The organism is Nocardiopsis sp. NRRL B-16309 (genome assembly GCF_001279585.1).
Classification (GTDB): Bacteria; Actinomycetota; Actinomycetes; order Streptosporangiales; family Streptosporangiaceae; genus Nocardiopsis.
This window is the reverse complement of the sequence record NZ_LGEC01000002.1, coordinates 75,584-133,254: the sequence shown is the minus strand read 5'-3', so window position 1 is coordinate 133,254 and position 57,671 is coordinate 75,584. Positions and strand designations below refer to the sequence as shown.

The following is a 57,671-nucleotide window of genomic DNA, read 5'->3' as shown; positions in this document are numbered from 1 at the left end:
CGGACGTGCCCGGGCCGGGGGCGGCGCGTGACGATCGGCGGCCGCGGCTGGCCGAGATCGTCCCGGCCGAGCCCAACAAGCCCTACGACATGCGGGAGGTGGTCGCCGAGGTGGTCGACGACGGGGACTTCTTCGAGGTCCACGAGGGGTGGGCGACCAACGTGCTGTGCGCCCTGGCCCGGGTGGACGGCGCCGTGGTGGGGGTGGTCGGCAACCAGCCCATGGTCCTGGCCGGCGTGCTCGACAGTGACGCCGCCCAGAAGGCGGCCCGTTTCGTCCGTTTCTGCGACGCCTTCAACATCCCGCTCGTGACGCTGGTGGACGTCCCCGGGTTCCTGCCGGGCGCGGCACAGGAGCACGCCGGGGTGATCCGGCACGGCGCCAAGCTCCTCTACGCCTACTGCGAGGCGACGGTGCCCCGCGTGCAGGTGATCCTGCGCAAGGCCTACGGCGGTGCCTACATCGTGATGGACTCGCGCTCCATCGGCACGGACCTGTCCCTGGCCTGGCCCAGCAACGAGATCGCCGTCATGGGGGCGGAGGGGGCGGTCAACGTGGTCCACCGCAGGGAGCTGCGTGCCGCGGACGACCCGCGGGCCCGCCGCGCGGAACTGGTGGAGGACTACCGCAGGCGACTGATGCACCCCTACAGGGCCCCGGAGGAGGGGTTCGTCGACGACGTGATCGACCCCGCCGACACGCGCGCCGCGGTGGCGGCGGGACTCGCCCTGCTGCGGGACAAGAGAAGGGAGCAGCCGCGCCGCAAGCACGGCAACGTGCCGCTCTGAGGCGGACTCCGCGGATGCCGGTGGTCGCGCCGGGGCCGGGTGGGCGAGGAGAACGTCCTGTGGGGCCTCCGCGCGCGATCGACCGGCCGCCGGTGCTCCGGGCGGTCAGCAGGGGTGGGCTCGGGCCTCCTCCCACAGGGAGCGGAGGCGCTGAGCGGAGGCGCCGACCGAGGCCCGGGCCGCCTCCGGGGTGTCTCCGCACCCCACCATGAGGGACACGAGCTGGTCCTCGAAGCACCGGTCGGCGTCGTAGGGCGGAATGAGGTAGGAACCGAGTTCCAGTGTGGTCAGCCCGTGCACCGCGCACCACAGCCGGTGGGCCACCAGTTCCGGCTCGGCGGCGCGGAAGCGACGGGAGCCGACACACCGGCGTACGCAGTCCGTCACGTTGCGCAGTGTGTAGCGGCCATGCTGACGGTCGTCCTCGGACAGGCTGAAACCCGCCAGGGAGCAGCCGCCGAACATCACCGTGTACAGATGCGCGTTGTGCGCCGCGTTGTGCCGGAAGGCCCTGCCGAGCAGAGCCAGGTCGCAGACGGGGTCGGCGGTGGGGCGGACGCTGGTCAGGTGTTCCTCCAATCGGGTGAAACCCTCGCGGACCATCGCGTGGACCAGTCCGCCCATGCCGTCGAAGTGCGTATAGACGGCCATCGTGGAACTGCCCGCTTCCTGGGCGATCCTGCGGGTGGACAGGGCCCTGGGCCCCTCGGTGGTGAGCAGTCGGGCGGCCGTATCGATCAGGAGCGAGCGGAGTCGGGGGTCGGACTTGCGTGGGCTCATGCCACCAATATCCGACGTCACCTCGCGTCCACTCTACTTGTGTTCAGCCTTTTCCGGGTGGTCCGGGGTGTAAGAATGCCGTCTTCCCGGGTAATTGTCTTGTCATTCTTACGTCTCATAGCTCCACTGCCTGCGGCCTTTACGGAAGGTGATTGAGATCGTGTCGCCGACGGGTTGTGGCATCTGTCGGGCGACAGCTTTTTCCCGTGCCTGCGGCGGCGTAATCCTGTGTGTCCACTTGTGGTCAGCGGGGTTGAACGGGTGTGTGCGCATGCTGGGGTGATGGCCTCGGTGTTCCCGTTCCAGGGGGTTACTTTCGGTGAGCAGTTCGTTGCAAAAAGTGCCGAGTGGGTTGTTTATTTCGGAACTATTTCTAGGCCGGGTTTAGCGCTCAGTGTCGCAATCTGGAAGATGATGGCCCGCGCGGCGGATGTGAACATGGACCGGTGCCTGTGCCGAGTGGCGAAGGGTGGTGGCGGTGGGCAAGGTTTTCGGCTACGCCGGGTGGAGGGTGTGGGCCCCGGGTCCACAACCCCTCCCGTTCTCCCCGCGTTTGGCTCGCAGTTGAGTGAACTTACCTTTTTGATCCATTTTTGAAGGTGGGAGGTATTCATCAGTTGTGGTTTTTACTTTCTTGATAACGCAGGGCCTTCCCGTGCGCCTCAGCTCTGTGTTCGCCGTGTCCGACATTCGGAATCGTGTCAGGAGATCGCCGTGGAGAAATCTGTCCGCCAAGCCGTCGCATTCATCCGAAGCCGCTATGACGAGCCCATCACTCTGAGCCAGCTCGCGGCCGAGGTCTTCGTCAGCCCGTACCACTTCTCCAGGATCTTCTCCCGCGCGGTCGGCATGACGCCGGGGCGCTATCTGACCGCCGTGCGCCTCTTCGCGGCCAAGCGCATGCTCCTCACCACGGACCTCACGGTCTCCGACATCGTCTGCAGCGTCGGCTACAACAGTGTCGGCACGTTCACCAGCCGTTTCACCCGCGCGGTCGGAGTGTCGCCGACCCAGTACCGTTCCCCCGCCGTGTCGCGGCTGCTCGTGGCGGTCTCCCACGACTTCTCCCGGCTGCCGGCCCTGGGGGAGATGATCGAGGCCCGACGCCGTCGGCCCGATTCCCCCGTGAGCGGCACCACGATCACCGGGGTCCTGGACGTACCCGAGTCGGTCGGCCACTCGGACGTCATGGTCGGCGTGTTCCGCGAGGCGGCCCCCCAGGGGTCTCCGGTCGCCTTCGAGGCGCTCTCCGCGCACGGACGGACCGAGTACACGGTCTCGGGCGTGCCATACGGCTCTCACCACGTCATCGCCGTGGCCAGACCCCGGGGGTCCGAGGGGGAGTCCGCTCCCGTTCTCACAGCCTCCACACGCCGGCACGTGCGGACCGCGCCGGGCCTCAACACCTTCGTCGGCCTGTCCATGGGCCCGGCCAACGAGACGGCCCCGCCCCTGGCAGTGACCCTGGCCGAGACCGCGTCGGTCCAGACCAGGGAGCCGGGACCGGGACTCGCCGGGCTCCGCCAGACGGTGGCCTGAGCCGTGCTCGGCAGGGTCGCGCGCGCCGTCGGCTGCGCGCTCCTGGCACCCCCGCTGGCCGAGGTGGGCTTCTCCCGCAGGGGCTTCCCCGGTCACGACTCCCCGGCCGCACGCGGACTCGAGGCGATCCCCCAGTCCGTGGTGTGCGGCTTCGAGTGGGGGATGGAGGCACACGACCTCCACGAGGCCCGGCAGCGGGTCGAAACCGTCGACGCCGCCCTGCGCGGCTTCGCCTACGAAGGCACCGCCATGGCCTTCACCGTGCGTGACGCCCTCCCCACGGGCGGATCCGGATGGACGCGCGCCCTGATGGACGGACCGGCCAGACCCCACACACTGCTGGCCTACATCGGCATCGGCTTCGCCATGGCACGCCTGCCCAGGCGGCTGTGGAAGGGCGTCCTGCCCGACCTCACCGACAACCCCCACCACCCCACGATGAGTTGGCTCGCGGTGGACGGCTACGGGTTCGACCGCGCCTACTTCGACACCGCGCGCTGGGTCCACCGGGCCCAGACACCGCGCCCCTACCCCTGGCTCGGGGCGCCCCACTACTTCCACCGGGCCTTCGACCAGGGTGTCGGGCGGGCACTGTGGTTCATCCACGGTGCCCGGCCGGAGGCCGTCGGCGACGCGGTGCTCGACTTCGCCGAGGAGCGCCGCCCGGACCTGTGGAGCGGCGTGGGACTGGCCGCCGCCTTCGCGGGCGGCGCGGACCCGGAGGGTCTGGGCCGGCTGCTCGGCGCGGCAGGCGGTCTCGCACCGCACGCCGCTCAGGGCGCCGTCTTCGCCGCCAAGGCCCGCGTCCTCGCGGGCACGGTCCCCGGTCACACCGAGGTCGCGATGCGCGCGCTCACCGGTATGGACTGCGCACGCGCCGCCGCCCTGGCCGACGAGCACGAGGTGGAGCCCGGGGACCACGGCGGCGTCCCCGCCTACGAGGTCTGGCGCGCCGGAGTGCGCGCGCACTTCTCCTGACGTGCGCAGCGACCGGCAATCGCGGAGTAGACCCCGCCACCGCCGCGGGGGAAGCATGGAACCCGTATCAACCGAGTCCGTCGCCACACGCGGGAGGACGCATTGGCCAGTCTGACAGGAGCGCTCCGGCGTCGAGTCCTGACACCGGACCCCTCCGAGACCACACTCGAAACCCGCGGATTCCACGACAAGGGCCCCGCCGGGCGCAGTGTCCTGGAGACGGTCGGAGCGTCGTTCCTGGCCGGTCTGGGGGACGCCGTGGAGACGGCCTCGCCCGAGCGGACCGACGCCCGGCTCACGGCGCTGGGTACGCGCTACCGGGGCTTCGCCTACGAAGGGGCGGCCATGGGCTTCGCTCTGCTGGACGCGCTCTCCTTCAGGGGAGGCAGGACCCGTCGCTTCCTCGACGGACCCGGCGCCTCCCACGTGTACATGGCCTACGTGGGCATCGGGTGGGCCATGGCCCGCCTGCCCGGGCCCCTGTGGCCCGGGACCGGGGACCTGGACCCGGTGCTCCGGTGGCTCGTGCACGACGGCTACGGGTTCCACCAGGCCTACTTCCACACCGAGGCCCACGTCCACCGCCGTGAGCGGGACGAACGCGCCGCACGGCGCACGGGGGACGGGCCCTACGCCCTGCGCGCCGCCGACCAGGGCATCGGCCGCGCGCTGTGGTTCGTGGCGGGGACGGACGCCGAACGGGCCGCCGAGCTGGTGGAGGGTTTTCCCGCCGAGCGCAGGCAGGACCTCTTCGCGGGCCTGGGACTGGCCGCCACCTACGCGGGCGGCGCCGACGAGGAGGAGCTGACCGCGTTGCGGGAGCGGGCGGGGGAGCACCGCTGGTTCCTCGCCCAGGGCAGCGCCTTCGCCGCCGAGGCCAGGGTACGCGCCGGGCTCGTGGTGCCCCACACCGAGACGGCCACCCGCGTCCTGTGCTCCCTGGGAGCGGAGGAGGCGGCACGCCTGTCCAGGGACCACCGCCCCGACGCCTCGGGCCCCGATCCCGCTCCCGACCGCCCCTGGTACGAGGTCTGGCGAGTGGCGCTGGCCGAGGAGTTCGCGCACACGGCCGGTGCCGGGGACCTCTCATGAGCGCCGGACGCCGACGACCTCCCCGCACGCCGCCCTCCGCCGCTCCCCGCATGCTCCGCGACCTGGTCACCGACAGGCTCGCCATGATGACCACGGCGGCCGAGCGCCACGGGGACGCGGTGCGGATGGTCGCGGGCCCCAAGACCCTCTACTTCTTCAACCACCCCGACCACGCCAAGCACGTGCTGGCCGAGAACAGCTCCAACTACCACAAGGGCATCGGCCAGGCCCACGCCCGCCGGGCGCTCGGCGACGGCCTGCTGACGAGCGAGGGCGAGATCTGGCGCGCCCAGCGCCAGACCATGCGCCCGGTGTTCCGTCACCAGAGGATCGCCGCCCAGGCCGACGCCGTGGCCAAGGAGGCCACCGCCCTCGTGGACCGCCTGCGGTCACACGTGGGAGGCGGCCCCGTCGACGTGTCGGCGGAGGCGACCGGGCTGACCCTCGGAGTCCTGGGCCGCACCCTGCTCGACACCGACCTGCACGCCTTCGACACCATCGGCACCGCCTTCGAGGCCGTCCAGGACCAGGCCATGCTCGACATGGTGACCATGAACGGCCTGCCGGTGTGGCTGCCCTTCCGCACCCAGACCAGGTTCCGGCGCGCCCGCGGGGAGCTCCAGCGGATCGTGGACCGGCTCGTACGCGAACGCGTGCCCGGCGACGGTGACGACGCCCTCTCGCGCGTCCTGGCCGACGCCGGCTCCGAGACCGACCCCGCCTCCCGCGCGCGCCGCGTGCGCGACGAGCTCGTCACGCTGCTGCTGGCCGGGCACGAGACCACGGCGAGCACTCTGAGCTGGGCCCTCTACCTCGTGGACCGCAACCCCGGCACGGCCGAACGGCTGGCGGAGGAGGCGGTGCGCGTCCTCGGCGACCGGGAGCCCACCCATGAGGACCTGCATGAGCTCACCTTCACCACCTCCGTCGTGCAGGAGGCCATGCGGCTGTACCCGCCCGTGTGGATCCTGCCGCGCAAGGCGCTGGCCGACGACGAGATCGGCGGCTACCACGTCCCCGCCGGCGCCGACGTGCTGATCTGCCCCTACACCCTGCACAGGCGCCCCGACTCGTGGGACCGCCCGGAGGCCTTCGACCCCGACCGCTTCGGCCCCGGGCGGCGCGAGGACCGGCACCGCTACGCCTACATCCCCTTCGGCGCCGGTCCGCGCGTGTGCGTGGGCAGCAACCTCGGGATGATGGAGGCCGTCTTCGTGCTCGCCTCCATCTCCCGCGAGCTGCGCCTGACCCTGCCGCCCGGCCATCTGGCCGTCCCCGAGCCCATGCTCTCGCTGCGCGTGCGCGACGGCCTCCCCATGACGGTCCGCCCGCTGTAGCGGCCGCCGGCCGCGCCGCACCCCCGATCCGCACCCCAGGACAAGGAGACCTCCATGCCCACAGGCGCCCCTGACGAGGGCAGCACCGAGACACGGACGCTGGAGGCGTTCGCCGACACCGTCCTGCCCGGCGCCAAGCGCGCCCCGGACGACACGAGCGTGGCCGGCCGCTCCCACGACGCCGGCGCGGTCGAGGCCGGCGCGCTGGAACTCCTGCGCACCCCCGCCACGGGGCTGACGTCCGGCCTGCCCGAGTTCGCCGCACTCCTCAACGAGCACGCCGCGGGGTACGCGGCCGGGCGCGGCCTCCCCGCGGCGGACGGGGAGCCCCCCTTCGTCGCGCTGGCCTTCGAGGACCGCACCGCCCTGCTGCGCAACCTCACCTCACCCGGCCACCCGGAGAAGGAGTTCTGGGTGATGCTCGCGCTCTTCTGCAACATGGCCTACGACAGCGCCGCGCACATCAGCACGCCCGAGGCCATCGCCGCCGGGCACCCGGGCCTGCGCGCGATGGGCTTCGCCGCACCGGACGCCGACGGGCTGCTGCGGTTCAAGGAGTACTCCTACGGCCGGCCGCTGGCCCGCCTCCACCCGGACACGACGCCCTCGGGGAGCCCCGCATGACCACCACGGAGAAGACCGACGTACTGATCATCGGGAGCGGTTTCGGCGGCGCCATCACCGCCTACCACCTCGCCGCGGGCGGGGCGCGCGTCACGGTCCTGGAACGGGGCCCGTGGCTGGAGAGCCGCGACTTCGAGCACGACTTCCTCCTCGGCTCCTCCTACACCCGTGCCTTCGACTTCACCGTGGGCGACGGCATGAGCGTCCTGGGCGGCAACTGCGTGGGCGGCGGCAGCATGGTGTACTTCGCCGCCCTGCCCCGCGCCCCACGCTTCGTCTTCGAGCGCCAGGGCTCCATCGGCCGCCGCATGTGGCCGTCCTCGATCAGCCGCGACTCCCTCGACCCCTGGTACGACCGGGTCGCCGAGGCGATGGGCGTGCGCACGCAGGACTGGTCCGACGTCAGCTACGCGGGAGGGCTCTGGGGCGCGGCCTGCGACCACTCCGGGCGTACGGCCAACCCGGTGCCCGTCGCGATCGACAAGGACGCCTGCGTCAACTGCAACTGGATGATGGCCGGGTGCCGGTTCGACGCCAAGAAGTCGCTCGTGTTCAACTACCTGCCCGCCGCCACCGCCCACGGGGCCACCATCCGGCCCCTGCACGAGGTACAGCGGCTGGAACGCCTCGACGACGGCGGCTACCGGGTCCACTACAACGTCGTCGACGGCGAGGACTACCGGATCACGGACGGTTCGGGAGCCATCGACGCCAAGATCGTGGTGCTCGCCGCCGGGGCCGGCGCCACCCCCGTCATCCTCAAGCGCTCCGAGGCGGACCTGGGGGCCATGCCCCACGCGGTCGGCCGCTACTTCTCCGGCAACGGTGAACGCCTCAACACCGCCGTGGTCAACGAGGACCGGGTCCGCGACGTGCTCGGCCTGGCGCGTGACGACGAACGCGCCTACGAGGCCTTCCAGATCGGCAAGGGTCCCTGCGTGGCCAACTGGGACCGGCTGGACCCGTCCCTGCCCGAGTACTCCCGCTACTCCCTCGAACAGCTCTACTTCCCACCGGCACTGGGCACGATCCTCGCGCAGGCGCCCGGGGCGCCGACGCCGTCGTGGTTCGGCTCCGACAAGAAGGAGATGCTGCGCCGCTGGAAGTCGTGGCTCATCGTGTTCACCATGAGCGAGGACGACAACGAGGGCGTCTTCGGCCCTCCTCCGCCCACGGGCAACGCCGTGCGCCTGTCCCAGCAGATGCTCGGCCGGGGACCGCTCAGCTACCGGCCCACCGCCAACACCCAGCACGGGTGGTCCAGCGCGGACGCCGAGGTCAAGGAGATCCTGGAGAAGGACGGCATCGCCGAGGTCGCCCCCTGGACCAACGACCTGGTCGGCGCCTACACCGTCCACCCGCTGGCCTCGTGCCGCATCGGCGACGACCCGCACACCTCCGCGCTGGACGACCGGCACGAGCTGCGGGGCCACCCGGGGATCTTCGTGACCGACGGGTCGTCGGTTCCCGGCGCGCTGACCGTCAATCCCGCGATGACCATCGCGGCACTCGCCGAGCGCTCCGTGCCCGGCATCGTCGAGGCCGCCCGGGCGCGCGGCCTCGACGTCACCTACGGCGCTCCCGCACCCGACGGCGCCACGTCGGGGAGCGGGAGCGTCCTGACCACGGCCGGCCGACGGTCCTCCTGACGGCCGGCCCCGCGAGACGGGAGGTGGACCGGTGCTCCGCGCCGTCCTGAGATCGGCCGTGCGCCGATCGCTGCAAGAGGTGCGCCACGTGCGCCCCGACCCCCCGGGCCGGGCGCGCGGCGTGGTCGCCGACCTCTACGAGCGGGTGGAACGCGACTTCGGGGTCCTGGCCCCGCCCGTGGCCATGCTCTCACCCGCACCGGAGTGCGCGGCGGCCACGTGGACGGCGCTGCGCGAGTCCCTCCTGGTGCCGGGGCGCACGTCCCGGGCGGACCGGGAGGCGGTCGCCACGGCGGTGTCGCGGGGCAACGCCTGCCCCTACTGCGTGGAGGTGCACGGTTCCACCCTCGGCTCCCTCGGGGGCGGCGCGGACGCCGGTGCCGCCGCCCCCTACCCCGGTGCGCTGGTCTCGGCCGGGCCGACCGAACGGGCCGAACTGGGCGCCGTCGCCCTGACCTTCGAGCACATCAACCGGCTGGTCAACGTCTTCCTGCCCGACTCGCCCCTGCCCGCGTTCGCACCCAAGCCCCTACGGGAGCCCCTGCGCCGGGCCACCGGCGCGGTGATCGCCACCCGTCCGGGGCCGCCCCCGGCCCCCGACACCTCGCTGGAACTGCTGCCCGACGCGGCACGGCGCGCGCCCGTGCCCGAGGACCTGCTCTGGGCCTCCGGCGACCCGCGGGTGCTGCGCGTGCTCACCGGTGTGGCCGCCGCCGTGGACGCGGCCGGGGCCCGCACCCTTACGCACGCCGTGCGCGCTCTGCTCCGGAACCACCTCCGCGGCCACGGCACCGCCCCGGACGGGGTCAGCCGCGCATGGGTTGAGGAGCCGATCGGCGCGCTGGCCCCCCACGAACGGCCCCTGGGGCGCCTCGTCCTGCTCACCGCGCGCGCCTCCTTCCAGGTCGGCGACGACACCGTCGCCGAGTGCCGGAGGGCGGGAGCCGACGACGCCGACCTGGTCAGGGCCGTCTCCTGGGCCGCGATGACCGCGGCCCGCCAGACCGTGGCCGCCACCTTCTCCCCCCGTACCGAAACGAACCAAGGAAACCAGACGTGAACAATCTGCCCAATGTCATCACCGAACTGCCCGCCGTCATCGACGACCTGGCCGCCGAGGCGGCCCAGATCGACGCCCTGGTCGCCGACCTGGACCCCGCCGACTGGGTACGCGAGACCCCGGCTCCGGGGTGGACCGTGGCCCACCAGGTCGCCCACCTGTGCTTCGTCTTCCGGCTGGCCGGAACCGCCGCCTCCGACGCCGAGGCGTTCGCGGCCATGACGGCCAAGGCCGAGGAGGACTTCGACGGGGCCGTCAACGCGGTCCTGGCCACCTACCCCCTGGACGACCCGGAGAAGCTCCTCGCCCGCTGGCGCACCGACCGCGACTTCGCCGTCGAGGCCCTGGCGGCGGCCCCCGCCGACCAGCCGGTGCCCTGGCTCGTGCGCCCGATCCCCCCGGGCGTCCTCGCCTGCGCGGGCATGATGGAGGTCCTCGCCCACGGCCAGGACATCGCCGACGCCTTGGGCGTCGCACTCGACCGCACCGACCGCATCGGCAACGTGGTCGGGTTCGCGGTGATGGTCTGGGAGTTCGGCTACCAGTCGCGAGGACTCACCCCGCCCGACACCGAGTTCCGCTTCGAGCTCACCTCACCCTCCGGGCGGAAGTGGGAGTTCGGCCCCGCTGAGGCCGAGCAGCGGATCACCGGGGACGCGGCCGACTTCTGCCTGCTGGTGACGCGCCGCCGCCACCGCGCCGACCTGGACCTCACCGCGGTGGGAGCCGACGCCGACCACTGGCTCGGCATCGCCCAGGCCTACCGGGGCCCGGCCGGGGAGGAACGCCGGCCCGGACAGTTCGCCCGCGCACGGGGCTGACACCAGGAGGAGGGGCGGGGCCGAAGGCCGTCCCCGCCGTCCCGCACCCGACCGTTCTCGGGCGCGGGACGGGCAGGTACGCAATCGCGGAGACGCCCGGCGAGACCGGCGGGTGCCAGGGTCGGTGGCGTGGGAGAGCCGCCGACCGGCCGGAAACCTCGTAGTCCCTCTCCCCACCGTCCCAGGTCGTGATTGTCAAGGAGGTCAAGGTGGAGAACGTCGTCACGGCGCCGTCACGGGAAGAACTCGTGCGCGGTGCCTCGGAACTCGTCCCCTATTTCCGGGAGCGTGCGGCCTGGGCCGAGGAGCACCGGACCCTACCCCGCGAAGCGGTCGAGAAGATGACCGGGGCCGGACTCCTCAAGATGCGTGTCCCCCACCGCTACGGCGGTTATGAGTGCGACATGCGCACCACGGTGGAGGTGATCGCCGAGTTGGCGCGCGGCGACGGCTCCGTCGGTTGGACGGTGTCGGTGTGGTCGATCTGCAACTGGTTGGCCGGGCTCTTCTCCGACGAGGCACAGGAGGAGGTGTTCGCCTCCGGTGACACCCGCGTGTGCGGCTTGCTGAGTCCCACCGGGACGGCGGTCGACGCCGACGGCGGCTTCGTCGTCAACGGCAGCTGGTCCTTCAACACCGGGGCCGCCCAGAGCCAGTGGAACTCACTGGTGGCCATGGCCCCCACCCCCGATGGCGGGCAGCAGCCGATCATGGCGCTCGCCCCCGTGTCGGACCTGAGGATCGTCGACGACTGGCACACCTCCGGCCTGCGCGGGACCGGCAGCGTCACCACGGTCGCCGAGGACCTCTACGTCCCGAAGGAACGCGTCCTGCCCATGGGGCCCGCCCTTCAGGAACAGTACGCCTCCCGGCTCAACGCCGACCGGCCGACCTACCGTGCGCCGCTTCTGTTGACCGCCTGCGTCACCGCTATGGGCAGCGCCCTGGGCCTGGCCATGGCGGCCAAGGACGTCTTCTTCGAGCGTCTGCCCCACCGCGGCATCACCTACACGACCTACGCGAGCCAGAGCGAAGCCCCCCTGACCCACCTCCAGGTGGCCGATGCCCAGATGCGGATCGACGAGGCGTGGTTCCACGCCCGCCGTGCCGCGGACCTGCTCGACACCAAGAACGAGGCGGGCGAGCAGTGGACGCTGGAGGAGCGTGCCCGTGTCCGCATGCACGCGGGCTTCGCCTGCCGACGGGCCAAGGAGGCGGTGGACATCCTCCAGACCGCGAGCGGCGCCTCCTCGATCTACGAGACCGTGCCCATGCAGCGCATCTCCCGTGACATCGGGACCATCAACCTGCACGCCATCCTCCACCCGAACACCAACCTCGAACTCTATGGGCGGGTGCTGTGCGGCCTGGAGCCCAACACCTTCTACCTCTGAGCGCCTCCGAGCGGTGAACGGGCCGTCCTGAGCGGGGAGGAGGACGGGCACGCGGTGCGGGGACGCCCCGGCCCGCGTGCCCGTCCTTGTGTGGAGCGCGGGACTTTGGAAGGGTCTCCGTGCCATCATCCTCCTTGGGAGGTCGAGACCATGAAGTACATGCTGCTCATCTACAGCAACCCCGCCGGCTGGGAAGCGCTGACCGAGCAGGAGCGCGCGGCCCTGGCGAACGAGCACGATGCCCTGACGCGTGAGCTCGTCGAGTCCGGCGAGTGGCTCGCGGGCGCACCGCTGGCCGATCCGGTGAACACCCGGACGGTGCGGGTGCGCGACGGAGCGGCGGAGGTGACGGACGGCCCCTTCGTCGAGGCCAAGGAGCACCTCGCCGGATACGACCTGGTCGACTGCGACAGCCTGGACCGTGCCATCGAGATCGCCTCGCGCATTCCCGGCTCCCGGCTGGTGGCCGTCGAGGTCCGTCCCCTCATGGATGAGGCCGGGACGGAGATGTGAGGCTCCGGAGGGAACTGGAGGACCTGCTGCGGGAGCTGGCCCCCCAGGTCCTCGCGGCGTGTGTGCGGCACCACGGGCACTTCGACATCTGCGAGGAGGCGGTACAGGAGGCACTGTGGGCCGCGGTGCGGCAGTGGCCCCGCGACGGTGTGCCCGACGATCCCCGTGCGTGGCTGGTCCGGGTGGCCTCGCGTCGCACCACCGACCACCTCCGCAGTGAGCGGGCGCGCAGACGGCGAGAGGTCAGCGTCGCGACACGGCGGCCGGTCGACGAGTGGGTCGTGCCTCCCGCCGACGCTGTGCCTGAGGCACGTCACGACGACACCCTGATCCTGCTGTTCCTGTGCTGCCACCCGGCGCTGTCGCGCGCCTCCCAGATAGCGCTGACGCTACGAGCCGTCGGCGGGCTGACCACGGCGCAGATCGCCAGTGCCTTCCTCGTGCCCGAGTCCACCATGGCCCAGCGGATCAGTCGGGCCAAGCGGAGCATCCGCGCCGCTGGGGCGGAGTTCCGGATACCGCCGGGGCCGGAGCTGGTTGACCGGTTGGACGCGGTACTGCACGTGCTGTACCTGATCTTCAACGAGGGGTACACCACCTCTTCGGGAACGAGGCTCCAGCGCGCCGAACTCACCGGCGAGGCCATTCGCCTGACCCGCGTCCTGTACCGGATGCTGTCGGACGACGGCGAGGTGGCGGGGCTGTTGGCGCTCATGCTGCTCAACGAGGCGCGGCGCCCGGCGCGCACCACGGCGGACGGTGCGCTGGTGCCGCTGGCCGAACAGGACCGCGACCGCTGGGACCGGGACGCGATCGTCGAGGGGCTCCGGCTGGTCAGCACCGCGCTCTCCAACAGCAGTCTGGGCCCCTACCAGCTCCAGGCCGCGATCGCTGCCGTGCACGCCGAAGCCCGGCGGCCTGAGGAGACCGACTGGGCACAGATCCTCGCCCTCTACAGGGTGTTGGAGCGCTTCTCCGACAGTCCCATGGTCGCGCTCAACCACGCGGTCGCCACGTCGATGGTGCGGGGGCCCCGGGCCGGGCTGGAACAGCTCCGCGTCCTCGACTCCGATCCGAGGCTGGCCGGTCACCACAGGCTCGCCGCGGCCCGCGCACACCTGCTGGAGATGGCCGGGGACCGTGCGGGTGCCCGTGAGCAGTACCGCGTCGCCGCTCGCGAGACCACCAGCATCCCCGAACGGGACTACCTGCGGGCCCGAGCGGAGCGGCTGACCTGAACGGCGTCGGGGCGCGGTCTTCTCCGACCGTGCCCCTGCGGCGGATCGCGCACACCGGAAGAGGACCCTCCGCGTGCGCGTCGATGATCCTGTTACCGCGTGTTCCCCGGCGAGCCGCGACGCGGTGACCCGGTCCCGGAGAGCGCAGGGACAGGAGAATCGAATGTATGACTTCGTGATCGTCGGGGCCGGTTCGGCCGGCTGCGTCCTCGCGGCGCGGTTGAGTGAGAACCCCGACGCCCGTGTCTGCCTGGTCGAGGCCGGCCCGGCGGACGACTCCGAGGACATCCACGTCCCGGCCGCCGCCGCCAGGCTCTTCCGTACCGAGTTCGACTGGGACTACGACACCCACGAGGAACCGCACTGCGGGAGGCGCAGGATCTACCTGCCGCGCGGACGTGTCCTCGGCGGCAGCAGTTCGATCAACGGCATGGTCTACACGCGCGGCTCCCGTGCCGACTACGACGCCTGGGGGCAGCCGGGCTGGAGTTTCGCGGAGATGCTGCCCTACTTCAAACGGTCGGAGGACAACGAGCGGGGCCCATGCGAACACCACGGGGTGGGCGGGCCGCTTTCGGTCGCGGACGGACGCTCCCGCAACCCCATGTCGGAGGCGTTCGTCCGGGCGGCACAGGAGGCCGGATTCGGCCCCAACCCGGACTTCAACGGGCACTCGCAGGAGGGGTTCGGCCACTACCAGGTCACTCAGCGCGACGGCTCCCGGTGCAGCAGCGCCGTGGCGTTCCTGAGAGAGGCGGAACGGCGCCCCAACCTCACGGTTGTGACCGAGGCCCGGGTACACCGGGTGGTGGTGGAGGCGGGGCGCGCGGTCGGGGTGCTCGGCAGACGGCTGGGCGAGGACTTCGAGCTCAGGGCCGAGCGGGAGGTCATCCTCTCGGCGGGTGCGTACAACTCCCCCCAGTTGCTCATGCTGTCGGGTATCGGTCCTGCCGAACAGCTCGACCGGTTGGGCGTTCCGGTGGTGGTCGACCAGCCCCTGGTCGGCGCGAACCTCCAGGACCATCCGCAGACCTGGCTGGTGTTCGGGCACTCCCGGCCGGTGAGCCTGCTGACGGCGGGGACAGAGCACAACGTCCGCCTGTTCCTGCGGGAGCGCACCGGAGTGCTGACGTCCAACGGCCCCGAAGCCGGCGGATTCGTGCGGACCCGCGCCGCGTTCGCGGAGCCCGATCTCCAGTTCAGTTGTCTGCCGGTCGCCTTCATGGAGGGAGGGCTCAGCGCTCCGAGCGGTCACGGCATCTCCTTCGGATCGTGTGTCCTGGCCCCCCGCAGCCGAGGTGAGGTCACGCTGGCGTCCAGCGATCCCACCGCCAAACCGAGGATCACGCACCGCTACTACGAGGACGACGCCGACCTGGAGACCGCGGTCGAGGGTGTGCGCACCGCCCTGGAGATCGCACGGCAGCCCGCGCTGGCTCCGTACACCGAGACGGCTCTGGCGGCGCCCGCCTCGACCTCGGACACCGACCTGCGCGACTACGTTCGCCACCACACCCAGACGCTCTACCACGCCGCGGGAACATGCGCCATGGGCCGGGTGACCGACGCGGAGTTGCGGGTCATGGGAGTGGAGGGCCTGCGGGTGGCTGACGCCTCTGTCATGCCCCGCCTGGTGCGCGGCAACACGAACGCGCCGACGATCGCGATCGCGGAGAAGGCGTCCGATCTGATCCTCGGTGTTCCTCCTTCTCCACAGGAGACCCCCGGTCCGGCGCGACGAGCGGTCAGCAATCCGTGAGAAGGGTCCTCCGGTCGGAAATAGATACGATTGTTCTTGCGAATTCGAGTGCTATTTCCGCTGGCTCGCTGAGCGAAAATAGGATTTCTTGACCAGTGTCGGATTCGGACTGGTGAATGTTTTCCAGATCCCGTTTCACCTGGATGCGCATCGAAACTTACCCTCATGATGGGAGCAGTACTCGTGACGATCTCCCCGACGAAGCCAACACGGCCGACGTCCGCACGCGAGCTGGAGGAACTGGACCGGCGACACCTGATCCACCCCCTCCTGCCGGGTGGCAGCAGCGAACGCTGTGTCGTCGTGCGCGGTACGGGCTGCACCGTGTGGGACGCGGACGACAACCAACTCCTGGATGTCGCGGGAGGTGGGAACTGGCTCTCCCACGTCGGCCACGGACGACAGGAGATCGCCCGCGCCATGGCCGACCAGGCCTCCGCCCTGGGCTACTTCACCAGCTTCGCCGAGTTCTCCAACGACAAGTCCGTGCAGCTTGCGCGGCGCCTGGTCGAGCTGGCCCCCGAGGGCTTCGACCGGGTGTTCTTCACCTGCGGAGGATCCGAGGGCGTGGACACGGCCGTCAAGGCGGCCCGCACCTACCACCACCGCAGGGGCGAACCGGACCGCACCTGGATCATCGGCCGGAACATGGGCTACCACGGTTCCAGCTACGGCAGTGGGACCATTACCGGCTTCGACTTGATGGACGAGGCGATCGGCCCCAACCTCCCGCACGTGGAGAAGGTGTCTCCCCCCTTCCCCTTTCACCCCGAGATGTACGGCGGAAAGGACGTCACCGACTTTCTGGTGGACGAGCTGGAGCGGACCGTCGAGCGGCTGGGCCCGGGGAACGTGGCGGCCATGATCGGTGAGCCGGTCATGGCCGGTGGCGGTGTGGTCGCGCCTCCGCCGGACTACTGGCCGAGGGTGCGACAGCTCCTGAACCGCCACGGCATCCTGCTCATCGCCGACGAGGTGGTCACCGCCTTCGGCCGAACGGGCGCCTGGTTCGACTCGGTGGGGCGTGGCATGGACCCTGATCTCATCGTCACAGCGAAAGGTCTCACCAGCGGATACGCTCCGCTCGGCGCGGTTCTGATCAGCCATGGGATCGGCGAGGTGCTGATCAGCGGTGAGGGCTTCGTGCACGGCTTCACCTACTTCGGCCACCCGGTCTCCTGCGCGGCGGCCCTGGCCAACCTCGACCTGATCGAGGGGGAGAATCTGCTGGACAGGGCCCGGCTGATCGCTGACTGGTTCAGGGAGGGGCTGGCCCCCGCCGAAGGGCTGGAGGCCGTGGGGCAGATCCGGGTCGAGGGCGCGATGGTGGGGATCGAACTCGTCGCGGACCGTGGGACACGCGCTCCGCTTCCGCCCGCCGCCGCTGCGGCCGCGGTCGCCGAGATCCACCGCAAGCACGGCGTGATCACGAGGTTCTATGGGCCGGTCATCGTCATGGCGCCGCCGTTGGTGATCGAGGAAGACCAGGTCGCGCGCGCTTCGGAGGCCGTGGTCGAGGTGCTGTCGCGGCTGGGAACCGACGGCACCCTCTCCCCGTCCACGGAATGACGTGATCACCGCGTCCGCGAAGGCCCTGCCGGGCCTCCTCAAGCGGGCGCTCGGGGCGAGTACGCCTCGAAGAAGACACGGCCTACGGCCCCGGTGACGTTTCGCTCACCGGGGCCGTAGGTCGTGTCCACGAAGGAGACGGGAGAAAAATCCGCAATCCCGTCCGCGGGATGTCGAGACTCCCGAGCGCGCTCCGACGTGTTCCACGAAGGATGCCCGTCCACGGGAGCACGGGACGCACCCGGCCCTGCCGGGGCGATCGACGACGCAAGGAGAGGACCCATGTACGAGGAGACAGCTCCGCGCACCGCCGGTGCCGGGCGCAGGCAATGGACTGGACTGGCGGTGCTGGCACTTCCCACCCTGCTGTTGTCGGTGGATGTCAGCGTGCTCTACCTGGCACTGCCGCACCTGAGCAGGGACTTGGGCCCGAGTGCCACAGAGCAGCTCTGGATCATGGACATCTACGGCTTCATGATCGCCGGGTTCCTGGTCACGATGGGCACTCTGGGAGACCGCATCGGGCGGCGCCGGCTGCTGCTGACGGGTGCGGCGCTCTTCGGCCTGGCCTCGGTGCTGGCCGCCTACTCCGTCAGCGCGGAGATGCTCATCGCCGCCCGGGCGGCACTGGGGCTCGCGGGCGCCACCCTGATGCCTTCGACGCTCGCGCTGATCAGCCACATGTTCACCGACCCCCGTCAGAGGGGGATCGCGATCGGGGTGTGGATGAGCTGCTTCATGGGCGGACTGGCCATCGGCCCCGTGCTGGGCGGGGCGATGCTGGTGAACTTCTGGTGGGGGTCGGTGTTCCTGCTGGGTGTGCCGGTGATGCTCCTGTTGCTGGTCACCGGTCCGATCCTGCTGCCCGAGTCCCGTGCCGACGACGCCGGGCGCCTGGACTGGGTCAGCGTCGCGCTGTCCCTGGCCACTCTTCTGCCGGTGGTCTACGGCCTGAAGGAGTTCGCGGCCGGCGGGACCCAGGACCCGGTGCTGCCCGGCGCCGCCGTCGCGGTCGGCGTGCTCTTCGGGGTGCTGTTCGTGCGTCGGCAGCGGCGTCTGGCGAACCCGCTCATGGACCTGCGTCTGTTCTCCAGCCGCGCCTTCAGCGCCGCCCTGGCCGTTCTCCTGCTCGGCTCGGCGGCCTACGGCGCGATCATGCTCTTCGTCAGCCAGTACATACAGCTCGTCGAGGGGCTCTCGCCCTTCCGCGCCGGACTGTGGCTGATGGTTCCCGCCCTGGCGATGGTGCTCGCCTCGGTCACCGCGCCGATCATCTCCCAACGGGTGCGCCCGGGAACCGTGATCGCCGTGGGGCTACTGGTCTCGACAGTCGGCTTCCTGGTCCTCAGCCAGGTGGACCCCACTTCGGCGCTGGCGCTCACGGTGGTCGGCTTCACCCTGGTCAGCCTGGGTGTGGGGCCGTTCGGAGCCCTGGGGACCGACATGGTCGTCAGCTCGGCCCCCGCCGACAAGGCGGGCGCGGCCGCGTCGATGTCGGAGACCAGTAACGAACTGGGGATCGCCCTGGGCGTCGCGCTGCTGGGCAGCGCGGGGTCCGCCGTCTACCGCTACCAGATGGGGGACCTGCGGGTCGCCGACGCGCCGGGGCAGGTTCTGGAGCCCCTCCGCGAGAGCCTCGTGGGTGCCGTGGAGTCGATGGCCGATCTGCCCGCCGCGGTCACCGCGGACCTGTTGGGTCCCGCGCACGCGGCGTTCGCGGACGGGATGAACACGGTCGCGCTGCTGAGCGCCGTCCTCTTCACCGTCCTGGCACTCGCGGGCTGGGCCGCGCTGCGCCACGTCCGGCCCATCGGTGAGGACGTGCCCGCGGACACCGGCACCGAGCCCTCCCCGGCGGACCACCGCGCATCGGAGCGGCCCCAGCTCGCCGAGGACTGAGCGGGGCACGGCGCCACCCCCTTCGACCCGTAGGAACACCGAGACGCCGGAGCGACGGCACGATGAGCAGGAGGATGAGGATGGAGCTGCCGGAGATCGTCACCCGAGACGAGTGGCTCGCGGCCCGCAAGGAGCTGCTGGTCAAGGAGAAGGAGGTCACCCGCGCACGGGACGAGGTCAGCGCCCGCCGTCGGGCACTGCCCATGGTGCGCGTGGAGAAGGAGTACGTGTTCGAGGGCCCCGAGGGGAGGGTCGGGCTGATCGACCTCTTCGAGGGGCGCAGTCAGCTCATCGTGCAGCACGCCATGTTCAGGCCCGAGTGGGACGAGGCGTGCACGAGTTGCACATCCGACATGGACGACCTGGGGCATCTGCCCCACCTGCACGCCAAGGACGTCACGCTGGCCGTCGTGTCCCGCGCGCCGTTCGCCAAGATCCAGGAGTACAGGAAGCGCAAGGGCTGGGACTTCCCGTACTACTCCTCGGCCGACAGCGACTTCAACTACGACTACCACGTGACGCTGGACGAGTCGGTCGCACCGATACAGATCAACTACCGGAGCAAGGAGGAACACGAGGCCGCAGTCGGTCCCTGGGACATCTGGGGGAGTGAGCTGCCCGGGGTGAGCGTGTTCCTGCGCGTCGGGGACGAGGTGTTCCACACCTACTCCGCCTACTCGCGAGGTCTGGACTCGCTGCCGTTCGTGTTCAACTACCTTGACCTGACCCCGCTGGGGCGCCAGGGGATGTAGCCCCGGACCGGGGCCGTCCGGTCACGCCGGACGGCCCCGGCAACGCGGGACGACGAGTCAGCCGACACTCGTGGCGACGGCGGCGGTGAGGCGCACCGGCAGGGCATCGTTGCCGTTCATGATGAACGTGCCCTGAGGGCGCAGCTCGTCCGGGGACACGGCGAGGGAGAGGTCGGGGAAGCGGGCGAACAGTTCGGAGAGGGCGGTCTCGGCCTCCAGGCGCGCGAGGGACGTCCCGATACACCGGTAGACGCCGTACCCGAAGGACAGGTGCTCCTTGTCCGCGCGCAGCGCGTCGAACCGGTCGGCGTCCTCGCCGTGGACGGCCGGGTCGCGCCCGGCGGCCGCGAAGCCGATGAGGACCGGCTCTCCGCGCGGGATGGTCACCCCGCCGATCTCGACGTCCTCGACGGGGAAGCGGAAGGGCAGATGGGCCACGGGCGCCTCCGCGCGCAGAGTCTCCTCCATCACCTCGGCCCAGCTCACGCGCCCCTCCCTGAGGTGTGCGAGCTGTTCGGCGTCGGTGAGCAGGGCCCGCACCGTGTTGCAGATGAGGTTCTGCACCGGTTCGGTGCCCACGCCCAGCATCAGGTTGAGGGTTCCCACGATCTCGGAGTCGGTGAGCCGTCCGTGCCCCGCCTCCTGGGCGTCGATCAGGCCGCTGGTGAGGTCGTCCCCCGGCGACCGCCGCTTGGCCTCCACGAATTCCTGGATGTCCCGCTGCCACTGCTCGACGTTGGCTGCGGCCTCTTCCGGGGTCAGGGTGGTGTCGACGTCGAGTTCGAGACCGCGGAGTATCCGGGGCCGGGCTTCCTCGGGCACCCCGAACAGGTCGCAGATGACCTGTGCGGGCAGCGGGTGCGCGAAACGCGCCTTGAGGTCGACGGCCTCGCCGGGCGGGGTCTTCTCCAGCTCGTGGAGGAGCTGTTTCGTGACCTCCACCACGCGAGGCCGCATCGCCTCGACCCTGCGGGGGGTGAACGCCTGGGAGACCAGTCTGCGCAGACGGCTGTGATCGCTGCCGTGCGCGGTGGTCATGTTGTCCATCTCCACCCAGCTGATCAGCGGGAACTCGGGTCCGAGCTCGTCGGCGGCGTAGGCCGGCCAGTGTTTGCGCGGATCTTTGGAGAACCGCCGGTCGCTCAGGGCCTCGCGGACACTCTCGTAACCGGTGATCGACCAGGCCAGGACGCCCCCGGGCAGTTCCACCCGGGTCACGGGACCCTGGGCGCGGATACGGCCGAGTTCGCCGTGGATGTCATCACCGGTGGGGTCCAGCACGACGGGGCAGCGGTCTTCCATCACAATCTCCTGTAGTCAACGGGGTCCCTCACGCGCGGTCCGTGCCCGTCACGCCCGCCAGTGGGCGTCTGGCTGTCCGCTCCAGCCACCACTGCGCGATGAAGAGGTTGAGCATCCAGCCGAACCAGCGGGCCGCTTCGAAGAGGTAGTCGATGTCGAGGCTGGGGGAGACCACCTGGCCCGCCATGACGATGGCCAGACCCCAGAAGTTGAGGCCGGTCACGATGGCGAAGCTGTAGATCATCCACCTGCGGTGCTCGGCGAAACGGCGCTGGCGCGCTCGCACGTGGCCGACCGCGGTGGTGGCCAGCCACAGGACGGCCGCGACGCCGACACCGACGGTGCCCGCGGTCGGGTGAAACGGGACCAGCACCAGGCTGGACAGCCCTGAAGGCAGGACACCGCCGAAGACGTAGACGCGTCCGTTCCACCTGTGCACTGCGGGGTGGTGTCGGCGAAGCCACGGCCAGACCTGGAGGAACAGGGACAGCTGGGCCACGGTTCCGAACGCCACGTGCACGATGACCATCGGGTAGTGCAGGGAGAAGCCCTCGTTCAGGACCACCCCCGACTGGCTTGGATCGAGGGTCAGGTACGGAGGCACCATGATGGCCAGGAACGCCGTCATCACGATCCCCAGGGAGATCATCCAGATCCACTGGCCCCGCGTCCCTTGACGGGTGCGCGCCCGGGGCGTCGAGCGTTTTCGCTCTCCGGTACCGGGGCCGCGGGGTTCGGCCCCTTGGTGCGCCATGTCCGTATTCTGCGCCATTATCGGCCCCTTCTGTCCGGTGCGCTGAACGGGTAGGGCACGGCCCGGGCGCGCACCCGGCCTGGCGGGCCGGATCCTGACCGGACACGGAACCCAGCATCCCCGGCCTTTTCGTACCGAACGTCTCCTGGATTGCGCTGTGGAGGGGAGCTGCCGCCGGCCGGAGCCTCCGCAATCCACGAGACGCTGTACCCGGGATCCGCTCCTGAGAATGCGGTAGTGAAGACCGGCCGGACCGGAGCTCGGTGGCGGCGGTGGAGGACCCCGGCGAACCCTCGGGGCCCGGGGCCTCCCGCCGCTCGACGGAGCCACGGGCCGCGCCTGGTCCCATGAACCTAGGGAGGGGAACACGATGGGCGAGAACGCCGGGACCCGTGCGGTCGTGCTCGGGGGAAGCGTCGCCGGACTGTTCGCGGCACGGGCGCTCTCGGAGGCCTACGACACGGTACTGATCGTGGACCGCGACACACTGACCGGGGTCGAGGGGCCCCGGCGCAGCAGACCGCAGGGGCGCCACATCAACGCGATGCACGTGCAGGGGCGGGTCGTGATGGAACAGCTCTTCCCCGGTATCACCGAGGAGCTGATCCGCGACGGCTGCCCCCGCGGGGACTACGCGGGCGACTGCCGCTGGTACTTCCGAGGCAAGCCGCTCAAGCGTGAGAACATCGGCTATGCGGCCATTCCGGCGACCGCGCCGCTGATGGAACGCCACATCCGCAACCGGACCCTGGCGCTGCCCAACGTCTCCTCCTTGGAAGAGCACGAGATCATCGACCTGTGCTCCACCGCCGACCACAGCCGGGTCACCGGGGTGCGCGTACAGCGGACCGGGGGGAAGGGCCCTGTCGAGGAGATCGACGCGGACCTGGTGGTGGACGCGACCGGCCGCGGATCACGGACACCGGTGTGGTTGGAGCGGATGGGCTACCCGCGCGTCACCGAGGAGCGCAAGAAGATCGGGCTGGGATACGTGACCCAGCACTACCGGCTCAACTCCGACCCCTACGGTGACGACCTGGCCATCATCCCGGTGGCCTCACCCGACCTGCCGCGCGGCGCGATCTTCACCAAGACCGACAACGGACGCACGGAGCTGACCGCCTACGGTCTCCTGGGCGACCATCCGCCCACCGACCAGGAGGGCTTCTTCGAGTTCGTCCGGACACTGCCGGTCCCCGACATCCACGAGGCCATCATCCAGGCCGAACCGTTGGACGAACCGGTGGCGTTCCGCTTCCCCACCACACTGCGGCGCCGCTACGAGCGGATGTCGCGCTTTCCTGACGGGCTCCTGGTGACCGGTGACGCCATCACCTGCTTCAACCCGGTCTACGCGCAAGGGATGACGGTCGCGGCGCTCTCGGCCCTGACCCTGCGCGAACACCTGCACACCGGGGCGGCACCCCAACCTCAGCAGTACTTCCGCGACCTCGCCCACGACGTCATCGACCCGCCGTGGGACATGACCAACACGGTGGACCTGAGCTTTCCGGGAGTTTCCGGGCGGCGGACCCTCCAGGTCCGTATGGCACAGACCTACCTCACCCTGGTCCAGATCGCCGCCACCCGTGACGAGAAGGTCACCACCGCCTACATGAGGGCGGCGGGGATGGTGGACCGCCCCGAAGCGCTCATGCGCCCGGCGATGGTCCTCCGGGTGCTGCGCGGGGCCCTGCGCGGCCTCGCCGACAGGGGTGCCGTACCCGGGCGGAACACACGCCAGGTGGCCGGGTCGCGGTGAGCACACTCCGCACCGACCTCTCACGGAGGCCCTCAGCGAGCGCGCCGTCGGCGAGGGTCGGTTCCGCGGGGGCGGCACCGCCTGCGGGACACTCCCGTCCACGACCCTGGCCCCTACGCCCGTCCCGGCACGGCACGGGTACGGGACGATTCGAGAGGAACCATCCGTGCGCCGGGGCGCACGGCGTACGAGGAGTACGAGGTATATCCGCATGCGCCCTTTCCGTATAGACATCCCGCAGTCCGATCTCGATGACCTGCGTGCCAGGATCTCCGCGACCCGTTGGCCGCGGGAGTCGCCCGAGACGGGCTGGGCACGCGGTGTACCCCAGGGCTACCTGAGGGAATTGGCCGACTACTGGCACCGTGACTACGACTGGCGCGCGGTTGAGCGGAGACTCAACGGCTTCCCGCAGTTCATGACCGAGATCGACGGGGCGAACGTGCACTTCCTGCACGTTCGTTCCCCCGTCGAGTCGGCGATGCCGCTGGTGTTGACCCATGGCTGGCCCGGGTCCGTGGCAGAGTTCCTGGAGGTGATCGGTCCATTGAGCGACCCGGTCGCCCATGGCGGGGATGCCGCCGACGCCTTCCACGTGGTCGTTCCGTCCATTCCTGGATACGGCTTCTCCGGGCCCCTCCGGGAAGCCGGCTGGGACGTGCCGCGCGTCGCCCGTGCCTGGGCGGAGTTGATGCGACGCTTGGGCTACGACCGCTATGTGGCCCAGGGCGGGGACTGGGGCTCGGTGATCTCTCTCTGTGTCGGAGAGGCGGACCCCGAGCACACGGTCGGTGTGCATGTCAACATGCTCGTCACCTTCCCACCTCCGGACACCGGGGCACTGACCGGACTGGACACGGCCGACCTGGCCCGGCTGGACTTCGCGGAGAGGTTCGAGCAGGACGGGATGGGGTGGCAGCGGATCCAGTCCACTCGTCCGCAGACCCTGTCCTACGCCCTCACCGACTCCCCGGTCGGGCAGCTCGCCTGGATCGTGGAGAAGTTCAAGGAGTGGACGGACTCGGACACCGCGCCCGAAGACGCCGTGGACCGGGACCACATGCTGACCAACGTCACGATCTACTGGCTGACCGCCACGGCGGGCTCCAGCGCCCAGTTCTACTACGAGTCCACCCACGGCAGCGCCGAATTCGTACGGACCTGGGGCGGTCCCTGGAAACTCTCCTCCCCCGTGGGGGTCGCGGTCTTTCCCGCTGACGCCGCGCGGCCGGTCCGCCGTTTCGCGGAGCGCACCCTGTCCACGGTCACACGGTGGACGGAGTTCGACCGTGGCGGCCACTTCGCGGCCATGGAGCGGCCCGAGGCGCTGGTGTCGGACGTGCGGGCTTTCGTGCGTCCGCTTCGCTGAGACCGGCCTGCGGATGACGGAGATACGGAGATTCCGTCGTGCCCCCCAGGCGCCAGGCGGTGAGTCGGCCGGCGTCGGTGGCCACACCGGCCGCCCCCTGGGCGAGCGCGGCCTGGAAGGGGACCGCGGTGGCGGGCGGGATCCGCCAGGACGCGGTCAGGTACCAACGGCCCTCGCCGTAGTGGACGCGGCCGGCCCGCACCCGGTCGTCCCGCGCGGTGCGCCGGTGCCCGAAGGCGGCCGCGCCGGCCAGGACGTACCGGCCGTGCGGAGCGTTGGCCTACCCGGCAAGCGGAGCGGGCAGTCCGATCGGGACCTCCCCTGGGGGCCACGCGGATGGTCTCGTCGCCGAACCGCTTCCCGGACTCTCCGTCGGTTCGGCGGAACCGGTGCTCGGCCTCCCAGTGCCGCCGCCACGCGGTTCCGGCGGTCTGGGCTTCGTTCGGGTGGCGGCGCGTGACGAGCGGGCGTCTGCCTCCCGGCACCACTCCTCCCGGCGTCGCGGCCGACCCGTACCGCCTCCAACCGGTCCTGGAGCGGGAGCGGGCCGCGGGACTCGGTGTGCCACGCGCGCCTGGACCGGTATCCGCCCGGGGGCCGTGTCCCACGGCCGCTGGCCGGTCCGCTCCTCTCCTCAGCCCGGACCGCCTTGGCGGTCCTGACCGAGGGGAGGAGCAGACCCGGCGGCGGACGGTATCGGCGTCTTCGGCGCGCGGATTCCAGGTAGGGGCGCGGGCCGGTGACGGCGCCGGCGCCGAGTGGGCCGCGTTTCGCGGCGGCGGCGGGGATCGCGAGGGAGCAGGCACGAAGGACCTTCGGGCTCGCGCGGCCAGCCGCCACAGCGGTCACGAAGCCTGTCCCTGCTCGCGTTCCTGGTCGGACCCTCCTGATCGTGTACTCGCGGATCCTGGACGAGCTCTGCGCTCAGGCGGCGTCGCGGGGGCTGTTCTGGTAGGCGGCGAGCTGCCAGCCCTCGTCGGTCCGCACGGCCACCCACGAGGCCCGGATCGCACGCGCGTCCGAGACCTTCTCCTCACCGGGTGCCAGGACGCCGCCCTGGGTCACCAGAACCGCGGCGTCCCCTCCCAGAGCCCGCGCGCTGACGGGCGTTCCGGTGACCCGGGTGCCCTTGAAGGGACCGGCGAAGGCCTGGGCCATGAACGCCCGGACCTCTTCTCGGCCGCGGCACATCACGCCGGGCAGGACCATGGTGCCGTCCTCGGTGAACACCCGGGAGAACGCCTCGGGATCGTGGCCGGCCCACGCGGAGACGATGCGGCCCGGGAGCGCGGTCACGTGGGCCGAGTCCTCTGCGGACAGGCCCGGGATGGTGGTGCCGTTCACGGTGGTCATGTGTTCTCCCATGAGATTTCGACGGGCGTTTCCCACTGATCGTGAACGGTCCGCCGGTCCGAGGACATCCTCTCGATTGCGTGTTATTTCGCGGCCTTTCCAGGTGCCGCAAGAATGGATATTGAGGTGCCGTACCGGGTCGGAGAGCCTGAAAAGCGTTCCGAACCCGATGGGTGATCCGACCTCCAAGGAGTCCCAATGCGGCAGATGTACCGCGTGGCGACGCTAGCGCTGGCCCTGGCGCTCATGGGCGCACTCGGCGTCCTCACCGTCCGCCCCGCCGCTAGTGAACGGGAACAGGCCGAAGGGGCCGCCCCCTTCGCCTTCGAGACACTCGCCCTCAACTCCGAGCCCGACGGCGCCCGCCACGGACGCGACGTGGCACCCGCCCTCGAGCACTTCCGCGGCTGGATCTCCTCGGTCGGAGCCGGCGGGGCCCTGGCCGACATGCGCGGGACCGGCAAGTCCGCGGACGCGTGCCTGGTCGACCCCCGCGACGACAGCGTCACCCTGCGCAACGCGCCCGGCAGCGGTGAGGCCGACTACCCGGTGGCGCACCTGCGACCGGAGGGCCTGCCGTACGACCACACGATGGCCCCCATGGGCTGCGTCCCGGCCGACCTGGACGAGGACGGCGACCTCGACGTCCTCGTCTACTACTGGGGCCGCTCACCGGTGATGTTCCTGAACTCCGGCGAGCCGGGCACCGCTCCGGCTCCCGAGGACTTCACCGCCCACGAACTCGTGGAACCGATGCAGGTCTGGAACACCACGGCGCTCAACGTCGCCGACATCGACGGCTCCGGCGGCCTCGACATCCTCGTCGGCAACTACTTCCCCGACGGAGCCCGCGTCCTGGACCCCGAGGCCGACGACGAGACCCGCATGGAGATGCAGCAGAGCATGGGCCTGGCCACCAACGCGGGCCGCAACCGGATCCTGCTCACGGAGCCCACGGGCGAGGCCGACACCCCGCCGCGGATCAGCGACGCGAGCACCGCGCTCCCCGAACGGGCCATGAACGCCTGGACCCTGGCGATCGGGTTCCAGGACCTGACGGGCAACGGCGTCCCCGACATCTACCTGGGCAACGACTTCGGCAACGACAACCTCCTCGTCAACACCTCGACCCCGGGTGAGGTCGAACTGGAGATCGTGGACGGGGAGCGGGACATGACCACGCCCAAGTCACAGGTCATGGGCAACGGCTCGTTCAAGGGAATGGGCGTCGCCTTCACCTACGTCGACGGCTCCGACCTGCCGCTGATGGTGGTCAGCAACATCACCAGCCCGCACGCGCTGCACGAGAGCAACTTCGCCTTCGTGCCCGACGGCGAGGGCTCCGACCTGCTGGAGGGCCGGGTGCCCTTCGACGAGGACAGCGAGGGCCTGGGGCTGGCCCGCAGCGGATGGTCGTGGGACGTCAAGGCCGGCGACTTCGACAACGACGGCACCGAGGAGCTGTTCCAGGCGACGGGCTTCCTCAAGGGGGAGCACACCCGCTGGCCGGAGCTGCAGGAGATCGCCATGGGCAACGACCAGCTGCTCAAGTACCCGTGGGTGTGGCCCACCTTCGCCGAGGGCGACGACCTGTCGGGCCACGAGACCAACCCGTTCTGGGTCCGGGGCGAGGACGGACGCTACACCGATCTCGCCGAGGCGGTCGGCATCGCCGAGGAGGACGTCACGCGGGCCTACTCCTTCGGTGACGTCAACGGTGACGGCCTCCTGGACGCGGTGGTCGCCAACCAGTGGGAGGACTCCCGCCTGCTGCTCAACGCGGCTCCGGACGCCGCCCCCGGCGTCGTCCTGCGCCTGGTGCGCCCGGGCGCGGTCGGGGACGCCACCACACCCGCCATCGGCGCCACCGCGGTGGTCGACGACCCGGCCCACCCCCCGCAGGTCCGCCAGCTCTTCCCGGCCAACGGGCACGTGGGGAGCTCGGACTCCATCGTCCACCTGGCGGCTCCCGAGGGAGACCTGCCCCTCACCTTCACCTGGAGGGACGGCCGCGGCCGTACCCACAGCGCGGACCTGGTGGTGGAACCGGGGACCCACACGATCCTCCTCGACGACGACGGAACGGCGGTTGTCCGATGACTGTGACCAGACCTGGCGGCGAGAGAACCGCCGACACCGAGACCGGAGCCCCCCAGGCGCCCGAGGCGCCCGTACCGGTCGCCAAACCCCCTGTCGACAGGCGCCTGAAGGCCCTGCGCATGTTCGCCACGTCCATCACCGTGTTCACCATCGTGGGGCACCTGCTCCTGGGCTTCGAGCAGTCGCCGATCACGCCCATCGCCGCGGTCCTGTTCGGCTACGTCCTGGACATGGCCCTGGAGACCATGGACGCCCGCGCTCAGGGCCGCAGGCCCGGGTACGCGGGCGGGCCCGGAGCGCTGGTCGACTACCTGCTGCCCACACACATCGCGGGCCTGGCGTGCGCGATGCTGCTGTGGGGCAACACCTCGCTCTGGCCGTACCTGTTCGCGGTGTCCATCGCGGTGAGCAGCAAGTACCTGTTCCGGATCCCGGTCGCCGGCCGCAAGCGGCACTTCCTCAACCCGTCCAACCTCGGTATCGCGGTGACGCTGCTGCTGTTCCCGTGGGTGGGCATCGCCCCGCCCTACCACTTCACCAACGACACCTTCGGCACCGTGGACTGGCTGATCCCGCTGGGGATCCTCATGGCCGGCACCATGCTCAACGTCAACCTGACGCAGCGGTGGCCGCTGATCCTGGGATGGGTCGGCGGGTTCGTCCTGCAGGCCGTCCTGCGCTGGCTGCTGCTGGACCACATGCTCGTCGCCGCCCTGGCCCCCCTGACCGGCGTGGCCTTCATCCTCTTCACCAACTACATGATCACGGACCCGGGCACGACGCCCTCCCGGCGGCGCAACCAGGTCGTCTTCGGGCTGACCACCGCGCTGGTCTACGGAATCCTGGTGAGCCTGCACGTGGTCTTCGGGCTCTTCTTCGCGCTCGTCCTGACCTGCCTGCTGAGGGGAGCGGTCCTGGCGGCCTCGCCCTGGTTCGCCCGGTGGACCGCCAAGCCCGCACCCGCCGCTCCGGCCGCCCCCTCCCGTGCCGAGAACGGTGAGGTGGCCCCGTGACGTCCACCGCGCCGCAACACCCCGTGGGCCGCTACCGGCGGACGATGGACGTGCTGAACACCGGGCGGCACCAACTGTGCCTGCGCCTGTTCCTGGTGATCGTCCTGGCCCACTGGGCCGAGCACATCGTCCAGGCCGTCCAGATCTACGTGATGGACTGGCCGGTGCCGCAGGCGCGCGGCCTCCTCGGGATGCCCTTCCCCTGGCTGGTCACCTCCGAGTGGCTGCACTACGGCTACGCGTTCATCATGCTGGTCGGACTGCTCCTGCTGCTGCCCGGCTTCACCGGCAGGTCGAAGGGCTGGTGGATCGCGGCTCTGCTCGTCCAGGTCTGGCACCACTTCGAGCACCTGCTCCTGCTCACCCAGGCGCTCAGCGGTGTCAACATCGCCGGCATGGACGCGCCGACGAGCCTGATCCAGCTGCTGATCCCCCGGGTGGAGCTGCACCTGCTCTACAACACGGTCGTGTTCGTACCGATGGTCGTGGCCATGTACGTGCACGCGCGCCCGAACGAGAGGGAAAGGGACGAGATGCGGTGCGACTGCGCGCAGGAGACGCGCCCGTGACCGCTCCCGCCCGTCGGCGGGGCTCGGCGTTCTCGGTGGTGCTGCTGCTCATCGCCGCACTCGTGGTCTACGCGGGGGCCTCCAACGTGGACCGCAGCCTGCGGGCCGCCCGCGCCGAGGGGGCTCCCGGGGTGTTCAGCGGTTCGCACGTGGAGTGCGTCCAGCACCCGGGACACGAGTCGTGCACGTGCTACGGCTCCTACGTCCCGGACTCCGGGGGCCCCGAGCGCGCGGACGTCTACCTGTACGGACGCGACAGGGAGACCTGCCCCGTGGACGCGTCGACCGCTGCCATCGACGTGGGAGCCGACCATCGCGTGTACGGGCCGGAGGGGTCCAACGAGTGGATCATGACGGCGGGGGTGATCGCCGCCGGGCTGGCGATGGGCGGCTGGGCGGCCCGCCCGTGGTGGAAGCGCGGCGCCCCGGCCCGCTGACGCGCTGGTGTGCGCCGTGGACCCCGTCCGCGGCGCACACCGCGGGCGCGTTCCGTGGACGTCGCGCAGCAGGATGAGTGTCCGCCGCGCACGCCCTAGGATGGTCGGCATGCGATTCGCCAAGGGCCACGGAACAGAGAACGACTTCGTGATCCTCCCCGATCCCGACGGGGAGACCGACCTCACGGAGGCGACCGTCCGCCTGCTGTGCGACCGCCGGGCGGGCATCGGCGGCGACGGCATCCTGCGGGTCGTGCGCACACGCGCCCTCGGCGAGGCCCTGGCCCCGGCGGCGCGTACCGCCGAGCGGACCGAGTGGTTCATGGACTACCGCAATGCCGACGGCTCGGTGGCCGAGATGTGCGGGAACGGCGTGCGGGTCTTCGCCCGCTACCTGCTCCACGCGGGGCTGGTCACCGGAGACCGGTTCGAGGTCGGCACCCGCGACGGCGCCAAGGGCGTGTCGGTCGAGCCCGGCGGGAACATCACCGTGGACATGGGCCGGGTGGAGATGCAGGGCACCTCCTCGGCCAAGCTCGCCCGCCAGGTCGTCCACGGCGCGCAGATCTCCGTCGGCAACCCGCACCTGGCCTGCGAGGTCGACGGACCGGTCGCCGACGTCGACCTGTCCCAACTGCCGGAACTGGACACCGAGGCCTTCCCCCAGGGCGCCAACGTCGAGGTCTACGCCCAGGTGGCGCCGGGCGTGCTGGAGATGCGCGTCTACGAGCGCGGCTCGGGGGAGACCCGCTCGTGCGGCACCGGCATCGTCGCCGCGGCGTCGGCCGCGACCCCGGAGGGCGAGGGCGCGACGTGGCGGGTGCGCGTGCTCGGCGGGGAGTGCACGGTGTACCTGGACGCCGACGGAGCCCGCCTGAGCGGCCCGGCGGTCATCGTCGCCGAGGGCGAGACGGTCCTGGTCTGAGCCGCCTGGAGTCCTGGAACCGGACCCCGCCCCGCACCGGGCGGGGTCCGGTTCCGCTCCGGGGGCGCTACCCGTCGTGGATCGTCCCCAGGAACGCGGCCCACTCGCCCGCGGGGACGTCGAGCTGTCCGAGTTCGCGGTGGCGGGTATCGCGCATCGCGACCCGGGAGGCCTCGCGGGCGAGCCTGGTCTCGACGCAGTCGCCGCCCTCGCCGTTGCTGTAGCTGGACTTGCGCCAGCCTTCACTCATCATTGGTTGCTGCCTCGAATCTCTTCCATCCGGGACCGTGACGCGGGAACCGGAAGCGCAGCACCTCGCAGTTCTGCGAAGACCCGGTTGTAGCTCGACACGATCTCGGGCTGCTTGAGGGACATACCGGCCTTGTGCCCCTCGACGTAGACGAAGTCGTTGTTGTCGGGGGTGGAGATCAGCTTAAAGGCCCCACTCAATCCGGCGTGCCCCTCAGTGCGCATCGGCACCACCTGCATCGTGATCCGTGGCCGGTGCGAGAGGTCGATGAGGTGACTGATCTGGGCGTTCATCACGTCCGGGTTCTGGAACCTGCGGAGCAGGACGCTCTCGTCCAGCAACACCGTCACCATCGGGGGGTGGGGGCGGTCCAGGATCTCCCGCCGGTGCATGCGCGTCCTCACCATCTGGTCGATCGTGTCGGGCGGGGCGTGGGGTGAGGCGTTCACGCTGATCGCCCGGGCGTAGCCCTCGACCTGGACCAGACCCGGCACGAGACCCAGGGCGAACTGCCGGATCTCGACGGCGGTCTGCTCGGCCTCGGCCGCCTCACGGAAGTAGCTGATCATGCCGGTCGGCGAGAAGGCGGCGTCCCACGCGTTCACCAGGACGTCGTGAGCGGTAAGCGCCGTGTCGATACGTGCCACATGGTCACGGCGCGTCCCTTTGATGCCGCGCTCCACATCGCTGACCGTGCTCTGCGCAATGACCGCCGCCTTCGCGAGTTCCTGCTGCGTCATGCCCGCCTGAACACGGTACTTCTTGACCAGGATGCCGAAACGCTCCCGGGCGGGTTCGACCCGAACCATTTTCTACCGCCATTATCGCCAGAATATCTTGTTCTATCGCCGGAGATACGAGAAGGACCGGCCTGTGCGATGACTATAGACCTCGGGCGCCCACCCTTGGAAGACTTCGCTGTGTGACCGGTCCGGAACTCCGGGATTTCGTGCGGACGTATATCGCGCCTCATTCTTTCTCATGTGAATGGGGTGGCTCCTGGTGTTGCATATCCGGACCGAACCAGAGAACAGAGGTGAGGCGAATGCAGTGCGCAGATTCCTGTTTCGGGCGCCCCCGGGTTCCCCGGACGGCTTCCGGAGTCCGGCGCCGCCGTCGGCGGCGGTCGACACGGGTCCGGGCCTACGTCCCCGCTCCGGTCGAGCTGATGGCCGCCGTCCTGGACGGGCTCCGGCGACTGGAGGGGCCGCGATGACCTGCGTCTGCGACATCGGGGAACTGTCCGACGTCCGGTCCCTGTACCGGTGGGCGGCCGAGCACGGGTGCCGGGTCGGCTACCTGGGCGCCGATCTCCAGAACCAGGCCGTCTACGGCGCGACCAGGGGCCCGCACACCCGGGTCGCCCGCGACCCCGGCTCCGACCCGCACCCGCGCGCGCTGGTCTGGCAGTCCCCGCTCGAACACCTGGAGGCGGGAGCGTGAGCGGAGACCACCTCCCCTCTCCGGACGGACCGATGCCGGTCCGCGCACCCGGTACGCGCGACACCGCCGCCCGTACCGCGGCCGATCTGGTCGGCGTCGCGCTGATCGCGCCACTCGAACCGGGGCAGCCCGACGATGCCGTGCGCGCCGTGCAAGCCCTCCTGCGCCACGCCCTGCACTCCTGACCCACCGGAGCACACCCATGGACGGCGCGGTCCCGTGCCCCAGTCCCGAAGGACACGACTACGTGCCCGACCAGCCACCGGTGCGCCACGCCAGGACGGCCACCGCGACCTGTTCGCGATGCGGGCACGCGATCACCGCCACGCGGTGATCCGGCGCGGCACGGCAGCCTCAGGACGGCTCCAGCGTCCTCTGGACACTCACGTCGAACGCGGAGTCGCAGGCGTCGCGCACGCGCGCGTTGTGCGTGGCGATGACCACCGCGCGGCCCTGCCGGCTCAACTCCCGCAGCACGTCCACCACCATCGCGCCGTTGCCGGAGTCCAGCGCGCCGGTCGGCTCGTCGGCCAGGACCAGCGACGGCCGCTTGACCAGGAGGCGCGCCAGGGCCACGCGCTGCTGTTCCCCACCCGACAACCGGTGCACCTTCTCCTGCGCCCGGTCGGCGAGTCCCACCCGCTCCAGGGCCTCCTCGTCGCCGGGCGAGCCGCGCCGACGGGCCACCGCGAGGTTGGCCCGTACGGTGGCGGTCTCGATCAGCGCGTAGTTCTGGAACAGGTAGCCCAGCTTGTCCCGGCGGAACCTGCGCTGCCCGCCGCGGCCCAGACGGGTGACGTCGGTGCCCTCGAACACGATCCGCCCTCCGCTGGGCCGCTCCAGCAGCCCCAGGCAGTTGAGCAGCGTCGTCTTGCCCGAGCCGCTGGCGCCCACCAGCGCGAGCATGCGGCCCGCCTCGACGGTCAGGTCCAGCCCCTCCCACAGGGTGCGCGGTCCGAAGGACTTGGACAGGTTCTGCACGGTGATCATGGTCTTCCTCGGATCGGTCAGGCCTGGGAGGCGCCCTCACGGACGATACGGCGGTGGAAGTGGGCGAGCGCCGCCACGGTGATCGCGAGCGAGGCCAGCGCGATCCCCAGCGCGTAGAACGGTTCGGCTCCGGTCGCGAGCGCCTGGCCGGGCGGCGTATACCCGGTCGGGTCGTTCTGTGCGGCGAGCGCGGCGAACGTGTCGACCGTGGCCCACCCCGCGAACGCCGCCGCGATGCCCGCCTCGGCCAGGAGCAGCCTGCGGTGGGTGGCGGCGAACGTCCACCCGCTGATGTGGCGGACGAAGATGTGCTGGGCCCGGGTGCGCACGTAGACCAGGCACGCGCCGATGGCGGTCACCATCAGCACCGCGCCGACGCCCACGAGGTTGAACAGCTCGCTGCGCAGGATCGTGCGGTGGACGTCGAGGTCGTGCCGTGCGGTGGTGGTCAGCGTCTCCACCGCGATGATGTACCGGGCCGCGTCGGGGTTCTCGGCGCGGAAGGCCATGGGGACGGAGGGGTCGGGGAAGACGGTGGCCCGTGAGGTCAGGTGGTTGGCGTAGCTCGTGTCGGACAGGACGCCGCCGTTGGGGAGGGCGACGACGACCGGGTCCGTGACCTGCGGCAGGAACGGGGAGGGCCCCGTCGACCGCGAGCCGTAGGTGAACAGGGTCTGGCCGTCGGCGGAGGGCAGCACGCTCACGGGCGGAGGGTCGGCGTCCCCCGAGACCATGTCCAGCCATCCCCGCACGTGCTCGGTGACCGCGTCCTCGTCGGCGGCCCGCGACTCGGGCAGCAGGACGCGCACACCGTCGTCGGGACCGTAGCGGCTTCCGTCCGGGGCGGTGACCCGCTGCTCGGCGAGGTAGGTGTCGTTCACCACGAGCGCTTCGCCGTCGGGGGCGTCCGCGGTGGGGCGGCTCCACTCCTCGGGGGAGAGCCGGATGGCCAGCACCATCTCGCCCCGACGGTCGGTTTCGCGCAGCCACGGGCCCACGGTCGCGTCCAGGGCGGCGAAGTCGTCCTCGTCGACCCAGCCGTAGTGGGGGCTGAGCGACAGGTGGGAGGTGTCGCCGTGCTCGGTGAACAGCTCCAGTGCGACGGCCTGGTCGCGGACGGTCTGGGCGGTGGACACGACCGTGCCGATGAGCGTCAGTGCCAGCACGAGGACGGGGACCCGGACCAGGTAGAGCGCCGCGAGCGTGCCGCGCACGGGGACGCGACCGCGCAGGGCGGGCAGGATCGCGGTGGCGTGGACGAGGGACAGCGTGAGCGCGTGCACGGCCACGGCCGCGGCGGCGAGCAGTGCCGCGCAGGTCAGAGCGATCCGGGTGAAGAACCACAGCTGGTCCCACCCGTTGTAGAGGCCGAGCAGGGCCAGGACGGCGACGGTCGCGGCGGGGAGCAGGAGCGCCCACAACCGGCCGATCCCCGCCAGGTCGGCCAGGAGGATCCTGCCGTAGGAGTGGCCGTTCAGCCGGAGGACCGCGTAGTCGCGCGAGGCGAGCAGGACCCCGGCCGCGGTCGCCGAGGCGACGACCAGGAGCGCGATCACGGCGAGGTTGAGCATGTGGCCGCCCGCGAAGAAGTGCCACAGCTCGGTGGCGGTCGAGCCGGGAGCGGTGCTCAGGCCGTGGACGCCGAGCGCCTCCTCCAGGGCGGCCGCGGCGGACTCCGGAGCGCCGAAGACGAAGTAGTACCCGTTGGGCCCGATGTCGGCGAACTCCTCCAGCGGGTGGACGTCAACGGTGTAACCGGGGTTGAAGCTCGGGTAGCCGTCGGTGAGCCAGCGGGCCTCGCGCGAGTCGGGATCGGGGGCGGCCAGGTACACGTGGGTTTGCATGGCCAGGTCCGACGCGTCGCGGGCGACGAACCCCACGGCGGCGTCGTGGTCCTCGGAGAACCGGCGCACGGTGGCCGCGACCGCGTCGATGTCGTGGGTGCCGTCGTTGTCCACGATCCACACGCTGGCCGAGCGTTCGGCGGGAAGCTGCAGCGTCGTCTCCACCCCGGCGCAGAACAGGAAGGCGATGAGCGAGGCGAGGAAGAGGAGCGCCGCGTGGGCGAAGACGATGATCCGGCGAGGCATGGGGTCCCTGGGACGGCTGGTGGTTCGTGGGACCCGCCGACCACGGTGGTCGGCGGGTCGTCGGTGCGGGCGTAGGTCAGCACACCCGCCAGTAGGACTCGTTGCCCCAGCCGGCACGGGGAGCCGAGGCCGTGGAGGTGTAGCCGGGGCCGTGGGTGGCGCTGCGGACGGTGTAGGTGCCCACTGCGGTCGAACCGTGGCAGCGGGTGGAGTGGAAGTAGTCGGAGTACACGTACGAGGGGGTGAGCCCGTGGTACCAGATCCCACCGCCGACATGGGTGACCTCGCGCGCGGCGGCGACGCCGACCGCGCCGACGCCGATCCCCGCCCCGATGAGCACGGTCGCGACGGCCTTCTTCCATGTATTCATTTATCCCTCTCCGGGGCCGCCGCTGGCTGGGTCCTTTCTTCGGAGGCCCCGAGGGGAGAACCTACCCAGAGGGGAGCCGTCGATCAATGGCGTTCTTCGGGGAAAAACGTCTTTCCCCGGCGAGAGGGGAATGGTTGTGCCCTGACCAGTGCGTACTCGTGTTCCCGCAGGTCGCGGGGCATATTTTATGGTGTTCGCAGCTCAGGGGTCCGCGCGGTTCCCGCTTTATCGGATCGGATCTAATCGCGGGCCGTGGCCGATTTCGGCCCCGCCACCGCACCCTTTCCGAGCAGTTGCTCCACACTCAGCCCGCGCAGTGAGGCGTCCAACAGCCGTGCGGTGTGCGTCACCGCCACGGAGGCGCCCGCGCGTTCCATGGCCGCGGCGATCTGCAGCGTGCACCCCGGATTGCCGGACACCAGGACCGGGGCCCCGGTCGCCGCCACGCCCTGCGCCTTGCGGTCGCCCAGCTCCCGTGCGGGCTCCGGCTTGAGCAGGTTGTACACACCCGCCGACCCGCAGCAGATCTCCTTGTCCGGCAGGTCGGACACCCTCAGCCCGGGGATCGCGGCGAGCAGTTCGCGCGGAGCGCTCGTGACGCCCTGGCCGTGGGAGAGGTGGCAGGCGTCGTGGTAGGCCACGTGCAGCGGGAGCGGGTGCCGTTCGGCGCGCGGACCAAGCTCCACCAGGAACTCGGTGAGGTCCACGACCTTGGCGGAGAACGCCCGGCCGCGCCGCACCCACGCCGCGTCGGCACCGGCCTCGTCCAGCGTCCGGTCGACGTGCTTCATGCTGGAGCCGCACCCCGCCGAGTTGACGACGACGCGGTCCACGCCCTGGCGCTCGAACGCCTCCACGAGCCGCCGGGCGAACTCCGCCGACTCCGCCAGACGACCGGTGTGGCCCGACAGGGCACCGCAGCACCCCTGGTCGCGCGGGATCACGACATCGCAGCCCTCCATCGCCAGCACGCGGGCGGTCGCCGTGTTGACCTCGGGGAAGAAGGCGCCCTGGACACAGCCGACCAGCATGCCCACGCGGGCACGCGGGCGGCCGACCGCGGCCACGCGCTCGGGCAGCGGCGGCGGGGCGGCCGACAGGGGCGGCGCGACGCGCTCCATCGTGGCCAGCGTCGGGGCGAGCCGGTCCAGCAGTCCGGACCGCCGGACCAGCGACGACGCCCCGCTGGCCTGGTAGGCGCGCAGCGGCCCGCGCAGGAGCCGGAGCCTGCGCCGGTACGGGAACAGGGCGAAGATCGCGCCGCGCAGCAGCCGCTCGCCGCGGGGCCGCTCGTGCTCCTCCTCGACCGTGTGGCGGGTGTGCTCGATGAGCGCGTCGTAGGCCACCCCCGACGGACACGACGACACGCACGCCAGACAGCCCAGGCAGTTGTCGAAGTGTCCGACCGCCGTCTCGGTCAGGACGTCGTCGGTGTGCATCTGCGTCATGAGGTGGATGCGCCCGCGCGGTGAGTCCATCTCCTGGCCCCACAGGACGTGCGTGGGGCACGTGGGCAGGCAGAACCCGCAGTGGACGCAGTCGTCGAGCAGCGCGCCGAAGGGGCGCCGGCCCTCGTCCGCTCCAGAGGCCGGATGGTCGTTCACGGGGGGTCTCCTCGCTTGGTCGCCTGCTTGGTCGCCGTCAGATTCCGCCCGCGAACCGCCCGGGGGAGAGGCGGTGGCCGGGGTCGAAGGAGTCCTTGATCGCACGCATCAGGGGCAGTCCGGGAACCTCGCCCCACAGGTCCACGCCGGCCTCGTGCACGGCGGGCTCGGCGCGCAGCACCCTCACCGACCAGCCCGGCCGGGAGCGCCCCTGGGCCGCGACGGCCGCCACCGCGTCGGGGGGAGCGCCCGGCGGGAAGGCGGCGAAGAGCGCGCCCCTGGGCGCGGAGCCGGTGACGCGCACGGCGACGCCGAAGTCCCGCTCCGCCAGTGCGCCCAGCTCCGTGGCGGCGACCGGTGCCTCGGCGGGCGGCACGGTGACCAGTGCGAGGGTGCCGCGCTCGGGCAGCACGCCCCAGTCGTCGGGCAGTGTGTCGGTCACGGTGACTCCGTCGGGGGCACCGGTCGTTCGCGCCGTTCCGGACGTGCCGGGGCCTCCGGCGCGCCCGCCGCCGTCCAGCCCTCCACTGTCCGGCCGTTCACCGTCCTGCCGTCCGCCGTCCGTCCGCCCACCGTCCGCCCCTCCACCGGCGCCGGACAGCGCGCGGCGGACCTGGGCGACACGGCTGTCCATACCGCCCTCGGTGCCCTCCAGGACCACCGAGAGCCGCAGGGGCCCCGCGGCGGGCCGGTCGATCTCCACGGCCGAGGGCACCGCCGTGCCCGCCCGCAGTCCCGCCAGCGCCGACGCCGCCTCGGCCGCGTCGGCCACGGACGCGCCGACCAGACGCACGGCGGGCGGCAGGGGATGCAGCCGGAAGGCCACCGCCGCGATGACCCCGAGCGTGCCCAGCGCTCCGGTGTGCAGCTTGGCGAGGTCGTACCCCGCCACGTTCTTGACCACCCGGCCGCCGCTGCGGGCCACCACGCCGTCGGCGCGCACGACCGTCATGCCGATCACCAGGTCGCGCAGCGCCCCGGTGAGCAGACGGCGCGGGCCGCTCATCCCCGTCGCGAGCAGGCCGCCCACCGTGGCGTCCGCGCGCACGGGATCGTGGGACAGGCGCTGCCCGGCGGCGGCGAGCACCGCCGTCAGCTCGCGCATCGGGGTGCCCGCGCCGACCTCCACGACCAGGTCGCCGGCGTTGTGGTCGATCCACGACAGGCCGGTGGTGTCCACGAGCAGGTCCACCGTGCGCGGCGGGGCGCCCCAGTCGGCGGCGGTGCCGTGGCCGCGCGGAACCACCGTCAGGCCGTGGCGGGCGGCGGCCGCCATCACCCGGGCGAGTGCCGCGGTGTCGGCGGGCCGCGCGACCTGGGCGGGGACCAGCGCGGGCCCTGCGCCCTCCCCTGGCCCGGCCGCGTCCAACGCGTCCTCGGCGGTGCCCGCCCGAAGGTCGCAGCCCTCGACGACCAGGTCCTCAGCGAGTGCCACGCGGTCTCCCTACTCGTGTCGGCGGCCCGGCCCGGGCCTCAGAAGAGTTCCGCCCGCCCCGACTCCACCAGCGGGTGCTCGCCCCTGCGCACGCCCGACTGTTCGCCGCACAGGCGCGGGGTGGGCAGGAGCTTGTCGGGGTTGGCGATCCCCGCCGGGTCGAAGGCCCGGCGCAGCAGGTCGAAGGTCTCCAGGTCGTCGGGCCCGTACATGCGCGGCATCGTGCACACCTTGTCCACGCCCACGCCGTGCTCCCCGGTGATGGAGCCGCCGTGCTGGATGCACAGGTCGAGGATCGCGCCCGAGACCACCTCGGCGCGCGCTTCCGCACCCGGCTCGCCGTCGTCGAAGAGCACGAGCGGGTGCAGGTTGCCGTCGCCGGCGTGGAAGACGTTGGCGACGCTGATGCCGCTGGAGGCGGACAGGGCGGCGATGGCCCGCAGGACGTCGGGCAGGGCGGTGCGCGGGACGACGCCGTCCTGGACGATGTAGGCGGGGCTGATCCGGCCGACCGCGGCGAACGCGGACTTGCGCCCCTTCCAGATCAGGGCGCGCTCCCGGTCGTCCACGGCCGTGCGCGTCTCGAACGACCCGGCGCCGTGGCACAGGCGCTCCACCTCGGCCAGCTGGGCGTCGACCTCCGCGGCGGGGCCGTCCAGCTCCACGATGAGCACGGCGGCGGCGCCCTCGGGGTAGTCGCAGGCCACGGCCTCCTCGGCGGCCTCGATGGCCAGGGCGTCCATCATCTCCACGGCCGAGGGCAGGACCCCGGCGGCGATGATGTCGCTGACGGCGCGGCCCCCGGCGTCCATCGAGTGGAAGGCGGAGAGCAGCGTGACCGTCTTCTGCGGGGACCGGGTCAGCCCGACGGTGATCCGGGTGGCGATCCCCAGGGTGCCCTCGGAGCCGACGAACGCGCCGATGAGGTCGTAGCCGTGGGCGTCGGGGGACTTGCCGCCCAGGCGGACGAGGTCGCCGGAGGGCGTGACCACGTCCAGCCCGCGCACGTGGTTGACGGTGAACCCGTACTTCAGGCAGTGGGCGCCGCCGGAGTTCTCCGCGACGTTGCCGCCCACGGAGCACACCTGCTGGCTGGAGGGGTCGGGCGCGTAGTAGTAGCCGTGCGGCGCGGCGGCCCGGGTGATGTCGAGGTTGGCGACCCCGGGTTCGACCACGGCGCACTCGTTGTCCAGGTCGATCTCGATGATCCGGCGCATCCGCGAGGTGACCACCAGGACGCCCTCGGTGTGCGGAAGCGCTCCCGCCGAGAGCCCGGTGCCCGCGCCGCGGGGCACGAAGGGGACGCCGTGGTCGGAGCACAGGCGCAGGACGGCGGCGACCTGCTCGCCGGTCGTGGGCAGGACGACGACGCCGGGAAGGGAGCGGTGGTGGGTGAGGCCGTCGCTCTCGTAGACGCGGCGCTGGGAGGTGTCGGTGAGCACGCCGTCGGGGCCGCAGATCTCGCGCAGCCGGGGGACGAGCGCGTCCAGGGCCGGGGCCGCGACGCGTGCCGACTCGGACATGGGGGCCTTCCCTTCCGAGATTCCAGAGCGCAAGAAGCGCTTTCCGCTCTCCGGAGGTTCCTCGGAAGGACCGTACGACGGCGCCCCCTGCCGGGGCAAGGGGCGCCGCACGGGTGTCGCGCGGCGGTGGAACGCGCGCGAAGCCGGTGCTACGGCATGCGCTCGTAGGCCGGCAGGGTGAGGAAGTCGACGTAGTCGTCGGCGAGGGCGACCTCGGTGAAGAGCTCGCTGGCCTGCTGGTACAGGCCCTCGTCGAAGGCGTCGCCGAGGGCGCCGCGGATGGCGGCCAGCTCCTCGTCGATGATCTGCTTGATCAGCTCGGCCGTGACCTTCTCGCCGCCGTCGAGCGTGACGTCGTTGTGCAGCCACTGCCAGATCTGGGAGCGCGAGATCTCGGCGGTGGCGGCGTCCTCCATGAGGTTGTGGATGGCCACCGCGCCGTTGCCGCCCATCCACGTCGCCAGGTACTGCAGGGCGACGTTGATGTTGCCGCGCAGGCCGGCGAGGGTGACGCCGCCCTCGGTCTTGTCGACGGCGAGCAGGTCGGCGGCGGAGACCTCGACCTCCGGGCGCTTCTTGTCGATCTGGTTCGGGCGCTCGCCCAGGACGCCGTCGAAGATCTCCTTGGCGACCGGGACCAGGTCGGGGTGGGCGACCCAGGAGCCGTCGAAGCCGTCGCCCGACTCGCGGGACTTGTCGTCGCGGACCTTGGCGAAGGCCGTCTTGTTGACCTCGGCGTCCTTCCGGGAGGGGATGAACGCGGCCATGCCGCCGATGGCGTGCGCGCCGCGCTTGTGGCAGGTCTTGACCAGCAGCTCGGTGTAGGCGCGCATGAACGGCGCGGTCATGGTGACGGCGTTGCGCTCTGGCAGCAGGAAGCGGCGCCCGCGGGTGCGGTGGGTCTTGATGATGCTGAAGAGGTAGTCCCAGCGGCCCGCGTTGAGGCCCGCGGAGTGCTCACGCAGCTCGTAGAGGATCTCCTCCATCTCGAACGCGGCCGGGATGGTCTCGATCAGGCAGGTGGCGCGGATGGTGCCGCGGGGGATGCCCAGGCGCTCCTGCGCCAGGACGAAGATGTCGTTCCACAGCCGGGCTTCGAGGTGGCTCTCCATCTTGGGCAGGTAGAAGTACGGCCCCTTGCCCTTGTCGAGCTGGCGCTGGGCGCAGTGGAAGAAGTAGAGCGCGAAGTCGACGATGCCGCCGCTGGTGCGCTGCCCGTCGACCAGGACGTGCTTCTCGTCCAGGTGCCAGCCGCGCGGGCGCACGACGATGGTGGCGAGCTCGGAGTCGTCCTTGAGGGCGTAGGTCTTGCCCTGGGGCGAGGTGAAGTCGATGGCGCGGTCCAGCGCGTCGCGCAGGTTGAGCTGCCCGCCGATCATGTTCTCCCACAGCGGGGTGTTGGCGTCCTCGAAGTCGGCCAGCCACACCTTCGCGCCGGAGTTGAGCGCGTTGATGGTCATCTTGCGGTCCGTGGGACCGGTGATCTCGACGCGGCGGTCGGTGATGCCCGGGGCGGGGTCGGCGACCTTCCAGCCGTCGTCCTCGCGGATGTGCCGGGTCTCGGGGAGAAAGTCGAGGTCGGTCCCGGCCGAGACCTGGTCCTGGCGGGTCCGGCGCGCGGCGAGCAGTTCCTGGCGGCGCGCCTCGAAGGTGCGGTGGAGCTCGGCGACGAGGTCGAGGGCCTCCTCGGTCAGGATCTCGTCGAAGCGGTCGTGGAGAGGGCCGGTGATCTCGACCCCGTGTGTGGCGCCCATGGAAGACCTTCCGCAATACGAAAGTTGATTCTGGTATGTGGAAACGAAGCTACTATCTTGATGTCGAGCGGTCAACGTCACTCGCGGGTCACATGACCAGTTAGTTTCCTGTTCTGCGAAGCTTGCGCAAACTTCTCCTGGAAACTTCCGAGGTTTTTGAACGAACCCCCGTGTTCTGTGCGGTTCTGGTCCCGCACGGCACCGTGGCTCGCGTCACCCCTCCTGCGATAATCGAGGTGCCACGGTGACCGCGAGGTGCGACGATCGACCTCGTACCCATCGTCGCACCGGGAAGATCCGGAGCCCTGGACGCGTTGACCCACCTGGAGGGATATGAATACAGCTGACAACCACGGAACCGCCCAGCCCGGCCGCGAGGCCGTCGGCGAGGACGGGTTCCGTGAGGCGATCACCGCCACCGACGGGATCGACACCACCGGGGCCCCGGCCGCGGACCACGGCGGTGACGACCCGACCACCTCACCCGACCGGGGCGAGATGGAACTCGCCGAGCGCCACGCGCTCCGGCGCGTCCAGGGACTGTCCACCGAGCTCACCGACGTCACCGAGGTCGAGTACCGGAAGCTGCGCCTGGAACGCGTCGTCCTGATCGGAGTGTGGACCAACGGCACGCAGGCCGACGCCGACAACTCGCTGACCGAGCTCGCCGCCCTGGCCGAGACCGCGGGCGCCCTCGTCCTGGAGGGTCTGACGCAGCGCCGGTCCAAGCCCGACCCCGCCACCTACGTCGGCAAGGGCAAGGCCGCCGAACTCAGTGAGATCGTCATGGCCACCGGCGCCGACACCGTCATCTGCGACGGTGAACTCACCCCTGGCCAGCTGCGCCAGCTGGAGGACGTCGTCAAGGTCAAGGTGGTCGACCGGACCGCGCTGATCCTGGACATCTTCGCCCAGCACGCGCGCAGCAGCGAGGGCAAGGCCCAGGTCGAACTGGCCCAGCTCAGCTACCTCCTGCCGCGACTGCGCGGCTGGGGTGACTCGCTCTCCCGGCAGGCCGGCGGTTCCGGCGGCGGTGGAGCGGGCGGCGGTGTGGGCCTGCGCGGTCCCGGTGAGACCAAGATCGAGACCGACCGCCGGCGCATCAACGACAAGATGGCCAAGCTCCGGCGCCAGCTCGCGCACATGCGGACCGCGCGCGACGTCAAGCGCGACGTGCGCCGCACGCGCGACGTGCCCTCGGTGGCGATCGCCGGATACACCAACGCCGGGAAGTCCAGCCTGCTCAACCGCCTCACCGGAGCCGGGGTACTGGTGGAGAACGCCCTGTTCGCCACCCTCGACCCCACGGTCCGCCAGGCGCGTACGCCGGACGGCCGGGCGTTCACGCTCAGCGACACGGTCGGATTCGTCCGGCACCTGCCGCACCAGCTGGTGGAGGCGTTCCGCTCCACGCTGGAGGAGGTCGCGGACTCGGACCTGATCCTGCACGTGGTCGACGGGTCGCACCCCGACCCCGAGAGCCAGCTCCGGGCGGTCCACGAGGTGTTCGCCGACATCGAGGCCACGGACGTGCCCGAACTCCTCGTGGTCAACAAGGTCGACGCCGCCGACCCCGACCTGCTCAAGACTCTGCGGACGCGCTACCCCGACATCGTCGAGGTCTCCGCCCGCACCGGCGAGGGCGTGGCGGAACTGGTGGAGGCGCTCTCCGGGGCGCTGCCCGAGCTCGCGCACGAGGTGCACGCCGTGGTCCCGTACTCGCGGGGCGACCTCGTGGCCAAGGTGCACGAGGAGGGCCGCATCCTCAGCGAGGAGCACACCGGCGACGGCACCGCGATCCACGCGTTCGTGCCCGCACTGCTGGCCTCACGGCTGGAGGAGTACGTGCTCAGCACCGCCTGAGCAGGTCCGCTCCGGTCGGTCCACGGGCCGGGACGCCCACCGGGTGTCCCGGCCCGTTCTGTGTGCGCGGGCGGGGCTCACGTTCGCCGACGCGCGTGTCCGGCACGGATCGGGTGGCGAAAGGGCAGGTCACCGATGCCCGGGTGGCGTTCATCACTTTTGGTGGCTGTGAGTGTCGTTCCGGTTCGCTCGCATTCGTCGCGTGGCAGAGGTGTACACGGAGTCCGGGAATGGACTACGGTTTTGGAGCACTGGCCGAGAGTGGCCGCTGTCCCCCGACAGCCTCCCCCATCCACTGCGGCGGCATCGCGACGGCCCCGGCGGTCGCAGGGCCGGCGCCAGTCGGACCGCCGCAGACAATCGAGGAAGCCATGCCCTCCCGTCTCCCTCCCGTGATCCCTGGCGGAGAGCCCTCGGCTCCGGCCCCGTGCCCCCGCGCGCACCGCGCCCGGGTCCCGCATCCGCGCACGCGGATCTGAGCCGGCGAGGTCGGGACTGATTCCATGACGGTCGTACTGCTCACCAACATCGGTCGGCTGTGGACCGGGAACGAACTGCTGACGAAGGCGGCGCTCCTGATCCAGGGCGACCGCGTGGCCTGGGTGGGCCCCGCGGCCGAGCTTCCCCAACGCATCCCCGGCGTCGTGGACGACCTCACCGACGTCGACGAGGTCGTCAACATCGGCGGCGGCCTCATCACCCCGGGCCTGGTCGACGCCCACTGCCATCCGGTCTACGCGGGCGACCGCTACGCCGAGGTCAACATGTGGGCCAAGGGCGCCTCCAGGGGCGACATCTTCGCGGCGGGCGGCGGGGTCTCGACCACGGTCACCATCACGCGGGGGACCGACCCCTGGACCCTGTGCAACGCGGTGCGCGAGCGGCTGCGGCACTGGGTGCTGTCCGGCTGCACGACCCTGGAGGCCAAGACCGGCTACCACCTGACCAGGGACGGCGAGCTCGCCGACGTGCGGCTGCTGCGCTCCCTGGAGGAGGAGCCGGGCATGCCGCGCCTGCACGTCACGTTCTTCCCGGCGCACGGCGTGCCGCCCGAGTTCTTCGGCCGGCCCAAGGAGTACGTCAGCGCCGCGGCGTCCTGGCTCAGCGACGCCGCCCTGGCGGGCGCCGACGGCGTGGACGTGTACTGCGACAACCAGCAGTTCACCACCGAGGACGCCCAGATGCTGCTCGGCGTGGGCCAGTCCGTCGGCCTGCGCACCACGCTGCACGCGTGTTCGCGCCCGCGGCACGGGGCGGTGCGGATGGCCGCGGAACTGGGGTGCTCGTCGGTGGACCTGCTCCACGAGACCGACGAACAGGACATCCTCGCGCTGGCCGCCACTCGCACGCCCGTGGTGGCCTGTCCCACGACCTCGCTGCACGAACGGCGCATGCCGCCCGTGCGGTCCCTGCTCGACCACGGTGTGCCGGTCGGACTGGGCACCGACCACAATCCGGGCCAGTCGGGCGCGATGTCGATGCCGCTGGTGATCTCGCTGGCCGTGTCGATGTTCGAGATGACGGTGCAGGAGGCGCTCAGCGCCGCGACCGTGGGCAGTGCCCACGCCCTCGGGCTCAACGACCGGGGGCTGCTGGTACCGGGCAGCCTGGCCGACCTGGTCCAGTGGGACGCCGACCACGAGGGCGCCTTCGCCTGGTCCATGGGGCTGCACACGTTGCGCGTGTGGCAGGGCGGCCAGACCATCCGCTGAGGCGACCCGCGGGTTTCGTGTGCACCGCGTGTCCCGCTACCCAGCCGTGTGCGTTGTGTGTGCCGGGCTCGGCGGGGCTGGACACCCAGCAGGACCGGACGCAGTGAGACGCCCGCGTTCGGTCAGGCCGGACGCACGGCTGGTCCCGCTGGGTCGGCCTGTGCCTCGTGGTGCGTGTGTCGCTGGCTCAGCGGGTCCCGCGGGCGCGGGCGATCTCGATGACGGCGCGCTCCAGCGCGTACTCGGGATCGCGTCCGGCGCCCTTGATGAGGGCGTCGGTCTCGGCGACCACGCTCATCGCCCGGGTGATCCCCGCCGAACTCCAGCCGCGCGCCTGCTGGCGCAGCGTGCGCATCTTCCACGGCGGGACCTTGGCGCGCTTGGCCAGGTCCGCCTCGCTGGTGCCGCGCGGCGGCTGCGCGGCCACGGCGATGCCGCGGACGGCGCCGGCCAGGGCGCTGTTGATCAGCACGGGCGCGGTCCCCACCGACAGCGACCAGCGCAGCTGCTCCAGGGCCTCGGGGAGCCGCCCTTCGACGGCGCGGTCGGCGACGGTGAAACCGGAGGCCTCGGCCCTGCCCGAGTGGTAGCGCGCGACCGCGGCGGTGTCGACCCGGCCCTCGGTGTCGGCGATCAGCTGGGTGCAGGCGGCGGCGATCTCCCGCAGCTCGGTGCCGACCGCGTCCACCAGGGCCTGGGCGGCGTCGGGGGCGATCTGGCGTCCGGCGGCGGAGAACTCGCCCTTGACGAACGCGACGCGTTCGGGGCCCTTGCTCGGGCCCTTGCAGTCGACCCGCTGGGCCCCTGCCTTGGACGCGGCCTGGAGCAGGGCCTTGCCCTTGGCCCCGCCCGCGTGCGTGAGCACCAGGTAGACGTCGTCCGCGGGGGCCTTGAGGTAGTCGGTGACCGTCGCGGCCAGGTCCTTGGTGAGGTCCTGGGAGGAGCGGAGCACGACCACCCGGCGGTCACCGAACAGCGACGGCGAGGTGACCTCGACCAGGGTGTGCGTGCCGATCTGGGCCGGGACCAGGTCGTGCACGTCCACGCCGGGGTCAGACTCCCGGGCCGCCGCGACGACGGAGGCGACGGCCCGGTCGACGAGCAGCTCCTCGTCGCCGACGATGAGGGTGATCAGGGCGGGTGCAGGCATACACCGAGCATGCCACGATCCGGGGACCGTTCGGCCGCGCCGTGCGGATGATCCGGAAGGGCCGGACCGACAGCTCTGCGCGGCTCTCCGGGCGTCGAGAAATGGTCTGACCTGGTTCGGGCAAGCGATCGTCCGGAAATGGTGCTCAAGTTACACACCGGTAACTGTGTGTCTCATGAGAAGTTCTGTTACAGTGCATCGCGAAATCGGCACATAGAGCGACGTATGCATGCATACGCGTCCACAGCCTCCCCGACATGTGCTCCCAAGAGCCGCTCACCAGCGGACCCTTGGGGCCGGAAAAGGCCAGGCAGCGTTGAGGGAACTCGCATTCTCGATACTGTCGGACAGCCTCCGCACCCCTTCCCCCCGTCCTCGGGCAGCACGCCCGGGCGCGACAGGTGCCTTCAGCGGACGGTCGCCGTACAGCCACAGACCGCGCCCCGGACGAGGGGGCCGGACCGTCTTCACCCCGTCGGAGTGAGTTCTCCGGGAGCTTGACGGTCCCCGGACCGCCGGCTCCGCCAGAGCCCGAGGCACACCCGGCAGCGAAGACCTGAAGCCCGTTCGGCCCTCGGCGGTCCGTGCAGGGGCGAGCGCCCATGCCCGGACTCCGTGCCGTACCCCCACCGCGCTCCAGCGCCTCCCTCCGGTGCGTCCCCGCTACCCGAACACCTGGAACCGCCCTTGTCTCCCCGCCGCATCACCGAAGTCCCACTGCCCGACGAGTCGGTCATCGAGGCGGTCCGCGCGTCATGCGCGAGACTGCCCGCCGGATCCACCCGGCTCGCCGAGCGCTTCTACGAGAACCTCTTCGCCATGGCCCCCGACGTCCGGGCCATGTTCCCCGACGACCTGCGACCACAGCACAAGCGCATGGCCACCGCGCTGCTGGAGGTCGTCCGGCACCTCGACTCGCCGGACGACGTCGCCGGCTACCTGCAGGACCTGGGCGCGCAGCACCAGAGGGAGCTGAACGTCAAGCCCGAGCACTACCCGTTCGTCGGGCGCTCCCTGGTCCGTGCGGTCAGCGAGATCTCCCCGACCTGGTCGTCCTCGATGAGTTCGGCGTGGGTGCTGGTCTACGAGTGGATCACCGCCAACATGCTCGCCGGAGCGGAGCGGGCCGCTGAGCACGTGAACCCCCGGCGGCGGGCGCCCGGTACTCCGCAGGCCGTCCGGGAATCCGTCCCCTCCGGAGCGCCCGTCCACGGGAACGAGCGGGTGCCCGTCCCCTCCGGAGCGCCCGCCCACGGGAACGGGCCGACGCCCGCTCCTCCCGCCGCGGCCACCCACGGGGACCAGCAGGTGCCGGTTCCGTCGCGGGGTAACCCGCAGGCCCCCGCTCCCTCCGGCACGGCCGCCCCCGGGGAGCCGCCGCCTTCGGCACCGTCCGGTGTGCCCCCGCGCGCGAATCCGCGGACGCCCGCGCCCAGGCACACCTACGACGTCCCGCGACGCGACCGGGCCCACCGCCCGTCGCGCTGACCGGTCGGCCGACACCCCCATCCCGCCCACACCCCGTCGAAGGTACGTGCAGATGAATGAGACCGACCAGAACCGCGCGCCCGGCACCACGGGCGAGCGCCATGTCCAAGCGGTGACGGGAACGGGCGCACGCGCCGACCGGTTCTACCAGGACCAGATGCTGGACCGCCTCAACCCGCGGATGCGCGAGTTCATCGCGCGGCAGGAGATGCTGTTCATCGCCACCTCGGACGGCAGGGGCGAGTGCGACTCCAGCTTCCGGGCCGGACCGCCCGGCTTCGTCCACGTGGTAGACGACCAGACACTCGTCTACCCCGAGTACCGCGGCAACGGCGTGTTCGCCAGCGCGGGGAACATCATGGAGAACCCGCACATCGGGCTGATGTTCCTCGACTTCGAGCACGACCGTATCGGCCTGCACGTCAACGGCCGGGCCAAGCTCGTGGAGGACGACCACCTGCGGCCCCGCATCCACGGGCTGCCCCTGCCGGAGGTGCCCGGCCAGCGGGCGATGATGTGGACGATGATCCACGTCGAGGAGGCCTACATCCACTGCCGCAAGCACATCCCCCGTCTGCGCAAGGTCGGCAGGGACGAGGACTGGGGGACCGACGACACCCAGCGCAAGGGCGGCGACTTCTTCGGGGCCAAGGAGACCCCGTCCCCGTGGAGCGCCCCGCACGACCTCCTCTCGGGCCACTACTCGTCCACCTGACCCGGTCCGTGCCCGGAGGCGGTTCACGGCGTCGACCGGGGGCCGCGTGTGACCACCAGGGGCACACCGGACCCGGTCCCGTCGAGCACGGCCACGTCGCCGTCGCGGTCGGTGCGCAGGTTCACCCGCGCCGACCGCTCCAGCCGGTTCCAGGTGGAGGCGGCCGGGTGGCCGTACGGGTTGTCGGCGCCCACCGACGTCACCGCGACCACGGGAGCGGTGGCGTCCAGGAACGCGGGATCCTGCGTCGCGGCGCCGTGGTGGGGCGTCGTGAGCACGGTCACCGCCAGCAGCCCGGCGTCCGGCCCGTTGACCAGGAATCTCTGTGCCTCCTCCTCGACATCGCCGGTCAGCAGGACCGAGAGCGCCGGCCCGTCCGCGCGGGCCACCACCGAGGCGTTGTTCAGCGTCCCGGAGTACCCCGGTTCGGGCCACAGCACCCGCAACAGCCACGGGCCCACCCGCAGCGACCGGCCCCGCGCGGCGGCCAGCAGATCGATCCCCTCCTCCTTCAGCAGTCGCCCGGTCGCCGAGTCCGCGAACCCCTCGGGTGCCAGCGCCGTGTGCACCCGACGGTGGCGCAGCACACCCGGTGTGCCGTCCACGTGGTCGGCGTGGTCGTGGCTGAGCACGAGCAGCGGAACGTCGCGCACCCCCAACCGGCCCAGACAGTCGTCGATCAGGTCCGGGTCGTCCCCCGTGTCGGCCACCACAGCGGTGCCCGGAGCCACCGACAGCACGAACGCGTCGCCCTGCCCCACGTCGCACGCCACCAGCGCCCAGCCCGACGGCGGCCAGCCGCCGGGCAGGCAGCGCGCGGCCAGCCCCAGGACCAGGAAAGCCACCACGCCCGCCGCGATCACGCGTCTGGCCCGCCCGCGCGTGAGCAGCAGGACCACCACCAGCCCGGCCAGGAGCAGGCCCCCGGCCACGTCCGACCGCCACGGCAAGGCTCCATAGGGGACTCCCGCCCCCACCTCGGCCACCGCCGCGAGCCACGCCGCCCCCCAGCCGGGCGGGTACACCGCCACCGCCGCGCCTCCCTCCCAGACCACGCCGAGCACCGCGACCACGGCGCCGCAGACGGTCACCAGGGCGACCACCGGCGCCGCGAGCACGTTGGCCGGGACCGTCACCCACGACACCTCGCCCGACAACAGCACCAGAACCGGGGCGACGGCCACGTGCGCCGCCGCCGCGACCGCGCAGGCCTCGGCCAGCGGCAGCGGCAACCGGCGCGACCACGATCTCGTCCACGGCGGCGCCAGCAGCACGATGCCCGCCGTGGCCAGGACCGACAGCGCGAAACCGTACGAGTCGGCCAGCCCGGGCGCCACGAACAGCACACCGACCACGGTGACGTTCAGCGCGCCCAGCGCCGCGTGCGGCCGTCCGGCGGCCAGTGCCAGCAGCCCGAGGGAGCCCATCACCGCCGCGCGCACCACACTCGGCTCGGGGCGGCAGACCAGCACGAACACCCAGATCATCACCGCGCCGCCCACCACCGACGCCCACGGGGGAGCCCGCACCAACCGGGCCACCGCCAGCACGAACCCGGTGAGGATCGCCAGATTGGCTCCGGACACGGTCAACAGGTGCGTCATCCCGGTCGCCCGGAAGTCGTCGGCGGTCTGCGGCCGCAGCTCGGACACGTCGCCGACGATTAGCGCGGGCAGGAGCCCGCGTTCGGGCTGGTCGAGCTCGGCGGCGGCCCGACGCAATCCGGCGCGCACGTCGCCGGCCAGCGCCTGGGACCGGCTCGGTTCCACCACGTGCTCCGGCGGGCCGCGCACGAGCACGAGCGCGGCCGTCAGGGGATCGTCGGGGGCCGCCACGAAACGGCCGCCGACCCGGAACTCCTGGCCGGGCAGGAGCCCCTCCCAGCCCTCTCCGGAGGCCAGGACCACCACCGGCGCCCGCGCGCCGTGCTGTCGCCCGACGTCGTCCACCCACGAGGTACGCGCCTGGACCACCCATTCCGGACGCCCGGGGCGCGGTGTCCCCGCCCGCGCCCGCGGATCCGCGGTCACGACGCCGGTGAACTCCACCGGCCGCCCGTGCTCGACCGCCTCCGCGGCGGCGCTGGAGGCCACACGGTGCACATGGACACCGGTGACCGCCGCCACGGTCGCGGCACAGGCCAGCACGGCGGCTCCGGTGAGGGCGAGCACCTCCCAGGGCGGCCGGGCCACGACGTACACGCCGACCGCCGCGCAGCCCGCGGCCGCGGCGAAGGACCACGACACCCACGCTGGCACCGCCAGGGCGGCCAGCGCCGTCAGCCAGGCCGACACCGCCGGTGCCAGCAGGCGCAGGTCCGGCGGCCGGTCCCAGCCGTCGGCGTCCGTCCCGAGCCACGTCGTCACGGTCGGCTCACCCCACCGTGATGAGGGGCGTGATGTCCGCCAGGACCGAGTCGCCGATCTTGCTCACGTCGCGCAGGTCCTCGATCTGGACGAAGGGGCCGTGTTCCTCGCGGTGGGCGATGATGTTGGCCGCGATGACCTCGCCGATCCCGGGGAGGGTCTCCAGGGTGGCGGCGTCGGCCTGGTTGACGTTGACCAGCGACCCGGCCGCGGTGCCCTCTGGATCGGGCGGGCCGACCACGATCTGTTCGCCGTCCGTCAGCGGGCGCGCCAGATTGAGCCGGTCGAGATCGGCCTCCGGCAGCGGGCCGCCCGCCGCTTCCACGGCGTCGGAGACCCGTGACCCGGGCTCCAGGGTGTAGAGCCCGGGCTCGGCGACGTCCCCGCTCACGTGGACGATGACGTCCCCGCCCGGAGCCGTGCTCGATTCCGGGGCGGGACCGGTCGCCGCCTGTACGGCCGTGTCCGGCTCGATGGTCTGCGGCCGGTCCCGCAGTGCCATGAGCGTCGCTCCCACGGCGAGCAGGCCGAGGACCGTCAGAGCCAGGACGGCCCGCCGCGACAGTGCCGCGTGGGCGGTCCACCGCCGGGTCCAGCGCTCCAGGAGGGATTCGTCGGGATCGAACTCGGTGTACCCGGACGGCGGCCTCGCCGCCCCGCCCACCGAAGACCCGCGCTCCGCTCGGGAGGGCCTCCGCGGTTCCGCGTCGGCGTCGGGGAGCCGAGGACCGTCCTCCGGTGGAGCAGGGACCGACCCGGCACCGTCCTCGGCCCGGGATGGGGTGTCCGTGCCCCACCGCGGCCCGCGTGCGTGCCCGGTCCGGCTGTTCGGTCCTGTGCCGACGTTCGATGTGTGTGGTGGTCGCCCTGACGCGGGGTCGTGGTGTGGGGGCGGTGTCGTCGAAGGCGAGCGGGCCGGTCGGGTGTCGCCGCCGTGAGGGGGTGGAGCTACCGGTGCCTGACCGGCGACCACGGGAGCGTGCGGGTGCGGGCTTCGCCCGTCCGGGCCTGTGGTGGGGTTCCGCTCCTGCCGCGTCGATGGGGTATCCACGCGGGCGTGCGCCCGACTCCGCCCGTCCGGGCCTGTGGTGGGATCGCGCTCTTGCGGCGGCGATGGGGCGTCCACCCGGGCGTGCGGCCGACTCCGCCCGTCGGGGACCGTTGGGCGGGGGCCGGGATCATGGCCTCGCCAGGCACGGGCGGGGCCGTGGCCCCTGACCTGCCGGGGACCGGACCAGACACGGGCGGGACCCTGGCCTCCGGTCTGCCGGGGGCCGGGCCGGGCGGCTCGCGAACGGGCGTCGCGGTGGCTCTGGGCCGGACGAAGGCGTTCGGTGGGAACCGCGTCCGGGTCGGGTTCCACCACGGGCACCAGACGGGTGCGCTGGACGGTGGTCTCCAGCGCGTCCTCGTCCGCGCTGTCAACGGTGAGCGCACTGTCCGCGCCATCCGTACCATCCGCGCCGTCAACGGTGACCGCGGTGCCCCCGGGGTCCGGGGTGTCCGCGCCGTCCACGGGCGGGCCGTAGGGCGCGTCGGCCGTGTCGAGCGCGTACGGTGCCCGCGGGATCGGTGGGGGCGGGGCGGCGGCCCCGGTCGGTCGGGGGACCCGGGCGTGCAGGCGCCGTGCGGCGGGGGAGTCCGCCAGCCCGAGCGCACGGAGCCGGTCCTGAGGTGCGGGGGAGTGTGGGCGCCGACGGCGGTGAAGGGTCATGAACGCAACGGTAAGGAAGCCTCAACGCTGTGTCATCAGACGATCTCCGCCTGTGGATAACTCCGCCGGACAGCGAAGGACCCGGCCCGGTGTGCACCACCGGGCCGGGTCCTAGGAGCCTGGATCAGGCAGCGGGCTGCAGCTCGTGCAGGCGCTTGGCGATCGCGGACTTGCGGTTCGCGGCCTGGTTCTTGTGGATGACGCCCTTGCTGTGCGCCTTGTCCAGCAGTCGCGCGGCGTCGCGCTGGGCGACGGTGGCCTTCTCGACGTCCCCGGCCTCGGCAGCCTCACGGAACTTGCGGATGGCCGTCTTCAGCTGGGAGCGCACCGCCTGGTTGCGGATACGAGCCTTCTCGTTCTGCTTGATGCGCTTCTTCTGCGACTTGATGTTCGCCATGCGAAAACGTGCTCCAGTTGATCAGATCTGCGCGTCGGTCGAACAGGCGGCTCATCTCGCGGGCAGCCGTTCCGCGAGAGGCCGGCGTGGGCGCCGACGCTGGGTGTGAGAGACCACGGGATCCCGTGGAAGTCCGAGACACGGACTTCCAGTATGCCCCACCGAGACACCACTTCGCGCATCTCACGTCAGCAGCCAGCCGGCGCGATAGGCCGCGAGGTCGTCCGCGTCCGCCTCGTCGGCCACGTAGAACGCCACACCGACGGTCATCGATTCCGGGGGCTCCGCGCCGGTCATGCCCAGGCGGATCCCGGCCAGGGCGGTCTCCGGCGACTCGTGCTCCTCGCCCCCGCCCCACGCGGGGCTGTCGTAGGTGGGCAGACCGAACCGCACGGTCACCTCCTCGCGTGTACTCAGCGCGGCCACGGCCTCGTTCACCTGCCGGACCATGAAACCGCCGTACAGCGCCTCGCCCGGCATCCCCGCGTCCACACCCGGCAGGACGACCTCGTCCGCTTCCCCGGTCACGCGGTCCAGGTACCCCTTCGACCAGTACTTCTCCTCGCGCTCGACCACGAACGACGGCATCCGCCCGCCCGGCAGCAGCTCCACGTGCTGGGCCTGCACCGACAGCACCGGGTCCTCGCCCAGCTCCTCGCGGACCATCGACACCAGCTCCGGCACCGACGGGTCGTTCACGGTGACCGGACGCACCTCCAGGTGCACGCCCGCGAACCCGTCGCCCGCCACCTCCGCCGCCTCGGACGCCAGCGCCTCCCGGGCGTCCTCTCCGAACCGGTCCTGGACCAGCGACGACCCCGTCCGCACGTGCCGCAGCCACGCCAGCGGGCGCACGTCCGGGTACTCGTCGCCCAGCCACGCCAGCAGCGCGTCGGTGTCTGCCACCCGGCTGACGCCGCCCTCGTCGCCGATGTCGCCCGCGTACACGTACACCGTGTCGACACCACCGGTGTCCAGGACCGCGGCCAGGGCGTCGGTGTCCTCCCACGACCCGACCCACGCGGCGTCGGCGCCCTGGGACACCGCCCACGGGGCGGGGTCGCCCGAGTACTGGTAGGCGAGCAGCGCACCCGCTCCCACCAGCACGACCACGACCGCGGCCACACCCGCCAGCACCCGCGTGAACAGCCACTTCACCGGCTCACTCCCTCCACGGCCGCGGACCCCGCGCCTCGCGCCGCGGCGGCCCGTTCCCGGTCCCAGGTCGCATAATCTGGGCACGGGACCGGATGTCCGCGGACCGCTCCCGGTGATCCACCGGCAGCGGCGAAGGCCGTGGGGGACCGGTCCCGGTCCCGCGTCCGTGCCCATACTGCCGCACGGAGGGCGGCGGTCCCCCGGAGAGGGCGCCCCGCCATCGTGGGATGATGGACGATGCCGTAGGCCCCGGCCGCGGCGGGACGGCGCGGATCTCGCGCGCGACCCCGACCCCAACCTGTGAACGGAGCACGGTGGCACAGCCGAACTGGACCGATCCCGCGCTGATCCGCAACTTCTGCATCATCGCGCACATCGACCATGGCAAGTCGACGCTGGCCGACCGGATGCTCCAGATCACCGGGGTCGTCGAGGACCGACAGATGCGCGCCCAGTACCTGGACCGCATGGACATCGAGCGCGAGCGCGGCATCACCATCAAGTCGCAGGCCGTGCGCATCCCCTTCACCGCGCTCGACGACACCACCTACACGCTCAACCTCATCGACACCCCCGGCCACGTGGACTTCACCTACGAGGTGTCGCGCTCCCTGGCCGCCTGTGAGGGTGCGATCCTGCTGGTCGACGCCGCGCAGGGCATCGAGGCGCAGACCCTCGCCAACCTGTACATGGCGCTGGAGAACGACCTCACGATCATCCCGGTGCTCAACAAGATCGACCTTCCGGCGGCCCAGCCGGAGAAGTACGCCGAGGAGCTCGCCGGGATCATCGGCTGTGAGCCCTCCGACGTGCTCAAGGTCAGCGCCAAGACCGGCGAGGGCGTCGAGGACCTGCTGAACGAGATCGTCACGCAGATGACGCCGCCCATCGGCGACGCGGACGCGCCCGCCCGCGCGATGATCTTCGACTCGGTCTACGACACCTACCGCGGCGTCGTCACCTACGTCCGCGTGATCGACGGCAAGCTCAGCCCCCGCGAGCGCATCCAGATGATGTCCACCAGGGCCTCCCACGAGATCCTGGAGATCGGCGTCAGCTCGCCCGAGCCCACCAAGTGCGGCGGCCTGGGCGTCGGCGAGGTCGGCTACATCATCACGGGCGTCAAGGACGTGCGCCAGTCCAAGGTCGGTGACACCATCACCGCCCTGAACCGGCCGGCCACCGACATGCTGGAGGGCTACCAGGAGCCCAAGCCCATGGTGTTCTCGGGCCTGTACCCGATCGAGGGCACCGACTACCCGGTCCTGCGCGACGCGCTGGAGAAGCTCCAGCTCAACGACGCCTCACTGGTCTTCGAACCGGAGACCTCGGCTGCCCTGGGCTTCGGCTTCCGCTGCGGCTTCCTCGGCCTGCTGCACCTGGAGATCACCCGGGCCCGCCTGGAGCGCGAGTTCAACCTCGACCTCATCTCCACGGCGCCCAACGTGATCTACCGGGTGGACATGGAGGACGGCACCGAGCACGTGGTGACCAACCCCAGCGAGTTCCCCGCAGGGAAGATCGCGGCCATCTACGAGCCGGTGGTCAAGGCCACGGTGCTCAGCCCCTCGGAGTTCATCGGCCAGATCATGGAGCTGTGCCAGGACCGGCGCGGCGAGCTGCACGGCATGGACTACCTGTCCGAGGACCGGGTGGAGATGCGCTACACGCTCCCCATGGCCGAGATCGTCTTCGACTTCTTCGACCACCTCAAGTCCCGCACCAAGGGCTACGCCTCGCTGGACTACGAGCCCAAGGGCGAGGTGGCGGCCGACCTGGTCAAGGTGGACATCCTGCTGCAGGGCGAGCCGGTGGACGCCTTCTCGGCCATCGTGCACAAGGAGAAGTCCTACGCCTACGGCGTGGCGATGACCAAGAAGCTGCGCGAACTCATCCCGCGCCAGCAGTTCGAGGTGCCCGTCCAGGCCGCCATCGGTGCCCGGGTCATCGCCCGAGAGAACATCCGCGCCATCCGCAAGGACGTGCTCGCCAAGTGCTACGGCGGCGACATCAGCCGTAAGCGCAAGCTGCTGGAGAAGCAGAAGGAGGGCAAGAAGCGGATGAAGATGGTCGGGCGGGTCGAGGTGCCCCAGGAGGCCTTCATCTCCGCGCTGTCCACCGACAGCGGTGGCGAGGACAAGAAGAAGAAGTAGTGGTGGTTCGGGGCGCTTGACTCGGGGCGCTTGACTCGGGGCGCTTCACGCCGGGTCCTTCGTCGTCGCTACTGCCTGGCTCGTTCCTCGCTGGCGGCAGAGACTCCTCCTGCAGGCACC

Annotated in this window: 48 protein-coding genes (1 of these 48 cut by a window edge); 30 read left to right on the top strand and 18 right to left on the bottom strand. The window is 71.4% G+C overall.

Annotation, left to right across the window (positions count from 1 at the left end; translation table 11 throughout):
* On the top strand, positions 1–788 hold the 3' end of the coding sequence (locus ADL05_RS00560) for an acyl-CoA carboxylase subunit beta (protein ID WP_053614831.1). The gene continues 835 nt to the left of window position 1, outside the view; the window shows 788 of its 1,623 coding nt (coding positions 836–1,623); its start codon lies off the left edge, out of view; its stop codon occupies positions 786–788.
* Positions 789–893: 105 nt separating this feature from the next.
* Here the strand turns inward: ADL05_RS00560 and ADL05_RS00555 are convergent, their stop codons facing one another.
* Positions 894–1,568 (bottom strand): TetR/AcrR family transcriptional regulator, encoded by a 675-nt coding sequence (locus ADL05_RS00555; RefSeq protein WP_053614830.1) that lies wholly within the window; start codon positions 1,566–1,568, stop codon positions 894–896.
* 714 nt (positions 1,569–2,282) lie between these two features.
* Between ADL05_RS00555 and ADL05_RS00550 the strand changes: the two genes are divergently transcribed.
* The 15 genes from ADL05_RS00550 (at position 2,283) to ADL05_RS00480 (ending at position 19,792) form a co-directional block, all read left to right on the top strand.
* Positions 2,283–3,107, top strand: coding sequence for a helix-turn-helix domain-containing protein (locus ADL05_RS00550; RefSeq protein ID WP_197285634.1), 825 nt, complete (start codon positions 2,283–2,285; stop codon positions 3,105–3,107).
* A gap of 3 nt (positions 3,108–3,110) precedes the next feature.
* Positions 3,111–4,085 (top strand): DUF1702 family protein, encoded by a 975-nt coding sequence (locus ADL05_RS00545; protein ID WP_053614829.1) that lies wholly within the window; start codon positions 3,111–3,113, stop codon positions 4,083–4,085.
* A gap of 102 nt (positions 4,086–4,187) precedes the next feature.
* Positions 4,188–5,177, top strand: a complete 990-nt coding sequence (locus ADL05_RS00540) for a DUF1702 family protein (protein WP_053614828.1) — start codon at positions 4,188–4,190, stop codon at positions 5,175–5,177.
* Positions 5,174–6,514, top strand: a complete 1,341-nt coding sequence (locus ADL05_RS00535) for a cytochrome P450 (RefSeq protein ID WP_053614827.1) — start codon at positions 5,174–5,176, stop codon at positions 6,512–6,514. The genes ADL05_RS00540 and ADL05_RS00535 overlap by 4 nt, the downstream gene beginning before the upstream one ends.
* A 54-nt stretch (positions 6,515–6,568) precedes the next feature.
* Positions 6,569–7,138: a DUF5987 family protein gene (locus tag ADL05_RS00530; protein ID WP_053614826.1), complete on the top strand. Its 570-nt coding sequence runs from the start codon at positions 6,569–6,571 to the stop codon at positions 7,136–7,138.
* Complete coding sequence (locus tag ADL05_RS00525) at positions 7,135–8,787, top strand: FAD-dependent oxidoreductase (protein ID WP_053614825.1); 1,653 nt, start codon at positions 7,135–7,137, stop codon at positions 8,785–8,787. Before ADL05_RS00530 ends, ADL05_RS00525 begins: the two co-directional genes overlap by 4 nt.
* 31 nt (positions 8,788–8,818) lie before the next feature.
* The gene (locus ADL05_RS00520; protein ID WP_053614824.1) at positions 8,819–9,847 is read left to right on the top strand and encodes a carboxymuconolactone decarboxylase family protein; all 1,029 of its coding nucleotides are present in this window, start codon (positions 8,819–8,821) and stop codon (positions 9,845–9,847) included.
* Positions 9,844–10,668, top strand: a complete 825-nt coding sequence (locus tag ADL05_RS00515; RefSeq protein WP_231640544.1) for a TIGR03084 family metal-binding protein — start codon at positions 9,844–9,846, stop codon at positions 10,666–10,668. Before ADL05_RS00520 ends, ADL05_RS00515 begins: the two co-directional genes overlap by 4 nt.
* 188 nt (positions 10,669–10,856) lie before the next feature.
* The gene (locus tag ADL05_RS00510; protein WP_231640543.1) at positions 10,857–12,062 is read left to right on the top strand and encodes an acyl-CoA dehydrogenase family protein; all 1,206 of its coding nucleotides are present in this window, start codon (positions 10,857–10,859) and stop codon (positions 12,060–12,062) included.
* 150 nt (positions 12,063–12,212) lie between these two features.
* Positions 12,213–12,575: a YciI family protein gene (locus ADL05_RS00505; RefSeq protein ID WP_053614823.1), complete on the top strand. Its 363-nt coding sequence runs from the start codon at positions 12,213–12,215 to the stop codon at positions 12,573–12,575.
* The gene (locus ADL05_RS00500; protein WP_053614822.1) at positions 12,572–13,813 is read left to right on the top strand and encodes an RNA polymerase sigma factor; all 1,242 of its coding nucleotides are present in this window, start codon (positions 12,572–12,574) and stop codon (positions 13,811–13,813) included. The genes ADL05_RS00505 and ADL05_RS00500 overlap by 4 nt, the downstream gene beginning before the upstream one ends.
* Before the next feature lie 163 nt (positions 13,814–13,976).
* Positions 13,977–15,572, top strand: coding sequence for a GMC family oxidoreductase (locus ADL05_RS00495; RefSeq protein ID WP_053614821.1), 1,596 nt, complete (start codon positions 13,977–13,979; stop codon positions 15,570–15,572).
* A 165-nt stretch (positions 15,573–15,737) separates the two neighbouring features.
* Complete coding sequence (locus ADL05_RS00490; protein WP_082375992.1) at positions 15,738–17,141, top strand: aspartate aminotransferase family protein; 1,404 nt, start codon at positions 15,738–15,740, stop codon at positions 17,139–17,141.
* Between the two features lie 282 nt (positions 17,142–17,423).
* Positions 17,424–19,040: an MFS transporter gene (locus ADL05_RS00485; protein ID WP_053614819.1), complete on the top strand. Its 1,617-nt coding sequence runs from the start codon at positions 17,424–17,426 to the stop codon at positions 19,038–19,040.
* A gap of 62 nt (positions 19,041–19,102) precedes the next feature.
* The gene (locus tag ADL05_RS00480) at positions 19,103–19,792 is read left to right on the top strand and encodes a DUF899 domain-containing protein (RefSeq protein ID WP_231640542.1); all 690 of its coding nucleotides are present in this window, start codon (positions 19,103–19,105) and stop codon (positions 19,790–19,792) included.
* A gap of 57 nt (positions 19,793–19,849) precedes the next feature.
* Here the strand turns inward: ADL05_RS00480 and ADL05_RS00475 are convergent, their stop codons facing one another.
* Both ADL05_RS00475 and ADL05_RS00470 read right to left on the bottom strand, forming a co-directional pair.
* Complete coding sequence (locus tag ADL05_RS00475; protein ID WP_053614817.1) at positions 19,850–21,094, bottom strand: cytochrome P450; 1,245 nt, start codon at positions 21,092–21,094, stop codon at positions 19,850–19,852.
* A gap of 28 nt (positions 21,095–21,122) precedes the next feature.
* Complete coding sequence (locus tag ADL05_RS00470) at positions 21,123–21,743, bottom strand: DUF2306 domain-containing protein (RefSeq protein ID WP_053614816.1); 621 nt, start codon at positions 21,741–21,743, stop codon at positions 21,123–21,125.
* A gap of 475 nt (positions 21,744–22,218) precedes the next feature.
* Here ADL05_RS00470 and ADL05_RS00465 point away from each other — a divergent pair, with 475 nt between their 5' ends.
* Positions 22,219–23,610 carry an NAD(P)/FAD-dependent oxidoreductase gene (locus ADL05_RS00465; RefSeq protein ID WP_053614815.1) on the top strand — a complete coding sequence of 464 codons (1,392 nt, stop codon included), beginning with the start codon at positions 22,219–22,221 and terminating at the stop codon, positions 23,608–23,610.
* 211 nt (positions 23,611–23,821) lie between these two features.
* Positions 23,822–24,979, top strand: coding sequence for an epoxide hydrolase family protein (locus ADL05_RS00460; RefSeq protein ID WP_053614814.1), 1,158 nt, complete (start codon positions 23,822–23,824; stop codon positions 24,977–24,979).
* 924 nt (positions 24,980–25,903) lie between these two features.
* Here the strand turns inward: ADL05_RS00460 and ADL05_RS00455 are convergent.
* On the bottom strand, positions 25,904–26,332 hold the full coding sequence (locus ADL05_RS00455; protein ID WP_053615030.1) for an SgcJ/EcaC family oxidoreductase: 429 nt from the start codon (positions 26,330–26,332) through the stop codon (positions 25,904–25,906).
* A gap of 198 nt (positions 26,333–26,530) precedes the next feature.
* Between ADL05_RS00455 and ADL05_RS00450 the strand changes: the two genes are divergently transcribed.
* The 5 genes from ADL05_RS00450 to dapF all read left to right on the top strand — a co-directional run bounded on the left by ADL05_RS00450 (position 26,531) and on the right by dapF (position 31,376).
* Positions 26,531–28,432: a VCBS repeat-containing protein gene (locus ADL05_RS00450; RefSeq protein WP_053614813.1), complete on the top strand. Its 1,902-nt coding sequence runs from the start codon at positions 26,531–26,533 to the stop codon at positions 28,430–28,432.
* A complete protein-coding gene (locus ADL05_RS00445) occupies positions 28,429–29,445 on the top strand; it encodes an enediyne biosynthesis protein UnbU (protein ID WP_231640541.1) in 1,017 nt (338 codons plus the stop codon). The genes ADL05_RS00450 and ADL05_RS00445 overlap by 4 nt, the downstream gene beginning before the upstream one ends.
* Positions 29,442–30,014, top strand: a complete 573-nt coding sequence (locus ADL05_RS00440) for a hypothetical protein (protein ID WP_231640540.1) — start codon at positions 29,442–29,444, stop codon at positions 30,012–30,014. Before ADL05_RS00445 ends, ADL05_RS00440 begins: the two co-directional genes overlap by 4 nt.
* Positions 30,011–30,451 carry a hypothetical protein gene (locus tag ADL05_RS00435; protein ID WP_156365663.1) on the top strand — a complete coding sequence of 147 codons (441 nt, stop codon included), beginning with the start codon at positions 30,011–30,013 and terminating at the stop codon, positions 30,449–30,451. Before ADL05_RS00440 ends, ADL05_RS00435 begins: the two co-directional genes overlap by 4 nt.
* Positions 30,452–30,551: 100 nt before the next feature.
* Positions 30,552–31,376, top strand: a complete 825-nt coding sequence (dapF, locus tag ADL05_RS00430; RefSeq protein WP_082375991.1) for a diaminopimelate epimerase — start codon at positions 30,552–30,554, stop codon at positions 31,374–31,376.
* Between the two features lie 67 nt (positions 31,377–31,443).
* Here the strand turns inward: dapF and ADL05_RS00425 are convergent, their stop codons facing one another.
* Both ADL05_RS00425 and ADL05_RS00420 read right to left on the bottom strand, forming a co-directional pair.
* A complete protein-coding gene (locus ADL05_RS00425; protein WP_369800872.1) occupies positions 31,444–31,626 on the bottom strand; it encodes a DUF397 domain-containing protein in 183 nt (60 codons plus the stop codon).
* The gene (locus tag ADL05_RS00420; RefSeq protein ID WP_082375990.1) at positions 31,626–32,435 is read right to left on the bottom strand and encodes a helix-turn-helix transcriptional regulator; all 810 of its coding nucleotides are present in this window, start codon (positions 32,433–32,435) and stop codon (positions 31,626–31,628) included. The genes ADL05_RS00425 and ADL05_RS00420 overlap by 1 nt, the downstream gene beginning before the upstream one ends.
* A gap of 403 nt (positions 32,436–32,838) precedes the next feature.
* On the opposite strand from ADL05_RS00420, the gene ADL05_RS00415 reads away from it, so the two are divergent.
* Positions 32,839–33,069 carry a hypothetical protein gene (locus ADL05_RS00415; protein ID WP_053614810.1) on the top strand — a complete coding sequence of 77 codons (231 nt, stop codon included), beginning with the start codon at positions 32,839–32,841 and terminating at the stop codon, positions 33,067–33,069.
* A complete protein-coding gene (locus ADL05_RS00410) occupies positions 33,066–33,254 on the top strand; it encodes a hypothetical protein (RefSeq protein WP_053614809.1) in 189 nt (62 codons plus the stop codon). The genes ADL05_RS00415 and ADL05_RS00410 overlap by 4 nt, the downstream gene beginning before the upstream one ends.
* 169 nt (positions 33,255–33,423) lie before the next feature.
* Here the strand turns inward: ADL05_RS00410 and ADL05_RS00405 are convergent, their stop codons facing one another.
* From ADL05_RS00405 to aceB, 7 genes are all read right to left on the bottom strand, one after another.
* Positions 33,424–34,059: an ABC transporter ATP-binding protein gene (locus tag ADL05_RS00405; RefSeq protein WP_053614808.1), complete on the bottom strand. Its 636-nt coding sequence runs from the start codon at positions 34,057–34,059 to the stop codon at positions 33,424–33,426.
* A 17-nt stretch (positions 34,060–34,076) separates the two neighbouring features.
* Complete coding sequence (locus tag ADL05_RS00400) at positions 34,077–36,149, bottom strand: hypothetical protein (protein ID WP_053614807.1); 2,073 nt, start codon at positions 36,147–36,149, stop codon at positions 34,077–34,079.
* 76 nt (positions 36,150–36,225) lie between these two features.
* Entirely contained in the window at positions 36,226–36,519 is a 294-nt protein-coding gene (locus ADL05_RS00395) for a lactococcin 972 family bacteriocin (protein WP_053614806.1), read from the bottom strand.
* Between the two features lie 239 nt (positions 36,520–36,758).
* Entirely contained in the window at positions 36,759–38,123 is a 1,365-nt protein-coding gene (locus ADL05_RS00390) for a (Fe-S)-binding protein (protein WP_053614805.1), read from the bottom strand.
* A 37-nt stretch (positions 38,124–38,160) separates the two neighbouring features.
* Positions 38,161–39,558 carry an FAD-binding oxidoreductase gene (locus ADL05_RS00385; protein WP_053614804.1) on the bottom strand — a complete coding sequence of 466 codons (1,398 nt, stop codon included), beginning with the start codon at positions 39,556–39,558 and terminating at the stop codon, positions 38,161–38,163.
* Positions 39,559–39,596: 38 nt separating this feature from the next.
* Positions 39,597–41,081 carry an FAD-linked oxidase C-terminal domain-containing protein gene (locus tag ADL05_RS00380; RefSeq protein ID WP_053614803.1) on the bottom strand — a complete coding sequence of 495 codons (1,485 nt, stop codon included), beginning with the start codon at positions 41,079–41,081 and terminating at the stop codon, positions 39,597–39,599.
* A gap of 149 nt (positions 41,082–41,230) precedes the next feature.
* The gene (gene aceB, locus ADL05_RS00375; protein ID WP_053614802.1) at positions 41,231–42,835 is read right to left on the bottom strand and encodes a malate synthase A; all 1,605 of its coding nucleotides are present in this window, start codon (positions 42,833–42,835) and stop codon (positions 41,231–41,233) included.
* Positions 42,836–43,168: 333 nt separating this feature from the next.
* On the opposite strand from aceB, the gene hflX reads away from it, so the two are divergent.
* Entirely contained in the window at positions 43,169–44,698 is a 1,530-nt protein-coding gene (gene hflX, locus ADL05_RS00370; protein WP_053614801.1) for a GTPase HflX, read from the top strand.
* A gap of 503 nt (positions 44,699–45,201) precedes the next feature.
* Positions 45,202–46,410, top strand: a complete 1,209-nt coding sequence (locus ADL05_RS00365; protein ID WP_053614800.1) for an amidohydrolase family protein — start codon at positions 45,202–45,204, stop codon at positions 46,408–46,410.
* 187 nt (positions 46,411–46,597) lie between these two features.
* Here the strand turns inward: ADL05_RS00365 and holA are convergent, their stop codons facing one another.
* On the bottom strand, positions 46,598–47,560 hold the full coding sequence (gene holA / locus ADL05_RS00360) for a DNA polymerase III subunit delta (RefSeq protein WP_053614799.1): 963 nt from the start codon (positions 47,558–47,560) through the stop codon (positions 46,598–46,600).
* Positions 47,561–48,247: 687 nt separating this feature from the next.
* Here holA and ADL05_RS29175 point away from each other — a divergent pair.
* Together ADL05_RS29175 and ADL05_RS00350 are read left to right on the top strand one after the other, a co-directional pair.
* Entirely contained in the window at positions 48,248–49,048 is an 801-nt protein-coding gene (locus ADL05_RS29175; RefSeq protein WP_082375989.1) for a globin domain-containing protein, read from the top strand.
* A gap of 52 nt (positions 49,049–49,100) precedes the next feature.
* The gene (locus ADL05_RS00350; protein ID WP_053614798.1) at positions 49,101–49,763 is read left to right on the top strand and encodes a pyridoxamine 5'-phosphate oxidase family protein; all 663 of its coding nucleotides are present in this window, start codon (positions 49,101–49,103) and stop codon (positions 49,761–49,763) included.
* A 23-nt stretch (positions 49,764–49,786) separates the two neighbouring features.
* Here ADL05_RS00350 and ADL05_RS00345 read toward each other — a convergent pair whose 3' ends face one another.
* From ADL05_RS00345 to ADL05_RS00330, 4 genes are all read right to left on the bottom strand, one after another.
* The gene (locus ADL05_RS00345) at positions 49,787–52,129 is read right to left on the bottom strand and encodes a ComEC/Rec2 family competence protein (RefSeq protein ID WP_053614797.1); all 2,343 of its coding nucleotides are present in this window, start codon (positions 52,127–52,129) and stop codon (positions 49,787–49,789) included.
* Positions 52,130–52,136: 7 nt separating this feature from the next.
* Positions 52,137–52,793, bottom strand: a complete 657-nt coding sequence (locus ADL05_RS31450) for a ComEA family DNA-binding protein (protein WP_053614796.1) — start codon at positions 52,791–52,793, stop codon at positions 52,137–52,139.
* A 1,174-nt stretch (positions 52,794–53,967) separates the two neighbouring features.
* Positions 53,968–54,240, bottom strand: coding sequence for a 30S ribosomal protein S20 (rpsT, locus tag ADL05_RS00335; RefSeq protein ID WP_053614795.1), 273 nt, complete (start codon positions 54,238–54,240; stop codon positions 53,968–53,970).
* A gap of 183 nt (positions 54,241–54,423) precedes the next feature.
* On the bottom strand, positions 54,424–55,398 hold the full coding sequence (locus ADL05_RS00330; RefSeq protein ID WP_053614794.1) for a hypothetical protein: 975 nt from the start codon (positions 55,396–55,398) through the stop codon (positions 54,424–54,426).
* A gap of 314 nt (positions 55,399–55,712) precedes the next feature.
* Between ADL05_RS00330 and lepA the strand changes: the two genes are divergently transcribed.
* Positions 55,713–57,551 carry a translation elongation factor 4 gene (lepA, locus tag ADL05_RS00325; protein ID WP_053614793.1) on the top strand — a complete coding sequence of 613 codons (1,839 nt, stop codon included), beginning with the start codon at positions 55,713–55,715 and terminating at the stop codon, positions 57,549–57,551.
* Positions 57,552–57,671: the final 120 nt, after the last annotated feature.

What these genes read in the sequence shown, in the direction of transcription:
- ADL05_RS00555 (WP_053614830.1), bottom strand. Translation starts at nt 1,568, where the DNA reads ATGAGCCCACGCAAGTCCGACCCCCGACTCCGCTCGCTCCTGATCGAT.
- ADL05_RS00535 (WP_053614827.1), top strand. Translation starts at nt 5,174, where the DNA reads ATGAGCGCCGGACGCCGACGACCTCCCCGCACGCCGCCCTCCGCCGCT.
- ADL05_RS00530 (WP_053614826.1), top strand. Translation starts at nt 6,569, where the DNA reads ATGCCCACAGGCGCCCCTGACGAGGGCAGCACCGAGACACGGACGCTG.
- ADL05_RS00525 (WP_053614825.1), top strand. Translation starts at nt 7,135, where the DNA reads ATGACCACCACGGAGAAGACCGACGTACTGATCATCGGGAGCGGTTTC.
- ADL05_RS00505 (WP_053614823.1), top strand. Translation starts at nt 12,213, where the DNA reads ATGAAGTACATGCTGCTCATCTACAGCAACCCCGCCGGCTGGGAAGCG.
- ADL05_RS00495 (WP_053614821.1), top strand. Translation starts at nt 13,977, where the DNA reads ATGTATGACTTCGTGATCGTCGGGGCCGGTTCGGCCGGCTGCGTCCTC.
- ADL05_RS00490 (WP_082375992.1), top strand. Translation starts at nt 15,738, where the DNA reads ATGATGGGAGCAGTACTCGTGACGATCTCCCCGACGAAGCCAACACGG.
- ADL05_RS00485 (WP_053614819.1), top strand. Translation starts at nt 17,424, where the DNA reads ATGTACGAGGAGACAGCTCCGCGCACCGCCGGTGCCGGGCGCAGGCAA.
- ADL05_RS00480 (WP_231640542.1), top strand. Translation starts at nt 19,103, where the DNA reads ATGAGCAGGAGGATGAGGATGGAGCTGCCGGAGATCGTCACCCGAGAC.
- ADL05_RS00475 (WP_053614817.1), bottom strand. Translation starts at nt 21,094, where the DNA reads ATGGAAGACCGCTGCCCCGTCGTGCTGGACCCCACCGGTGATGACATC.
- ADL05_RS00470 (WP_053614816.1), bottom strand. Translation starts at nt 21,743, where the DNA reads ATGATCTCCCTGGGGATCGTGATGACGGCGTTCCTGGCCATCATGGTG.
- ADL05_RS00465 (WP_053614815.1), top strand. Translation starts at nt 22,219, where the DNA reads ATGGGCGAGAACGCCGGGACCCGTGCGGTCGTGCTCGGGGGAAGCGTC.
- ADL05_RS00460 (WP_053614814.1), top strand. Translation starts at nt 23,822, where the DNA reads ATGCGCCCTTTCCGTATAGACATCCCGCAGTCCGATCTCGATGACCTG.
- ADL05_RS00455 (WP_053615030.1), bottom strand. Translation starts at nt 26,332, where the DNA reads ATGACCACCGTGAACGGCACCACCATCCCGGGCCTGTCCGCAGAGGAC.
- ADL05_RS00450 (WP_053614813.1), top strand. Translation starts at nt 26,531, where the DNA reads ATGCGGCAGATGTACCGCGTGGCGACGCTAGCGCTGGCCCTGGCGCTC.
- ADL05_RS00445 (WP_231640541.1), top strand. Translation starts at nt 28,429, where the DNA reads ATGACTGTGACCAGACCTGGCGGCGAGAGAACCGCCGACACCGAGACC.
- dapF (WP_082375991.1), top strand. Translation starts at nt 30,552, where the DNA reads ATGGTCGGCATGCGATTCGCCAAGGGCCACGGAACAGAGAACGACTTC.
- ADL05_RS00425 (WP_369800872.1), bottom strand. Translation starts at nt 31,626, where the DNA reads ATGAGTGAAGGCTGGCGCAAGTCCAGCTACAGCAACGGCGAGGGCGGC.
- ADL05_RS00420 (WP_082375990.1), bottom strand. Translation starts at nt 32,435, where the DNA reads ATGGTTCGGGTCGAACCCGCCCGGGAGCGTTTCGGCATCCTGGTCAAG.
- ADL05_RS00415 (WP_053614810.1), top strand. Translation starts at nt 32,839, where the DNA reads ATGACCTGCGTCTGCGACATCGGGGAACTGTCCGACGTCCGGTCCCTG.
- ADL05_RS00405 (WP_053614808.1), bottom strand. Translation starts at nt 34,059, where the DNA reads ATGATCACCGTGCAGAACCTGTCCAAGTCCTTCGGACCGCGCACCCTG.
- ADL05_RS00400 (WP_053614807.1), bottom strand. Translation starts at nt 36,149, where the DNA reads ATGCCTCGCCGGATCATCGTCTTCGCCCACGCGGCGCTCCTCTTCCTC.
- ADL05_RS00395 (WP_053614806.1), bottom strand. Translation starts at nt 36,519, where the DNA reads ATGAATACATGGAAGAAGGCCGTCGCGACCGTGCTCATCGGGGCGGGG.
- ADL05_RS00380 (WP_053614803.1), bottom strand. Translation starts at nt 41,081, where the DNA reads ATGTCCGAGTCGGCACGCGTCGCGGCCCCGGCCCTGGACGCGCTCGTC.
- aceB (WP_053614802.1), bottom strand. Translation starts at nt 42,835, where the DNA reads ATGGGCGCCACACACGGGGTCGAGATCACCGGCCCTCTCCACGACCGC.
- hflX (WP_053614801.1), top strand. Translation starts at nt 43,169, where the DNA reads ATGAATACAGCTGACAACCACGGAACCGCCCAGCCCGGCCGCGAGGCC.
- ADL05_RS00365 (WP_053614800.1), top strand. Translation starts at nt 45,202, where the DNA reads ATGACGGTCGTACTGCTCACCAACATCGGTCGGCTGTGGACCGGGAAC.
- holA (WP_053614799.1), bottom strand. Translation starts at nt 47,560, where the DNA reads ATGCCTGCACCCGCCCTGATCACCCTCATCGTCGGCGACGAGGAGCTG.
- ADL05_RS00350 (WP_053614798.1), top strand. Translation starts at nt 49,101, where the DNA reads ATGAATGAGACCGACCAGAACCGCGCGCCCGGCACCACGGGCGAGCGC.
- rpsT (WP_053614795.1), bottom strand. Translation starts at nt 54,240, where the DNA reads ATGGCGAACATCAAGTCGCAGAAGAAGCGCATCAAGCAGAACGAGAAG.